The organism is Bradyrhizobium sp. 1 (assembly GCF_023073315.1).
Classification (GTDB): domain Bacteria; phylum Pseudomonadota; class Alphaproteobacteria; order Rhizobiales; family Xanthobacteraceae; genus Bradyrhizobium.
Genome location: NZ_JADPJH010000014.1, coordinates 338,286 through 394,022, shown reverse-complemented (window position 1 = coordinate 394,022; position 55,737 = coordinate 338,286). Strand labels below are relative to the sequence as shown.

Annotated in this window: 56 protein-coding genes and 1 tRNA gene (2 of these 57 running past the window's edge); 37 read left to right on the top strand and 20 right to left on the bottom strand. The window is 64.0% G+C overall.

What is annotated here, in order from left to right; genetic code table 11:
- Both rnr and topA read right to left on the bottom strand, forming a co-directional pair.
- A protein-coding gene (rnr, locus tag IVB29_RS10510; RefSeq protein ID WP_247503312.1) for a ribonuclease R crosses the window boundary here: on the bottom strand, nt 1-1,378 show its 5' portion. The gene continues 980 nt to the left of window position 1, outside the view; the window shows 1,378 of its 2,358 coding nt (coding positions 1-1,378); the start codon lies at nt 1,376-1,378; the stop codon falls past the left edge of the window.
- Nucleotides 1,379-1,386: 8 nt separating this feature from the next.
- Nucleotides 1,387-4,128, bottom strand: a complete 2,742-nt coding sequence (gene topA, locus IVB29_RS10505) for a type I DNA topoisomerase (RefSeq protein WP_247503311.1) — start codon at nt 4,126-4,128, stop codon at nt 1,387-1,389.
- A 227-nt stretch (nt 4,129-4,355) separates the two neighbouring features.
- On the opposite strand from topA, the gene IVB29_RS10500 reads away from it, so the two are divergent.
- Nucleotides 4,356-4,595 (top strand): hypothetical protein, encoded by a 240-nt coding sequence (locus IVB29_RS10500; protein WP_247503310.1) that lies wholly within the window; start codon nt 4,356-4,358, stop codon nt 4,593-4,595.
- Between the two features lie 236 nt (nt 4,596-4,831).
- On the opposite strand, the gene IVB29_RS10495 is transcribed toward IVB29_RS10500, so the two are convergent.
- Nucleotides 4,832-5,386, bottom strand: a complete 555-nt coding sequence (locus IVB29_RS10495) for a flavodoxin family protein (protein WP_247503309.1) — start codon at nt 5,384-5,386, stop codon at nt 4,832-4,834.
- A gap of 208 nt (nt 5,387-5,594) precedes the next feature.
- Nucleotides 5,595-6,062, bottom strand: coding sequence for a helix-turn-helix domain-containing protein (locus tag IVB29_RS10490; RefSeq protein WP_247503531.1), 468 nt, complete (start codon nt 6,060-6,062; stop codon nt 5,595-5,597).
- Nucleotides 6,063-6,181: 119 nt separating this feature from the next.
- Between IVB29_RS10490 and IVB29_RS10485 the strand changes: the two genes are divergently transcribed.
- Both IVB29_RS10485 and IVB29_RS10480 read left to right on the top strand, forming a co-directional pair.
- Nucleotides 6,182-6,955 (top strand): SDR family oxidoreductase, encoded by a 774-nt coding sequence (locus IVB29_RS10485; protein WP_247503308.1) that lies wholly within the window; start codon nt 6,182-6,184, stop codon nt 6,953-6,955.
- 174 nt (nt 6,956-7,129) lie between these two features.
- Nucleotides 7,130-7,312, top strand: a complete 183-nt coding sequence (locus IVB29_RS10480; protein WP_247503307.1) for a hypothetical protein — start codon at nt 7,130-7,132, stop codon at nt 7,310-7,312.
- A 58-nt stretch (nt 7,313-7,370) separates the two neighbouring features.
- Here the strand turns inward: IVB29_RS10480 and IVB29_RS10475 are convergent, their stop codons facing one another.
- Nucleotides 7,371-7,979, bottom strand: coding sequence for an FMN-dependent NADH-azoreductase (locus IVB29_RS10475; protein ID WP_247503306.1), 609 nt, complete (start codon nt 7,977-7,979; stop codon nt 7,371-7,373).
- A 131-nt stretch (nt 7,980-8,110) separates the two neighbouring features.
- On the opposite strand from IVB29_RS10475, the gene IVB29_RS10470 reads away from it, so the two are divergent.
- Entirely contained in the window at nt 8,111-8,473 is a 363-nt protein-coding gene (locus IVB29_RS10470; RefSeq protein WP_247503305.1) for a helix-turn-helix domain-containing protein, read from the top strand.
- Here the strand turns inward: IVB29_RS10470 and dprA are convergent.
- Nucleotides 8,470-9,612, bottom strand: coding sequence for a DNA-processing protein DprA (dprA, locus tag IVB29_RS10465; RefSeq protein WP_247503304.1), 1,143 nt, complete (start codon nt 9,610-9,612; stop codon nt 8,470-8,472). The genes IVB29_RS10470 and dprA overlap by 4 nt on opposite strands.
- A 105-nt stretch (nt 9,613-9,717) precedes the next feature.
- Nucleotides 9,718-10,143: a DoxX family protein gene (locus IVB29_RS10460; protein WP_247503303.1), complete on the bottom strand. Its 426-nt coding sequence runs from the start codon at nt 10,141-10,143 to the stop codon at nt 9,718-9,720.
- A 305-nt stretch (nt 10,144-10,448) separates the two neighbouring features.
- Here IVB29_RS10460 and IVB29_RS10455 point away from each other — a divergent pair, with 305 nt between their 5' ends.
- Nucleotides 10,449-11,693: an amidase gene (locus IVB29_RS10455; protein WP_247503302.1), complete on the top strand. Its 1,245-nt coding sequence runs from the start codon at nt 10,449-10,451 to the stop codon at nt 11,691-11,693.
- On the opposite strand, the gene IVB29_RS10450 is transcribed toward IVB29_RS10455, so the two are convergent.
- The 4 genes from IVB29_RS10450 to IVB29_RS10435 form a co-directional block, all read right to left on the bottom strand.
- On the bottom strand, nt 11,685-12,869 hold the full coding sequence (locus IVB29_RS10450) for a patatin-like phospholipase family protein (RefSeq protein ID WP_247503301.1): 1,185 nt from the start codon (nt 12,867-12,869) through the stop codon (nt 11,685-11,687). The genes IVB29_RS10455 and IVB29_RS10450 overlap by 9 nt on opposite strands.
- Before the next feature lie 210 nt (nt 12,870-13,079).
- Complete coding sequence (gene plsY, locus IVB29_RS10445) at nt 13,080-13,676, bottom strand: glycerol-3-phosphate 1-O-acyltransferase PlsY (RefSeq protein ID WP_247503530.1); 597 nt, start codon at nt 13,674-13,676, stop codon at nt 13,080-13,082.
- Between the two features lie 35 nt (nt 13,677-13,711).
- Nucleotides 13,712-15,013: a dihydroorotase gene (locus IVB29_RS10440; RefSeq protein ID WP_247503529.1), complete on the bottom strand. Its 1,302-nt coding sequence runs from the start codon at nt 15,011-15,013 to the stop codon at nt 13,712-13,714.
- Between the two features lie 5 nt (nt 15,014-15,018).
- Complete coding sequence (locus IVB29_RS10435; protein WP_129272223.1) at nt 15,019-15,966, bottom strand: aspartate carbamoyltransferase catalytic subunit; 948 nt, start codon at nt 15,964-15,966, stop codon at nt 15,019-15,021.
- A 173-nt stretch (nt 15,967-16,139) separates the two neighbouring features.
- Between IVB29_RS10435 and IVB29_RS10430 the strand changes: the two genes are divergently transcribed.
- From IVB29_RS10430 to IVB29_RS10420, 3 genes are all read left to right on the top strand, one after another.
- Nucleotides 16,140-16,859 carry a M15 family metallopeptidase gene (locus IVB29_RS10430; RefSeq protein ID WP_247503528.1) on the top strand — a complete coding sequence of 240 codons (720 nt, stop codon included), beginning with the start codon at nt 16,140-16,142 and terminating at the stop codon, nt 16,857-16,859.
- A 38-nt stretch (nt 16,860-16,897) separates the two neighbouring features.
- Nucleotides 16,898-17,668 (top strand): CPBP family intramembrane glutamic endopeptidase, encoded by a 771-nt coding sequence (locus IVB29_RS10425; RefSeq protein ID WP_247503300.1) that lies wholly within the window; start codon nt 16,898-16,900, stop codon nt 17,666-17,668.
- Between the two features lie 138 nt (nt 17,669-17,806).
- Nucleotides 17,807-18,565 carry a type II CAAX endopeptidase family protein gene (locus IVB29_RS10420; protein ID WP_247503299.1) on the top strand — a complete coding sequence of 253 codons (759 nt, stop codon included), beginning with the start codon at nt 17,807-17,809 and terminating at the stop codon, nt 18,563-18,565.
- Between the two features lie 4 nt (nt 18,566-18,569).
- Here IVB29_RS10420 and IVB29_RS10415 read toward each other — a convergent pair whose 3' ends face one another.
- Together IVB29_RS10415 and ruvX are read right to left on the bottom strand one after the other, a co-directional pair.
- Complete coding sequence (locus tag IVB29_RS10415) at nt 18,570-19,493, bottom strand: AEC family transporter (RefSeq protein WP_247503298.1); 924 nt, start codon at nt 19,491-19,493, stop codon at nt 18,570-18,572.
- Nucleotides 19,494-19,496: 3 nt separating this feature from the next.
- A complete protein-coding gene (gene ruvX, locus IVB29_RS10410; RefSeq protein ID WP_247503297.1) occupies nt 19,497-19,988 on the bottom strand; it encodes a Holliday junction resolvase RuvX in 492 nt (163 codons plus the stop codon).
- 46 nt (nt 19,989-20,034) lie between these two features.
- Between ruvX and IVB29_RS10405 the strand changes: the two genes are divergently transcribed.
- Nucleotides 20,035-20,253: a hypothetical protein gene (locus IVB29_RS10405; RefSeq protein ID WP_247503296.1), complete on the top strand. Its 219-nt coding sequence runs from the start codon at nt 20,035-20,037 to the stop codon at nt 20,251-20,253.
- Nucleotides 20,254-20,320: 67 nt separating this feature from the next.
- Here the strand turns inward: IVB29_RS10405 and IVB29_RS10400 are convergent, their stop codons facing one another.
- Both IVB29_RS10400 and IVB29_RS10395 read right to left on the bottom strand, forming a co-directional pair.
- A complete protein-coding gene (locus IVB29_RS10400; protein WP_247503295.1) occupies nt 20,321-21,256 on the bottom strand; it encodes a cyclase family protein in 936 nt (311 codons plus the stop codon).
- Nucleotides 21,257-21,477: 221 nt separating this feature from the next.
- Nucleotides 21,478-22,368, bottom strand: coding sequence for a LysR family transcriptional regulator (locus tag IVB29_RS10395; RefSeq protein WP_247503294.1), 891 nt, complete (start codon nt 22,366-22,368; stop codon nt 21,478-21,480).
- 54 nt (nt 22,369-22,422) lie between these two features.
- On the opposite strand from IVB29_RS10395, the gene IVB29_RS10390 reads away from it, so the two are divergent.
- The 8 genes from IVB29_RS10390 to IVB29_RS10355 all read left to right on the top strand — a co-directional run bounded on the left by IVB29_RS10390 (nt 22,423) and on the right by IVB29_RS10355 (nt 30,259).
- Nucleotides 22,423-23,448: a nitronate monooxygenase gene (locus IVB29_RS10390; protein WP_256466878.1), complete on the top strand. Its 1,026-nt coding sequence runs from the start codon at nt 22,423-22,425 to the stop codon at nt 23,446-23,448.
- Between the two features lie 17 nt (nt 23,449-23,465).
- Nucleotides 23,466-24,542 (top strand): nitronate monooxygenase family protein, encoded by a 1,077-nt coding sequence (locus IVB29_RS10385; RefSeq protein WP_247503292.1) that lies wholly within the window; start codon nt 23,466-23,468, stop codon nt 24,540-24,542.
- 77 nt (nt 24,543-24,619) lie between these two features.
- Nucleotides 24,620-24,907 (top strand): Asp-tRNA(Asn)/Glu-tRNA(Gln) amidotransferase subunit GatC, encoded by a 288-nt coding sequence (gene gatC / locus IVB29_RS10380; protein WP_247503291.1) that lies wholly within the window; start codon nt 24,620-24,622, stop codon nt 24,905-24,907.
- Nucleotides 24,908-24,931: 24 nt separating this feature from the next.
- A complete protein-coding gene (locus IVB29_RS10375; RefSeq protein WP_247503290.1) occupies nt 24,932-25,147 on the top strand; it encodes a hypothetical protein in 216 nt (71 codons plus the stop codon).
- Nucleotides 25,144-26,619 carry an Asp-tRNA(Asn)/Glu-tRNA(Gln) amidotransferase subunit GatA gene (gatA, locus tag IVB29_RS10370; protein WP_247503289.1) on the top strand — a complete coding sequence of 492 codons (1,476 nt, stop codon included), beginning with the start codon at nt 25,144-25,146 and terminating at the stop codon, nt 26,617-26,619. The genes IVB29_RS10375 and gatA overlap by 4 nt, the downstream gene beginning before the upstream one ends.
- Nucleotides 26,610-26,912 (top strand): hypothetical protein, encoded by a 303-nt coding sequence (locus IVB29_RS10365; protein ID WP_247503288.1) that lies wholly within the window; start codon nt 26,610-26,612, stop codon nt 26,910-26,912. Before gatA ends, IVB29_RS10365 begins: the two co-directional genes overlap by 10 nt.
- Nucleotides 26,909-28,387, top strand: coding sequence for an Asp-tRNA(Asn)/Glu-tRNA(Gln) amidotransferase subunit GatB (gatB, locus tag IVB29_RS10360; protein WP_247503287.1), 1,479 nt, complete (start codon nt 26,909-26,911; stop codon nt 28,385-28,387). Before IVB29_RS10365 ends, gatB begins: the two co-directional genes overlap by 4 nt.
- Nucleotides 28,388-29,992: 1,605 nt before the next feature.
- Nucleotides 29,993-30,259, top strand: coding sequence for a hypothetical protein (locus tag IVB29_RS10355; RefSeq protein ID WP_247503286.1), 267 nt, complete (start codon nt 29,993-29,995; stop codon nt 30,257-30,259).
- A 321-nt stretch (nt 30,260-30,580) separates the two neighbouring features.
- Here the strand turns inward: IVB29_RS10355 and IVB29_RS10350 are convergent.
- A tRNA-Ser gene (locus IVB29_RS10350) sits at nt 30,581-30,673 on the bottom strand.
- A gap of 702 nt (nt 30,674-31,375) precedes the next feature.
- Between IVB29_RS10350 and IVB29_RS10345 the strand changes: the two genes are divergently transcribed.
- Nucleotides 31,376-32,950, top strand: a complete 1,575-nt coding sequence (locus IVB29_RS10345) for a porin (RefSeq protein WP_247503285.1) — start codon at nt 31,376-31,378, stop codon at nt 32,948-32,950.
- A 584-nt stretch (nt 32,951-33,534) separates the two neighbouring features.
- Here IVB29_RS10345 and IVB29_RS10340 read toward each other — a convergent pair.
- Complete coding sequence (locus tag IVB29_RS10340; RefSeq protein ID WP_247503284.1) at nt 33,535-35,979, bottom strand: transglycosylase SLT domain-containing protein; 2,445 nt, start codon at nt 35,977-35,979, stop codon at nt 33,535-33,537.
- Nucleotides 35,980-36,220: 241 nt separating this feature from the next.
- Here IVB29_RS10340 and dapA point away from each other — a divergent pair, with 241 nt between their 5' ends.
- The 4 genes from dapA to IVB29_RS10320 are packed head-to-tail and all read left to right on the top strand — an operon-like array spanning nt 36,221 to nt 38,712.
- Nucleotides 36,221-37,111 carry a 4-hydroxy-tetrahydrodipicolinate synthase gene (gene dapA, locus IVB29_RS10335; RefSeq protein ID WP_247503283.1) on the top strand — a complete coding sequence of 297 codons (891 nt, stop codon included), beginning with the start codon at nt 36,221-36,223 and terminating at the stop codon, nt 37,109-37,111.
- A 26-nt stretch (nt 37,112-37,137) separates the two neighbouring features.
- Nucleotides 37,138-37,581, top strand: a complete 444-nt coding sequence (gene mscL, locus IVB29_RS10330; RefSeq protein WP_247503282.1) for a large conductance mechanosensitive channel protein MscL — start codon at nt 37,138-37,140, stop codon at nt 37,579-37,581.
- Nucleotides 37,582-37,640: 59 nt separating this feature from the next.
- Nucleotides 37,641-38,114, top strand: a complete 474-nt coding sequence (gene smpB / locus IVB29_RS10325; RefSeq protein WP_211385897.1) for an SsrA-binding protein SmpB — start codon at nt 37,641-37,643, stop codon at nt 38,112-38,114.
- Nucleotides 38,115-38,118: 4 nt separating this feature from the next.
- A complete protein-coding gene (locus tag IVB29_RS10320) occupies nt 38,119-38,712 on the top strand; it encodes a peroxiredoxin (protein WP_247503281.1) in 594 nt (197 codons plus the stop codon).
- Here IVB29_RS10320 and IVB29_RS10315 read toward each other — a convergent pair.
- On the bottom strand, nt 38,709-39,383 hold the full coding sequence (locus IVB29_RS10315; RefSeq protein WP_247503280.1) for a uracil-DNA glycosylase: 675 nt from the start codon (nt 39,381-39,383) through the stop codon (nt 38,709-38,711). The two genes, IVB29_RS10320 and IVB29_RS10315, sit on opposite strands and share 4 nt — an antisense overlap.
- Nucleotides 39,364-40,008, bottom strand: a complete 645-nt coding sequence (locus IVB29_RS10310) for an NYN domain-containing protein (RefSeq protein WP_247503279.1) — start codon at nt 40,006-40,008, stop codon at nt 39,364-39,366. Before IVB29_RS10310 ends, IVB29_RS10315 begins: the two co-directional genes overlap by 20 nt.
- 327 nt (nt 40,009-40,335) lie before the next feature.
- On the opposite strand from IVB29_RS10310, the gene rpoZ reads away from it, so the two are divergent.
- The 10 genes from rpoZ to IVB29_RS10260 all read left to right on the top strand — a co-directional run bounded on the left by rpoZ (nt 40,336) and on the right by IVB29_RS10260 (nt 48,859).
- Nucleotides 40,336-40,728, top strand: coding sequence for a DNA-directed RNA polymerase subunit omega (rpoZ, locus tag IVB29_RS10305; RefSeq protein WP_008133017.1), 393 nt, complete (start codon nt 40,336-40,338; stop codon nt 40,726-40,728).
- Between the two features lie 208 nt (nt 40,729-40,936).
- The gene (locus IVB29_RS10300) at nt 40,937-43,222 is read left to right on the top strand and encodes a bifunctional (p)ppGpp synthetase/guanosine-3',5'-bis(diphosphate) 3'-pyrophosphohydrolase (protein WP_247503278.1); all 2,286 of its coding nucleotides are present in this window, start codon (nt 40,937-40,939) and stop codon (nt 43,220-43,222) included.
- Nucleotides 43,223-43,267: 45 nt separating this feature from the next.
- Nucleotides 43,268-44,020 (top strand): pyridoxine 5'-phosphate synthase, encoded by a 753-nt coding sequence (locus IVB29_RS10295; protein WP_247503277.1) that lies wholly within the window; start codon nt 43,268-43,270, stop codon nt 44,018-44,020.
- A complete protein-coding gene (gene acpS, locus IVB29_RS10290) occupies nt 44,017-44,436 on the top strand; it encodes a holo-ACP synthase (RefSeq protein WP_247503276.1) in 420 nt (139 codons plus the stop codon). The genes IVB29_RS10295 and acpS overlap by 4 nt, the downstream gene beginning before the upstream one ends.
- 248 nt (nt 44,437-44,684) lie before the next feature.
- Nucleotides 44,685-45,449 (top strand): signal peptidase I, encoded by a 765-nt coding sequence (gene lepB / locus IVB29_RS10285; RefSeq protein WP_247503275.1) that lies wholly within the window; start codon nt 44,685-44,687, stop codon nt 45,447-45,449.
- Nucleotides 45,446-46,279, top strand: coding sequence for a ribonuclease III (gene rnc / locus IVB29_RS10280; RefSeq protein WP_247503274.1), 834 nt, complete (start codon nt 45,446-45,448; stop codon nt 46,277-46,279). Before lepB ends, rnc begins: the two co-directional genes overlap by 4 nt.
- Entirely contained in the window at nt 46,269-47,195 is a 927-nt protein-coding gene (era, locus tag IVB29_RS10275) for a GTPase Era (protein ID WP_247503273.1), read from the top strand. The genes rnc and era overlap by 11 nt, the downstream gene beginning before the upstream one ends.
- Before the next feature lie 21 nt (nt 47,196-47,216).
- The gene (locus IVB29_RS10270; protein WP_247503272.1) at nt 47,217-47,597 is read left to right on the top strand and encodes a hypothetical protein; all 381 of its coding nucleotides are present in this window, start codon (nt 47,217-47,219) and stop codon (nt 47,595-47,597) included.
- Nucleotides 47,598-47,731: 134 nt separating this feature from the next.
- Nucleotides 47,732-48,484, top strand: coding sequence for a DNA repair protein RecO (recO, locus tag IVB29_RS10265; RefSeq protein WP_247503271.1), 753 nt, complete (start codon nt 47,732-47,734; stop codon nt 48,482-48,484).
- A 102-nt stretch (nt 48,485-48,586) separates the two neighbouring features.
- Nucleotides 48,587-48,859, top strand: a complete 273-nt coding sequence (locus IVB29_RS10260; protein WP_247503270.1) for a hypothetical protein — start codon at nt 48,587-48,589, stop codon at nt 48,857-48,859.
- Nucleotides 48,860-48,972: 113 nt separating this feature from the next.
- On the opposite strand, the gene IVB29_RS10255 is transcribed toward IVB29_RS10260, so the two are convergent.
- The gene (locus IVB29_RS10255; protein WP_247503269.1) at nt 48,973-49,959 is read right to left on the bottom strand and encodes a helix-turn-helix domain-containing protein; all 987 of its coding nucleotides are present in this window, start codon (nt 49,957-49,959) and stop codon (nt 48,973-48,975) included.
- Nucleotides 49,960-50,466: 507 nt separating this feature from the next.
- Here IVB29_RS10255 and IVB29_RS10250 point away from each other — a divergent pair.
- The 5 genes from IVB29_RS10250 to parC all read left to right on the top strand — a co-directional run.
- Nucleotides 50,467-51,480: a formylglycine-generating enzyme family protein gene (locus tag IVB29_RS10250; protein ID WP_247503268.1), complete on the top strand. Its 1,014-nt coding sequence runs from the start codon at nt 50,467-50,469 to the stop codon at nt 51,478-51,480.
- A 10-nt stretch (nt 51,481-51,490) separates the two neighbouring features.
- Nucleotides 51,491-51,673: a hypothetical protein gene (locus IVB29_RS10245; protein ID WP_247503267.1), complete on the top strand. Its 183-nt coding sequence runs from the start codon at nt 51,491-51,493 to the stop codon at nt 51,671-51,673.
- A gap of 69 nt (nt 51,674-51,742) precedes the next feature.
- A complete protein-coding gene (locus IVB29_RS10240; protein ID WP_247503266.1) occupies nt 51,743-53,848 on the top strand; it encodes an adenylate/guanylate cyclase domain-containing protein in 2,106 nt (701 codons plus the stop codon).
- Complete coding sequence (locus tag IVB29_RS10235) at nt 53,845-54,852, top strand: ABC transporter substrate-binding protein (protein ID WP_247503265.1); 1,008 nt, start codon at nt 53,845-53,847, stop codon at nt 54,850-54,852. Before IVB29_RS10240 ends, IVB29_RS10235 begins: the two co-directional genes overlap by 4 nt.
- A gap of 228 nt (nt 54,853-55,080) precedes the next feature.
- Nucleotides 55,081-55,737 carry the 5' portion of a DNA topoisomerase IV subunit A gene (parC, locus tag IVB29_RS10230; protein ID WP_247503264.1) on the top strand. 1,602 nt of this gene lie beyond the right edge of the window, so only the first 657 of its 2,259 coding nucleotides appear in the window; its start codon is at nt 55,081-55,083; the stop codon falls past the right edge of the window.

The window sequence follows — 55,737 nt, the reverse complement described above, 5'->3', positions numbered from 1 at the left end:
GCGCGTCGAGCCTGTCGGGGACGATGACGCGATCGACCGTGCCGTCGCTCTTCAGCAGGATTTTACGCTCGGGCAGATCGAGATTGAGCGGATCGCGCTCGTCGCGGGCGCGCTTGGCGCAGGCATAGGCGGCATAGAGCGGCCTCAGGATCGGATCGAGCAGGGGGCCGGTGGTGTCATCCGGCCGTCCGTCGATCGCGGCCTGCGCCTGGGCGTAGCTCAGCTTGGCGGCCGAGCGCATCAGGATGCGGTGGAAACTGTGCGAGCGCTTGCGGCCGTCGGGGCCGAGCACCATCCGCACCGCGAGCGCGCCGCGCGGCTCGCCCGGCACCAGCGAGCAGAGATCGTTGGAGATGCGCTCGGGCAGCATCGGCACGACGCGATCGGGGAAGTAGACCGAGTTGCCGCGATCGAGCGCGTCGCGGTCGAGCGCGGTGCCCGGGCGCACGTAGAAGCTGACATCGGCAATGGCGACATTGACGATGAAGCCGCCTCTGTTGTTGGGATCGTCGTCCGCCTGCGCATGCACCGCGTCGTCGTGATCCTTGGCGTCGGGCGGATCGATGGTGACGAGCGGGACGTCGCGCCAGTCCTCGCGGCTCTTCAAATTCGCGGGTTCTGCGGCTTCCGCATCGCGCATCGCGCCCGGGGAGAATTGCAGCGGGATGTCGTGGGCGTAGATCGCGATCAGGCTGATCGCTTTCTCCGACTTGACCGAGCCGAGCTTCTCCTTGACCCGGCCTGAGGCCAATCCAAAGGCGCGGGAGCGCACGATGTCGACGCTGACGAGATCGCCGTCCCGCGCGCCGTGTGTATCGACCGCTGCGATGTTCAACTCGCGGTCGGCAGCCTTCTTGTCGACGGGGACGAGGCGTCCACCGCCTTCGGGAAGCTCGCGGAACACGCCGAGGATGCGCGTCTTGGTCTTGTCGAAGACCTTGATGATGTGGCCGCGAAAGGCCGGGCCTTCGGCCTCGTTGGTCGGCTCGACGCGCAGCAGCACGCGGTCGCGGACGCCGGCGACGGTACCCGGCTTTGGCCGGCGCGGCATCTGGATGCGGATCTTTGGGGGCTCGCCGCCTTCGACCTCGTCCCATTCGGTGGGAGAGGCGATCAATTCGCCGTCCTGATCGCGACCGGTGATGTCGGCGACCAGCGTCGGCGGCAGGCTGTCGGGCTCTGAAATCGTGTGGCGTTTTTTCTTGATGGTGCCGTCGTCGGCGAGCTCGCGCAGCAGGCGCTTGAGCTCGATGCGATCGGCGTTCTTCAGGCCGAACTCGCGCGCAATTTCGCGGGTGCCGACGTTTCCTTGATTTGCCTTGATGAAGGCGACGATGGCGTTCCGGTCGGGAAAGCCATGGTCATTCTTGCGTTTCACTTAACCTCTTAAGTCGTGCCGGCACTCTTCTTGGCCGGAGCTTTGGCGGCAGCTGCCTTGGTCGGCGACGTTTTGGCCGTCGACGACACGGCGGCGCGCGCCTTGCTGGTGGAGTCGGATTTGGTTTTGGCCGCCTTCTTCGCGGCCGGTTTCTTCTTCGGTGCGGCGTCGTCGCCGTCCGCGGCCTTCGTCGCAGCCTTCTTGGCCTTGGCCGGCTTGGCTGCTTTCTTCGGCTTCTTGCCGCCGCCTTTGGCCGCGCGCTCGTCGATCAGTGCGATCGCCTGCGGCAGCGTGATGGCGTCTTTCTCGATGTCGCTCGGGATCGTCGCGTTGACGCCGCCCGCGGTGACATAGGCGCCGTAACGGCCGCCCTTCACGGTGACGGTGCCGAGCGTCGGATGATCGCCGATCGTCTTGCCGGGGTCGGCGCCGAAGCGGCGGCTCGGGCCCTTGGCGATCTTTTCCGCGATCAGCGTGACCGCGCGGTTGATGCCGATGTCGAACACTTCGTCGCCGGCCTCGAGGCTGGCATAGGTCTTCTCGTGCTTCACGAACGGCCCGAAGCGGCCGAGACCCGCCGTGATCGGCTCACCGGTCTCCGGATGCTTGCCGATCTCGCGCGGCAGCGACAGCAGTTTCAACGCCAACTCAAGCTCGACATCCCCGGGCGAGGTGCCCTTCGGGATGCCCGCGCGCTTCGGCTTCTCGCCCTCCGCATAATCCTTCTGCTCGCCGAGCTGGATATAGGGGCCGAACCGGCCGGCCTTGACCCAGACGTCGCGACCGGTGTCGGGGTCCTGGCCGAGCGAACGATCGGCGGTGGTCTCGCCATCTGCGGCAAGCTGGCGGGTGTAGCGGCACTCCGGATAGTTCGAGCAGCCGACGAAGGCGCCGAACTTGCCGGCCTTCAGATTGAGCCGGCCATTGCCGCAACTCGGGCACTGCCTGATGTCGCCACCATCCGCACGCGGCGGATAGATGTGCTGTCCGAGCACGTCGTCGAGCACATCGAGCACCTGCGCCACGCGCAGATCCTTGATCTCGTCGACGGCGCCGATGAAGCCGGTCCAGAAGTCCTTCAGCACCTGCTGCCAGGAGATCTCGTTGTTGGAGACGCGGTCGAGCTGCTCTTCCAGATTGGCGGTGAAATCGTATTCGACGTAGCGGGCGAAGAAGCTTTCGAGGAACGCGACCACGACGCGGCCCTTGTCCTCGCCGTGCAGGCGCTTCTTCTCGAGCTTGACGTAGCCGCGGTCCTTCAGGACCTGGAGGATCGAGGCGTAGGTCGAGGGCCGGCCGATGCCGAGCTCTTCCATGCGCTTGACCAGGGAGGCCTCCGAGAAGCGCGGCGGCGGCTCGGTGAAATGCTGGGTGACGGCGAGCGACTGCCGCTTCAGCGCGTCGTTCGGGCTCATCGCGGGCAGGCGGCGGGAGTCTTCGTCCTCCTCGTCGTCGCGGCCTTCCTGATAGAGCGCGAGAAAGCCGTCGAACTTGACGACCTGGCCGGTGGCTCGCAGCTCAAGCGTGCGACCGCCGGCCTTCGCCGTGATGTCGACGGTGGTGCGCTCCAGCTCAGCCGATTCCATCTGGCTCGCGATGGTGCGCTTCCAGATCAGCTCGTAGAGCCGCGCCTGGTCGGAATCGAGCTTGCGGCTCATGGTGTCGGGGCGGCGCGACATGTCGGTCGGGCGGATCGCCTCGTGCGCCTCCTGGGCGTTCTTGGCCTTGGCTTGATACTGGCGCGGCGCGTCCGGCACATAGGCGTTGCCGTAGTCCTCGCCGATCACCTGGCGCGCCTGCGTGATCGCGGACGGGTCAATCTGAACGCCGTCGGTACGCATATAAGTAATGAGTCCGGTGGTCTCGCCGCCGATGTCGATGCCTTCATAAAGGCGCTGCGCGATCCGCATCGTGTGCGCCGGGGCAAAGCCGTATTTGCGGCTGGCTTCCTGCTGCAGCGTTGACGTCGTGAACGGCGCCTGCGGATTGCGCCGCGCGGGCTTGGCGTCGACCGAGGTCACGGCGTAGGCGGCCGTTTCCAGCGCCTTCTTGAAGTCTTCCGCTTCCGCGCCGGTGCCGATGTCGAGACGCTGGATCTTCTTGCCGTCGGCGCCGACGAGGCGCGCTTCGAAGGCATCGCCGCGCGGCGTCAGCAGGGTCGCGATCAGCGACCAATATTCACGCGCGACGAACTTTTCGATCTCGAGCTCGCGGTCGCAGACCAGCCGCAGCGCCACCGACTGCACGCGACCGGCCGAGCGGGCGCCCGGCAGCTTGCGCCACAGCACGGGGGAGAGCGTGAAGCCGACCAGATAGTCCAGTGCGCGGCGCGCCATATAGGCGTCGACCAGCGCGCCGTCGATCTGGCGCGGATGCTTCATCGCGTCCGTGACCGCCTGCTTGGTGATGGCGTTGAACACCACGCGCTCGATCTTGTGGTCCTTCAGCGCGCGCTTTTCCTTCAGCACCTCCAGCACGTGCCAGGAGATGGCCTCGCCCTCGCGATCAGGGTCGGTCGCCAGAATCAGGCGGTCGGCGTTCTTCAGGGACTTGGCGATATCGTTGAGCCGGCCGGCCGCCTTGGGGTCGACCTCCCAGATCATCTTGAAATTGGCGTCGGGATCGACGGAACCGTTCTTCGCCGGCAAGTCCCGGACATGGCCGAACGAGGCCAGAACCTCGTAGGACGAGCCCAGATACTTGTTGATCGTCTTGGCTTTCGCCGGCGACTCCACAATGACGATATTCATGTAGTTCCAGTAACTTACGGGGGAAATCTGGGCCGAATTCGATGAGATTCGGGTCGGCCCTTTCGACCCGAACATGGGTGGTGCGACCCTCGCTGTCAAATCGAAGGGTATTGAAAGCCTCCGGAATGGGAAAAGTTTCATATCGAGAAAGTTGCGAAATACCACCTTGGAGTTGTGGCGGGTGTCAGCGTAGAGTTCCTCCGGGGCATGGATTCGGGTGGGGTCTGGTGACAAAGCCAGGAAAGAAACGAGCGCGCGCCGCGTCTGGCGCGCGGGGAGGCTCGCGCAACGAGGAACCGGGGGAGGGCGGCGTCGAGGAGGCTGTCGCCTTCATCGCCGAGCAGGTCGGAGCATTGCGCAAGCTCGCCGAGCGCCACAAGCTCGATGTGCTGCATTATCTCCTGGGCATGACCAAGCTGGAGGCCGACGAACATCTGCGGCTGCGGAGCAAGCGCAAGCTGTCGTGAGGGGGCGGTGCCAAAATCAGCCCGTCATCCCCGCGCGAGCGCGTAGCGCTCGTCGCTGGAGGCGTGAGGCTTGAGATGCGAACGCATCGCAAGCCGAGCCTGAAGGATGAGCGGCCACGCTGATGCAGCCGGGCCGTCGCCCTTCGAGGCTCGCCGAAGAGGCGAGCACCTCAGGATGACGGTGGTGGATGTGAGCGCGCTGGATTGCTTCGCTCCGCTCGCAATGACGGCTGTGGTCAGCCGTTGCGGCCTGCCATTCTGGCCAATCGCTGGCCGAGATATTCGGCCGTGCTGAGGTCGCTCTGCGGCAACGCACCGTCAACCAATTGTGTTGCCAGTCCAAGCTGGCTGCCCAGTCGATTGCGACCGGCTGCGTCCTCTCCGCCTGGAATATCCAACCCGCACCAGAGCATGCCATGCTGAGCAGCCAGAATGGAAAAGTAGGTCAGCGTGTGGAGTTGATCGCCGCCTGCGCAGGCGCCCGTCGTGAAGCCGCCCGCGATCTTGTTGGCCCATCTCTGCTGGGTCCATCGGTCACTTGAGGCGTCTGCGAAGGCTTTGAACTGAGCTGCTGGTCCACCCATGTAGGTCGGGCTGCCAAACGCAACCGCGCCGGCGCGGTCGATCGTCTCCAATAGTCCTTCATTCTGGAATCGGCCTGACACGATGTCGTCGCCGGCGATCCGACAAAGCGCGATCTCCGCCATTCCAGCGGCCCCCCGCGCCACTGCATGCGCCAGGGTCTCGGTGGTGCCGGAGACGGAAAAATAGACAATGGCGAGTAGAGGCATGGTGGTGACGCTTTTGGCTGTCTAGCCATCTTTGACGCCGACGGGACTTTGCACAAGTGCCACCGCGCTGTCATTGCAAGCGCAGCGAACCAATCCAGAGTTTCTCCACGGAAACAGTCTGGATTGCTTCGTCGCATCAGCGCAAAATTGCTTCGCAATTTTGTCGCGAGCTCCTCGCAATGACGGGTGTGGTGACAGTCGCGCGCCGTCAGGCTGAGCGCCGGCGGGGCACGGGGCGTGGCTTCAGCATCGTGTCGGCGGGGGTGAGCAGCCGGCCATCCTCGGCGCGCATCTCCAGCTTCTTCACCGGGCGACCTTTCTCGCGATCGACCAAAATGGTCGCGATCGCTTCAGGCCGATCGTCGAATTCCTCGCTCCATTGCCGCAGCGCGACCAGGATCGGGAAGGTGCCGCGGCCCTTCGGTGTCAGTACATATTCCTGATAGGCGCTGCCGTCGGAAGCCGGCGCCATCGTGAGAATGCCGTGATCGACCATTGATCGCAGCCGCGCCGACAAGATGTTCTTGGCCATGCCGAGCTTGCTTTGAAACTCGCCAAAGCGGCGCAGGCCGAACAGCGCCTCGCGGATGATCAGCAGCGACCACCAGTCGCCGATCGCATCAAGCGAGCGTGCGATCGGACAGGCATCGCCTTCGAAGCTCGTTCGTTTCACCATCGTCATGGTCCCGTCGCGCCGTGCGTTTTGACATCCATCACGCGCTTGTGTGGTTGCATCATAAAACCATGTGCCCTAGATGGCAACTCAGTTTTATGATGCAACCACTGGAGGCGACGATGAGACTTCAAGGCAAGACGGCACTGATTACCGGCGGCAATGGCGGCATCGGGTTTGCGACGGCAAAACTGTTCGTGGCCGAGGGCGCGAAGGTCGTGATCACCGGGCGCAACAGGGAGACGTTGGCGGCCGCCGCAAAGGAGCTCGGCCCGAATGCGCTCGCGCTCGCTGCGGACGCGACCGACATCGCCGCGACTGATGCGGCGATCAAGCAGGGCGCCGAAAAATTCGGCAAGTACGACATCGTGTTCGCCAATGCCGGCATTCCCGGCGGCACGCCGCTCGGATCGGCGACGCTGGAGGTGTTCGAGAAGGTCATCAGCACCAACCTCACCGGCGTGTTCTTCACGGTGCAGTCCGCGCTGCCTTATCTCAACGACAATGCCTCGATCATCCTCAACGGCTCGGTGATCTCCGTGCTCGGCATTCCCGGTTATTCGGCTTACGGCGCCGCGAAGGCCGGCGTGCGTGCGATGGCGCGGATCATGGCTTCGGAACTGTCGCCGCGCGGCATCCGCGTCAACGTCGTTGCGCCGGGCGCGATCCGCACGCCGATCTGGGGCGCGGCGGTCGCAACACCGGAAGCGGAGAAGGCGTTCGAGAAGCGTATCGGGCTGTCGACGCCGCTCGGGCGCATTGGTGAACCAGATCACATTTCGAAGACGGTGCTGTTCCTCGCCTCCGATGATGCCGCGCATATTCAGGGCCAGGAAATCTTCGTCGATGGCGGCGCGGTGGCTTCGCCTGCCGGCGCACCGATCTATCGCGGCTGATCAGGTCTTTCGAAAATTGAATCGGCCGGCGCATCTCAAGTGGTTGCGCCGGCCGGTTCTCACACCTCGCGAGATGTATTTTCTGAACGTTGCGTGATGCGTTGAACCTTCGCGCGCGCTGCCAAGACCTTTTTACGGGCAGGGGTCATAAGACCCAATTTAAGGGAACCCGTGATGCCAAAGGCAGCTCGCATTTTTTCTCCGATTTCAGCACCGCGCATTTACACCGAAGAAACCGCCGTTCCGGCGAAGCGCTCCGACACCGCGGAGTTCATCGGGGTGGCCATTTTCTCCGGCATCGGCCTGTTCATTTCGCTCATCGCCGTCATCCTGGGAGTTCAGGGCGCCTGGTTTTAGCCCGGTCGAACTCTCAGCCGCTGCCGGTCTCCGGCAGCGGCTGTTGTCGGCGTGAGTTTTACGCCGCTTGCAGACCGTTCGCCGCCTGAAGCGCGCCGGCCAGCGCCTTCTCGCGATGCTCCGGACCAACCTGGATGCCGTCGGCAAAGATGAACTCGGGGTCGGTGATGCCCATGAAGCCGAACACCCAGCGCAAATACGTCTCGAGATGCTCGCCGACCGCAGCAGGCGTACCTGCGCCATAATAGCCGCCGCGTGAGATCGCCACGATCACGCGCTTGCCGCCGGCAAGACCCTGCGGACCGTTCGCGTCGTATTTGAACGTCTTCCCCGCCACCAGGACGCGGTCGATCCAGGCCTTGAGCTGGCTCGGAATCGTGAAATTGTACATGGGCGCGCCGATCACGACGATGTCGGCATCGAGGAACTCGTTCAGCACTGCCGCGCTCGCGGCGAGGTCGGGGGCGAGTTCTGCCGGCGCGGGTGCGCCTTGCGCGGCCGCCAGATGCGAGCCCGAAAGGTGGGCGAGCGGGGTTTGAGTGAGGTCGCGATAGACGAGGTCGAGCGAGGGCGCTGCCCGCCGGAGACGGTCGACGATGGCGGCGGAAACCTGCCGGGAGACGGAGTGGGGGCCGAGCACGCTGGAGTCGATATGGAGGAGTTTCATTTGGGGACACCCTGGTATATGTTTGTAACCAGAGCTACATGAGTGACTGCGAAAATCTCCGCAAGAACGCACTTTTTTGAGCCGAGGGCACATCTTTGACACCTGAGAACACTGATTTGCCTGCGCAGCGGATGCCGGATCGCGAACACGCCGACTGTCGCGGGGTCGCCTCGATCCTGTCGCGCGTCGGCGACAAATGGAGCGTGTTCGTCATCATGATGCTGAGCGACGGGCCAAAACGCTTCAACGAGCTGAAGCGCATGATCAACGGTATCTCGCAACGAATGTTGACCCTGACGTTGCGGGGGCTGGAACGCGACGGTCTCGTCACGCGCACGATCTTCCCGACCATCCCGCCGCGCGTGGATTACGAGCTGACCGATCTCGGCCGGGGCCTGCAGCAGCCGGTGAAGGCGCTCGGCGAGTGGGCGATCACGCATCAGGAGCAGATCGCGTCGGCGCGCACGCGGTTCGATGAGCGCAACAACACCTAGAGCAGCGAGACCAATCCGCCGCCGTGGCGTTCCAACCGGCCGGCAAGCTCCAGCTCCAGCAGCACGGTGCGCACGATCGCCGGCGAGGCGCCGGACATCCGCACGAGATCGTCGATCGAGATTGGCGCAGGGCCGAGCAGATTGATGATCTGGTCGCGGTCGTGTCCCTGCGGATCATTCTCGAACGGTTCGCTGTCGGGCTCTTCAACCGGGTGCATCAGCGGCCGCTCCATGATCGGCGCGACGGCGTTGACGATGTCGGCGGCACCGGTGACGAGCGTCGCGCCCTGCTTGATCAGATCATTGGTGCCGGCGGCGCGCGGATCGAGCGGCGAGCCGGGGACCGCGAACACCTCGCGGCCCTGTTCGGCCGCCATGCGCGCGGTGATCAGCGAGCCCGAGCGGTGCGCGGCCTCCACCACGACGACGCCGAGCGCGGCGCCCGAGATCAGCCGGTTGCGGCGGGGAAAGTCGCGCGCCCGCGGCTCGTGGCCGAGCGGCATCTCGGAGATCGCAGCACCCTTGCGATCGAGGATCGCGGCGAGCAGATCGCCATGCTCGGGCGGATAGATGCAATCATGTCCGCCGGCGAGAACCGCGATCGTGCCGCTCTCAATGCTCGCGCGATGCGCGGCCTGATCGACGCCGCGCGCGAGTCCCGAGATGACGATAAACCCGGCTTCGCCAAGTTCGCGCGCGAGTAGCCCTGCGAATTTCAGCCCGGCGCCGGAAGCATTGCGCGAGCCAACGATCGCGATCATCGGCCGCATCAGCGTGGCGTTGTCGCCGCGCACCGCGAGCAGCGGCGGCGCATCGTCGATCATCGCCAGCCGCGCCGGATAGCCGTCCTCGCCGGGTGCGAGCCAGGCGATGCCGAATTTGCGGCTCGCGGCGAGCTCGGCCTTGGCCTCGTCAGCGCTGCAGATGCGCCCCGATCGCTGCGCCCCGCCGCGGCGCGCGAGGTCAGGCAGCCGCTCCAGCGCCGCGCGCGGGCTGCCGAAATGATCGACCAGCGACCGGAAGGTGCGCGGCCCGACATTGTCGGAGCGGATCAGCCGCAGGCGGTCGATCCGCTCAGCCTCGGTCAGCTCCACGCTTGGATTGATGGCGTCCACGGCATCTCCTTGTGGGAGCAGCATGGAACAACCTGAGGGCGTGAGCAACAGCGGCGTGCGCCTGATCAGGCTTCAAAGCAAGGCGGGAAGACCCGACGTGGTCGACGGGTCTTCCGCGAACTTGTCCGCTCAGCGGGCGTGCGCCGCCTGGCTAACGCCGACGCCGCCACGCGAGACGCGAGCGTCAAGACTGATCGCACCGGCGCCGAAGGCAAAGATCTGAAGCAGGCCGCCTGCCATCATCACGTTCTTGAGGAAATGGATCATCTGGTTCTGGTCGGCAAAGTTGCTGTGAAAGGAGACCGCTGCTGCGAGCGAGAACACGGCGAGCGCCAGCGCGACGGATCGTGCCTGATAGCCGGCGATCAGCAGGAGACCGCCACCGAGCTCGACGAGAACTGCGATCGCATATGCCAACGGAGGCACCGGCAATCCCGCGGAGGCGATGTAGGCGGTGGTTGCGCCATAGGCGGTGAGTTTGCCGAAGCCGCTCATTGCGAAGGGGATGCCGATCAGCAGCCGGCCAACGAGAGAAGCATAACGGGTCGTATCCATGGTAGTCGCTCCTGTGCTTGGTTGAGGTCCGACGGCGGTAACGCTCCAGCACTTGCTGCCTGGAATTGTGTGTCGTAGGGCCTGCGTTGTGGCCTCAAATTGGGGCGTCCGAATTGCTGCCGAAATAGAAATGATTGAAAGTTACTGTTTCCATTTTTTATCTTATCGGCGCGGTGCCCGCGGAGGCGAATGCTCTGGTCGAGCCGTTGGACCCGGGTGACTCAACGCATGGATCGACCGCGTCCACGTGCGTTGCGCGACATCGCCCCAATGCTAAAAGCGATCCCAATAAAAAGGGTATTGCCATGATCTCACTTGCCGACCTCCAGCGCCGCATTGAAGCGGGCGAGCTTTCGCCTGAGGACGCCATCGCCCAGTCGCATGCGGCGATCGAGGCCAAAGAGAAGGATGTTCGCGCCTTCGTCCGTCATGACAAATCCGCGAAGGCGCAAGGCTCCGGTCCGCTGCGCGGCATCGCGGTCGGCATCAAGGACATCATCGACACCGCCAACATGCCGACCGAGATGGGCTCCGAGATCTATCGCGGCTGGCAGCCGCGCAGCGACGCGCCAGTCGTGATGATGCTGAAGCGGGCGGGCGCCACCATCATCGGCAAGACCACCACGACCGCATTTGCCTCGCGCGATCCGACCCCGACGCTCAATCCGCACAATCTCGGTCATACCCCAGGCGGCTCGTCCTCGGGCTCGGCCGCGGCCGTCGGTGCCGGCATGATCCCGCTGGCGCTGGGCACCCAGACCGGCGGCTCGGTGATCCGGCCGGCGGCTTATTGTGGCGCTGCCGCGATCAAGCCGTCGTTCCGGATGCTGCCGACGGTCGGCGTGAAATGCTATTCGTGGGCGCTCGACACGGTCGGCCTGTTCGGATCGCGCGCGGAAGATCTCGCGCGTGGACTTCTGGGAATGACCGGTCGCACTGAATTCTCGGGTATCGTCGCGGCGAAGTCGCCGCGCATCGGCGTGGTCAGGCAGGAGTTTGCCGGCGCCGTGGAGCCGGCGGCGGAAGAGGGGCTGCAAGCTGCGATCAAGGCGGCCGAAAAGGCCGGCGCGAGCGTGAAGACCATCGACCTGCCGGAGGCAGTGCAGGAAGCCTGGCGCATCCATCCGATCATCCAGGATTTTGAGGCGCATCGCGCGTTGGCCTGGGAGTTTTCGGAGCGTCACGACGAGATTGCGCCGATGCTGCGCGCCAGCCTCGATGCGACCGTCGGCCTGACGCCGAAGGACTATGACGAGGCGCGCCGGATCAGCCGCCGCGGCCGCCGCGAAATGAGCGAATTGTTCGAGAATTTCGACGTCCTGCTGACCTACTCCGCGCCGGGCACGCCGCCGGCCAAGGAGCTCGCCTCGACCGGCGACCCCCGCTACAACCGGCTGTGGACGCTGATGGGAAATCCTTGTGTCAACGTGCCGGTGCTGAAAGTCGGCGGCCTGCCGATCGGCGTGCAGGTGATCGCGCGCTTCGGCAACGATCCCGGCGCGCTTGCTGCCGCGTGGTTCCTGGAGGATGCGCTGGCGAAATCAGGCTAGCGCGGGTTCGGCGGCCGGCAGGGTGCGTTGGGCATTAGTGCCGACAGCGTCTTGCCCAAGCCAGCGCCCGGCAGCCTCTCGGCCGCTTCGGTGCAACAGGCGGATGAAGCCGCGGCCGAGATCGGTCGACGAGCGCTGCGCAAGTCCCTCAACGGAGTCTTCGGCGGCGATCCTGGAGAGCCGCAGCATCGGCGCCGCGTGTCCCTTCGCCCATTCGAGCGCCGCGATCTCGGCATTGAGCGCGGCGTTGGCGGCGATCTGGTCGAGCCGGCGGTCGATCGCGGCGAGCGTGATCGGCACGTAGCTATCGCGCGCGGGCGTGACCTGTATGAGCAGGATGTCTGAGCTCGTCGCCTCCTGCGCCAGCCGCAGCAGTGGCGGATTGCCGCCAAGGCCGCCGTCCCAATAGGCTTCGCCGTCGATCTCGACGGCGCAGTGAATCAAAGGCGGGCAGGTCGAGGCCAGCGCGACGTCGGCCGTGACGGCGTCGTTGCGGAAAATCTGCTGCTGGCCGTCGCGGATTCGCGTGGCCGCGATCAGCAGCTTTGGGCAGGCTGCATTGCGCAAGGTGGCAAAATTGATGTCGCGCGAGAGCGCCTGCCGCAGCGGATCGAGATCGAACGGATCGAACTGGCCGGAGCGCAGCGTCGGCCCGAAGGCGACCGAGCTTCCCGCCGGCGAGAAGCCGCCGACCAGCATCAGCGAGCGGAACGAGGCCTCGTGCATCAGGCGAATCCAGAACCGGTTCAGCCGCGCGCGGGCCGCTTCACGGCCGCCCTCGGCGAGGCCGCAAGCCAGCAGGAGCGCGTTGATCGCGCCGGCGCTGGCGCCGCTGATGGTGTCGATCTCGATGGATGGCTCTTCCAGCAGCCGCTCCAGCACGCCCCAGGTGAAGGCGGCAAAGGTGCCGCCGCCCTGGAGCGCCAGCGACAGTTTTCGCGGCGGCCATTGCCGAGAGCGCGGCGGCTCAATCGGCGCCGCCATCGTTACGACCTCCGGCGCGGGCGCTTGCACGACGAGAGCAGGTGGCGGTGATGGCTGCAAAACAGGAATTGGCTGTGGCGCGGGACGCGGTGAGGGCGCATCGGACCAGATGTTGGTCGTCGACAGCAGCCGGCTTGCCGCAGTGCCCTGCGAGCCACCTTCATCATGCGTGCCGACAATCTTCTCGCTCATTCTGAGCTACCGCGTAACGCCATTGCTCCGTCAGGATGACAGGCATGGAACCTGTTCGCCACTCTCGCCGTGATTCGGTTCCGAGTTGCGAACAGGAATTGATATATAATGCGGAGACCCCGCGGCGGTATCCGTACTATTTCCGGTTTGGGCTTATTGTTTGAACATGATCTTTTCGGAGAACCGCTGCGCCGTTTTCCGGATCACGTTCTACGCCTTTTCGCCGATCCGGCTTTCCTTGCCCGCCTGCAATCGCTTGATGTTCTCGCGATGCGCGTAGAACAGCAGCAGCGTCAGCACCGCGGCCAAGGCTGCGAGCGCAAGGTGGCCGAACCACCACAGGAACAGCGGCGTGATGAAGGACGCCACCAGCGCCGAGAGCGAGGAATAGCGGGTGGTGAAGGCGGTCGCGAGCCAGAGCACGCAGAACACGATTGCGGCCGGCCAGAACAGGCCCAGCAGGATGCCGATATAGACGGCGACACCCTTGCCGCCCTTGAACTTCAGCCAGACCGGGAAGAGATGGCCGAGGAAGGCGCCGAGCCCGGCCACGATCGCGGCATTGGGTCCTGCGATGGTGCCGGCGATGATGACCGCCGCGGTGCCCTTGAGGGCGTCGAACAGCAGGGTTGCCGCGGCAAGCCCCTTGCGTCCGGTGCGCAGCACGTTGGTGGCGCCGATGCTGCCGGAACCGATCGAGCGGATATCCTGCGTGCCGGCGAGCTTCGTCAGGACCAGCCCGAACGGAATCGAGCCGAGCAAATAGCCGATAACGAAGGCCACCGGCAGGAACGCTTCAAGCCCCATGGCGGCACCTTTTTGTTCGACGTACACACCGCGCATCAGACATGCTCGTAGACCGTCCGTCCGCCGACAATGGTGCGCACCACGCGGCCTGTAAAGCGGGCCTCGTCGAACGGGGTGTTCTTGCAGGGCGATTTGAGGTCGGCGGGATCGACCACCCAGGGCACATCGGGGTCGATCACGATGACGTCCGCCGGGCTGCCTGCGCGCAGGGTTCCACCTGATAGCCCCAGGATCTCGGCCGGCCGCGTCGACATCGCCCGGATCAGCGTCTTGAGGTCCAGTTCGCCATTGTGCACGAGGCGCAGGCCAGCCGGCAGCATGGTCTCGAGCCCGATGGCGCCGGGGGCTGCTTCCGCGAACGGCAGGCGCTTGACCTCGACGTCCTGCGGATTGTGATCGGACATGATGACGTCGAGGAGGCCGGAGGCGACGGCGGCGACCAGTGCGCGGCGGTCGTCCTCGGTGCGCAGCGGCGGCGACAGTTTCAGGAACGTCCGGTAGGGGCCGATATCGTTCTCGTTCAGCGCAAGATGATTGATCGAGACCGAAGCGCTGACGGCGAGGCCGGCATCGCGGGCGCGCTTGAGGACGTCGAGCGAGTCGATGCAGGACAGCGATGCGGCGTGATAGCGGCCGCCGGTCAGCGCGACGAGGCGCATGTCGCGCTCGAGCATGACCGCTTCGGCGGCGTTCGGAATGCCCATCAGGCCGAGCCGGGTGGCGAACTCGCCCTCGTTCATCACGCCTTCGCCGATGAGATCAGGGTCCTCGGCGTAGTGCACGATCAGCGCGTCGAAATCGCGGGCGTAGGTCAGCGCGCGGCGCATCACCTGCGCATTGGTCACGCTCTTGTCGCTGTCGCTGAAGGCAACCGCGCCGGCGGCCTTGAGGAGGCCGAACTCGGTCATTTCCTCACCGCGCATGCCCTTGGTGAGCGCGGCCATCGGCTGGATGTTGACGATCGCGGTGTCGCGGGCGCGGCGCATCACGAAATCGACGGTCGCCGAATTATCGATCACCGGAGACGTGTCGGGCTGGCAGATGATGGTGGTGATGCCGCCGGTCGCAGCGGCCTGGCTCGCGGAGGCGAAGGTCTCGCGATGGCTGAAGCCGGGCTCGCCGACAAAGGCGCGCATGTCGATCAGGCCGGGCGCCACGATCTTGCCGGAGCAGTTGACGACGTCGGTACCCTCGGGGACGCCGGCCGCGCCAATGCCGCGGCGGGTCTCGCGGATGGTGCCGTCGGCAATCAGGACGTCGCCGACAGCGTCGAAATCCCTGGAGGGATCGACGACGCGGGCGTTGGCGAGCAGGATCGGGCGGCGGTCAGTCAGCATGAGCATCACGCGTTCGGCAGGTTACGGGCGAGCGCTTCCAGCACCGCCATGCGCACGGCGACACCCATTTCCACCTGTTCGCGGATCAGGGACTGCGCGCCGTCGGCAACAGCAGTGTCGATCTCAACGCCGCGGTTCATCGGGCCGGGATGCATCACGAGGGCATCCGGCTTGGCGTAAGCGAGCTTTTTCTGGTCCAGCCCGAAATAGTTGAAATATTCGGAGGTCGACGGCACGAAGGAGCCGTTCATGCGCTCGCGCTGGAGCCGCAGCATCATGACGATGTCCGCGCCTTCGAGGCCCTCGCGCATGTCGCGCGCGACCTCGACGCCCATCCGCTCGATGCCGGGCGGCAACAATGTGGTGGGGCCGACCACGCGGACGCGGGCGCCCATGGTGTTGAGCAGGATGATGTTGGAGCGGGCGACGCGCGAATGCAGAACGTCGCCACAAATCGCAATCACGAGCCCCTCGATGCGGCCCTTGTTGCGGCGGATGGTCAGCGCGTCGAGCAGCGCTTGCGTGGGATGCTCATGCGCGCCGTCGCCGGCATTGATCACGGAACCGTCAACCTTGCGGGCCAGCAGTTCCACCGCGCCGGAGGCGTGATGGCGCATCACCAGGATGTCCGGGTGCATCGCGTTGAGCGTCATCGCGGTGTCGATCAGCGTCTCGCCCTTCTTGATGGACGAGGACGCAACCGACATGTTCATGACGTCGGCGCCGAGGCGTTTGCCGGCGAGCTCGAACGAGGACTGGGTCCGGGTGGAGGCCTCGAAGAAAAGGTTTATTTGCGTCCGTCCACGCAGGACGGTGCGCTTCTTGTCAACCTGGCGGTTGAGCTCGACATATTCTTCGGACAGGTCGAGCAGGCCGGTGATGTCGGCCGCGGAAAGGCCCTCGATGCCCAGCAAATGCCGGTGGCCGAGGACGAAGGTCGATTTCGATGTCATTAAAGCGAGAGCTATAGGCGCGGATGGCTGGGGGGGCAAGGGCCAATGCCGGGGCGGGGAGTTATCCCCTGATCTGTCGGTCCCGTCGCCGTAAAAAGGGCGTGGATGGCCGGGAAAAGCCCGGCCACGACGATGTGGGGCGTTCCGTGAAATCAATTCGAATTGCGATTGTATTGATAGCGACCTTTTCCGCCGCCCACGCCCAATCGCTCCCCGGCGATTTCGTCTATCTCCGCGAGATCGATCCCAGCATCCTCCAGGACATCCGCTATGCCACCGCGAACAATTTCGTCGGTCGTCCGCTTGCCGGTTACGGTGCCGGCGAATGCGTGGTCAGGCGGGAGGTCGGTCTGCGGCTGAAGGCGGTCCAGCAGGAACTGGCTCAGCAAAATCTCTCGCTAAAAATGTTCGATTGCTATCGGCCGGCGCGGGCCTCGCTCGACATGGTGAAGTGGTCGCAGAACGGCCACGAGACGGCCGCCGAGCGGCGCTACAATCCGAAGATCCCGAAGACCGAGTTGTTCCGCCTCGGCTACATCGCGAGCCGCTCGCAGCATTCTACGGGGGCGGCGCTCGATCTCACTCTGGTCGATCTCAAGGCTGACAATTCCACCAAAATCGATCCCTCAAAATCCTATGCCGATTGTACCGCGCCGGTCGAGGCGAGGTTGCCGGAAGGCAGCGTCGACATGGGCACCGGCTATGACTGCACCGATGCGAAGGGCCATACCGCCGCGCCGTCGATCACGCCGGACCAGCGCGCCTGGCGCAAGCGGCTGGTGGCTGCGATGGCGAAGCAAGGCTTTGTGAACTATTCGAAGGAGTGGTGGCATTTTTCCCTGCCGGGGGCGGGCGGGGCGGCCTATGATTTCCCGATTCCGCCGCGGCATTGAGTGCCCGATGGATTGCCGCACCTCATGAAAGCTCTTTGATGGATTCCCTCAATCCCGAACACCCGCCACTGACCGCGACGCCAGCGGAACATGCGCCGCGCGTCTGGATGTTCTGGGGCACGGCGGTGTGGGGCATCGTCATTTTCGCGGCAATGTTCGTCGGGCAGATCGGTGCCATCGTCTATCTGGTCTGGCGCCACGGCGCTCCCATGAGCCTCGCGTCGATGCAGGACGTCGGTCGCGAACCTGCGGCGCTCGCGCTGTCAGTGACCATGGGCCTGCCGGCGACGCTGGCTGCGGTGTGGCTTGCCATCCGCATCAAGAAGGCCTCCTTTGTCGACTATCTCGCGCTGCATTGGCCGTCCTGGAAGCAGTTGCTGTTCGGGGCTGTCGGGCTGATCCTGATCGTGGTCGCCTGGGAGACGATGTCGCGGAGCCTCGGCCGCGAAGCGACGCCGGGCTTCATGACCGATCTGTTGAAATCCGGCCGCGACAAGGGCGCGGCGCTGATGCTGCTGTTCGCCTTCAGCGTGGCCGCGCCGATGTCCGAAGAGGTTCTCGCACGCGGCTTTCTGTTTCGCGGCTGGTCAGCGAGCTTCCTGCGCGTGCCCGGCGCGATCATCCTGTCGTCGCTGGTGTGGACCGCGGTGCATCTGCAATATGATCTCTACTTCCTCGCCGAGGTCTTCTCCATCGGCCTGTGGTTCGGCTACATGCGCTATCGCGCCAATTCGCTTTGGCTGACGATCGTGCTGCATGCGCTGAACAACATGACGGCGGTGGTGCTGACGATGTGGCTGGGGAGCTGAGGCGCGCGGCTTGGCGACCAAACTGCTTGCGTATCGCTGCCGGGGGCGCCATTCGTTATTGACGGTCGGCAACAGGTCTTGATACTCTGGGTAGAGACAAGATTTATAATCCCCGCTAAGTTGTTTTCAAAATCCCTCATGACGGATTTCAAGAACGCGAGTGCTCCCGTCCTCCGCCCGCAGTCTGCCGGTCGGACCTGGGATTTTTGGGAGACGACGCTAGTTGCCTTGATTGCAGACGGCGCTTTCGTTTTGACAGGCTGGATGGTGTTGAACGTCATTCTGGCTGCGAGCGTCGGAGTGAAGTCTTTCACTCCAGGAGAATTCCAGACGTTGGCGTCACAGGGACGGTGGTACGGAGTTTTCCTTATTTCAGGGGCGCCGGCGGCCATCGCGGTGCTTTGGGTTGCGATCCGGATGGCCGGGCGAGAGTTCGGCGAATATCTTGCTTTGAATTGGCCAACCGGGGGCGAAATCGTCCGAGTGCTCGCCATCACGACGATCTTTATGTCGATTGAGGGCTTTGTGCTGTCGAAGATGAGCACAGGTGGATATCAATCCGACCCCACGCTCATCGTAGGAAGTGCCGGCGGATTGCTTGCGTGGCTTATTGGAGGCTGTATCGCCGGACCTCTTATGGAAGAGTTTGTGGTTCGCGGCTTCCTGTTCCGCGGTTGGTCGGAATCTTCCCTTGGACCAGTCGGTGCCATCGTTCTTACATCGGCTGTATGGGCGCTAAATCATACCCAGTACGATTGGTTCGGACGCGGGATTATTTTCGCCTTCGGACTTGTTCTTGGTCATCTTCGATGGACCAGCAATTCCACATGGACCGCAGTGGTGGCTCATTCGGCCTGTAATACCGCTATCCTTCTTACATTAGGGCGCTACGTCTAGCGCCTCAGGCCACCAGCGCGATCGCGATCGGCATGGTGATCGCGGCCAAGATCGTCTGAAGCGTGATGATCTGCGCCAGTAGCGGGGCGTCGCCGCCCATCTGGCGGGCCAGCACATAGGCGCTGGGCGAGGTCGGCACCGCCGCGCAGATCGCGACGATCGCGAGGTTGGTGCCTGACAGCCCGAACCAGACGGCGAGCGCCAGCGCGAGGACAGGCATCAGAGCCAGCTTGAACGCCACGCCGAGCATCACGCCAAGGCTCGGGCGGAACAGGCCCTTGAGTTGCAGGCCGGCGCCGGTGACGAGCAGGCCGATGGCGAGCGAGGAGCGGCCGAGCGCATCGGCAACCTCGTGCCAGATCTTTGGCGGCGGCAAATGGATGACATTGATGGCGAGCCCGATCACGCAAGCCCAGATCAGGGGATTGCGGACCACCGTCATGACGATGGCGCGGGCCGACTGTTTTTCCGGCGACGCATAATGCGCGAGCACGGCGACGCTGAACACGTTGACCAGCGGGATGATCGCGACCATCGCCACCGAGGCTAGCGCCAGCCCGAGATCGCCATACAGATTGGCCGAGACCGACAGCGCGACATAGGTCTGCCACCGCGTTGCGCCCTGGAAGATCGAGGTGAAGGCGGGACCGTCGATGTCGAGCCGCGACAGGGCCGGGCGGAGCGCGAGGCACAAAAGCGACATCGCGAGCGCCGACAGCAGCAGCGCGCCGCCGACGCCGGCCACCGGCACTTTCGTGAGATCCGCCTTCACCAGCGTCTGGATCAGCAGCATCGGAAACAGCACGAAATAGGTCAGCCGCTCCAGCCCATGCCATTGCGTGTCCAGCCGCATCAGGCTGTGCCTCAGCACGACGCCGAGTACGATCAGGATGAAGACCGGCAGCAGCGCCGCGATCACCACAATCATGGATCAGCCAGTCCCCGGGCCCGCGCGAAGATTGGCGAGCCGGTCGAGCGCGCCTTGCAGGATGAAGATCGCGGCGTGCTCGTCGATCACCTCGGCGCGCTTGGCGCGGCTGACGTCCATGCCGATCAGCTCGCGCTCGACGGCCGCGGTCGAGAGACGCTCGTCCCAGAGGCCGATGGGGAGTGTGGTCAGCCCGGCAAGGTTGCGGGCAAACGCCCGGGTCGATTGCGCGCGGGGGCCCTCGCTGCCGTCCATGTTGATGGGCAGGCCGAGCACGAAGCCGACGGCCTTGCGTTCGGCTGCGATGGCGAGCAGCCGGGCTGCGTCCTGCTTGAACGCCTTGCGCTGGATGGTCTCGACGCCGGTCGCCAGCCGGCGATCCGGATTGGACACGGCAACGCCGATGGTTTTGGTGCCCAAGTCGAGCCCGACCAGCCCGCCGCGCTCGGGCCAGTGGGTTGCAGCATCGATCAGTGGCAGGATGAGAGCCGGCATGGTTTAGCGCATATCACGCGTCGCGCCGCGGAGTGAACCCGTAACAATGGATGCACTGACTTTATTCGGCCTGTTTGCGGTCACCGCGATGCTGGTCTGTTATGCTTTGGAGGACCGCAGCCACTGGTTCGTGCTGCTGTTCGCCATCTCCTGCGCACTCGGCTCGGCCTACGGTTTTTTGCAAGGCGCCTGGCCATTCGGCCTCGTCGAGGCGATCTGGGCTTTGGTTGCGCTGCGGCGCTGGCATCTCAGGCCGCAGAGATAGTTCGGGCGAGGGACCTGCCGGACGGCAGGCTGATCCTCGCCCGGGTCAGGGCGGATCGCGATCGAGATCAGCGGATCGCGATCGGGTTGATCATGGCCTGCACGCCGCCAGTCCAGCGCGGCTGTCCCAGCACGAACAGGAATTCATAGCCCTTGTCCTTGGCAAGTGCTGCCGTATCCATGTTCTCGAGGATGTAGGTCCCGTTCATCGCGAGCAGGATCTGGTGCACCTCGAAAATGTTCTTGGACTCGAACGGCAGCACCTCGAGCGCCCAGGTGTCGGCACCGATCGCGACGACACCCTTGCTGGTCAGGTACTTCGCGCCTTCGACGCCGAGGCCGGGCTCGCCCGCCGAGTAGCGCTTGTCGTCCTTGCCGATCAGGCTGAGCCAACCGGTGTGGAAGATGACGACGTCGCCCTGGCGGATCTCGACGCCCTGTTTCTTGGCGACTTCGTCGATCTCCTTGACGTTGAAGGCGGTGCCTTCCTTGACGATGTCGGTGTTGTAATAGGCCGCCATGTCGAGCAGCACGCCGCGGGTGACGATCGGCGGCACCTTCTCGATGCCGAGCTTCTTCAGCCCGTTCGGATCGGCGAAGTCGGCGAGCTTGTTACCGTTGTAATAGACGTGCTCGACGCCGAGATGTCCGAGACCGTCGATCTGGCTGCCGATGCCGACCCAGGTGTCCAGGATGTCGTCATTATAGGTCGCCTTGTTCGGCCCGAGGCCGGGGATGCCGGCTTGTCCGGGCTGCACGATGGTCAGCTTGAATGCGCGCGGAGGATAGGCCGGCGTTTGCGGCGTGACGGGAATGCCAAGCGCGTAAGTCTTGCCGGTCTTCACCAGAGACGCCGCCTTCAGCACGAGCTCGGGCGTCATGTAGTTGGCGGCGCCGATCTCGTCGTTCGGTCCCCATTTCGATTTGGTCCAGTCCTGGGCGCTTGCACTTCCTGATATCGCCGACAACACGGCGACACAGCACAACACGAGCGTATTGCGCATCGATAGTCCTCCCGATGTTTTTGCCGATGTTTGTTTGGCTTCGTTATGGTTTCGCGCTGGCCAGTCGCGCATCCTAACGTGGAAAAGTCGCGCGCTTCAAAACTTTTCGATGTGCCGTGCTGCGGCGGCTGAGCACAGCATCGAGCGCGCGCAGTGCAAGATGATTCAAGTACGACAGATTTGTGACAGTGAATTTCGTGCGGTGGAAACACCGCGTCGCGTCAAGCCGCGATGACGTCGTCGTCATTCTTCAGGCAGGAGACGAAACCTTGCAGCGCGCTGGATTGATGTCCGGCGCTGCACTGGACGAAGAGCGTCTCGACGCGTGCGTGCGAGAGGCCCAGCGTGTGGATCGAGACGCTGCCGTTCATCGCGCTGCGTTCGACGACGGCGCGCGGCAGCAGGGTCACGCCCATGTCGGCGGCGACGCAGCCGATCATGCCGTCGAGCGTGCCGAGCTCGAAGCGTGCGGCTGACGGCCAGCCATACTCGACAAAAATCTGTTCGAGCCGCTGGCGGTAGGTGCAGCCGGCGCGGAACGCGAGCGCGGTCGGACCGGATTCCGGCGTGCCGGCGCGCAGTTCGGCAAGCGAGGTCCAGCGCCGTGCGCTGACCAGCACCAGCTCTTCGCGGAAGGCGCTGGTCGCAGTGAGATCGGGATGCACGATGGGACCTGCGACGAAGGCGCCGTCGAGCGTGCCTTCAAGCACGCCGGCGACGAGGTCGGCGGTGGTTGCGGTGCGCAGGCTCAGCCGGACGGCGGGGAAGCGGCGGTGGAAATCGGCGAGCAGGGGAGGCAGCCGCACCGCTGCCGTCGTCTCCATCGAGCCGATCGCGAGCGGTCCCTTCGGCTCGCCGTCATCGCGCGCGGCCAGCACTGCTTCGCGCGACAGCGCAGTCATTCGTTGCGCGTAAGGCAGCAGGCGCTTGCCGGCACCGGTCAGCGTCATGCCGCGGCTGTGACGTTCGAACAGCGGCGTGCCGATCTCGGCCTCCAGCGCCTTGACGCGCTGGGTGACGTTGGATTGCACGGTGTTGAGCTCTTCGGCAGCGCGGGTGATGCCGCCGGTGCGGGCGACCGCGGCAAAGGTCTGGATATCGCTGAGTTCCATAAGTGTCGTTTCGCTTTTGAGATGGCAACGTTCGCAACAATTCATTTTTCAAGAATGCTAGTCGCCTCTAGTCTCGCTGTCCAGATCAGGGAGGGGGCCATGCCCATTGCGACGTCGCTGACGAGGTTGCTGGAAATCAGGCATCCCATCCTGCTGGCACCGATGGATATCGTCGCCGGCAGCAGGCTGGTAATGGCGGTGAGCCGTGCCGGCGGCTTCGGCATTCTCGGCGGCGGCTACGGCGAGAGGGCGTGGCTTGAGCAGGAGACGGCGAAGCTCGCCGAGCTGCGCGCGCCGTTTGGGATCGGCTTCATCACCTGGAGCCTTGCCAGGCGGCCGGAGCTGCTCGACATCGCGCTGGCCGCAAAGCCGTCTGCAATCATGCTGTCATTCGGCGATCCCGCGCCGTTCGCATCAAGGATCAAGTCCGCCGGTGCGCGCCTGATCTGCCAGGTGCAGGATGAGGCGATGGCGCGGCAGGCGCTCGATGCCGGCGCCGACGTCCTGATCGCGCAGGGGACCGAGGCGGGCGGTCACGGCGCGTCCCGCAGCACAATCGATCTCGTGCCCGCCATCGTCGATCTCGCCGCGGGCCGCGTGCCTGTGGTCGCGGCTGGCGGTATCGCCGACGGGCGCGGGCTTGCCGCCATGATCATGCTGGGCGCGAGCGGCGTGCTGCTCGGCACGCGCTTCTATGCGAGCCTGGAGGCCGATGGCGCGGAGGAGGCCAAGCGCCGCATCTGCGCGGCGAATAGCGGCTCCACGTTGCGCGGCATCATCTTCGATCTCTCGCGCAACAATGTCTGGCCGGCGCCTTTCACGGGAAGGTGTCTGATCAACGACCATGCCAGGCGCTGGAACGGCCGCGAGGTCGAGTTGATGCAGAATGTTGCCGCAGTCGCGGCGGACTATGCCGCGGCAAAGGCCGCCGGCAATTTCGACGTTGCGGCCGTGATCGCGGGCGAGGCGGTCGGACTGATTCATGATATTCCCCCCGCAGCGGAGATCGTCGAACGGATTGCGGTCGAGGCGGAGCAGCTGATCGCAGGCCGTCGCAACTCCATCGCTTCCGCTGCCTGAAACGCGAGAGAAAAACCATGTGGCCTGACCGTCGATTGATCGACCTCTTCAAGACCGAACTCCCGATCGTGCTGGCGCCGATGGCCGGCATTATGGATGCGGAGCTGGTGATCGCGGTGGCGGAGGGCGGCGGGCTCGGCTCGCTGCCGAGCGCGCTGCTGTCGCCGGAGAAGGCGCGCGAGCAGGTCAACATCATTCGCCAGCGCGTGAAGGCGCCGGTGAACATGAATTTCTTCTGCCACACGCCGGTCGACCTCACGGCCGAAGCCGAGGCGCGCTGGAAGCAGCGGCTCGCGGGCTATTACACCGAGCACGGTCTCGATCCCGCCGCGCCGATCAACGCCGCGAACCGTGCTCCGTTCGACGCCTCTTTCTGCGAAGTTGTCGAGGAGTTGAAGCCGGAAGTCGTGAGCTTCCATTTCGGCCTGCCGGATCAAACGCTGCTCAAGCGTGTCAAGGCGGCTGGCTGCCTCGTCATCTCGTCGGCGACGACGGTCAAGGAAGCGGTCTGGCTCGAGCAGCACGGCGTCGATGCCGTCATTGCGCAAGGCGCCGAGGCCGGTGGCCATCGCGGCATGTTCCTGACCGACAAGATCTCCGAGCAGCCCGGCACGTTTGCGCTGGTGCCGCAGGTCGTCGACGCCGTGAAGGTGCCGGTCATCGCGGCAGGTGGTATCGCCGACGGGCGCGGTATTGCCGCGGCCTTTGCGCTCGGCGCCTCCGGCGTGCAGATCGGCAGCGCCTATCTGCGCTGTCCGGAGTCCAAGGTCAGTGCGGGCGGCCGCAAGGCGCTCGCTGAGGCGCGGGACGATTCCACCGTCATCACCAATGTCATGACCGGCCGTCCGGCGCGCGGCGTCCAGAACCGCCTGATGCGCGAGGCAGGCCCGATCTCGCCGGACGCGCCGCCGTTTCCCCACGCCGCAACGGCCCTGGCGCCGCTGAAGGCGGCTGCCGAAAAGCAGGGCAGGGTGGATTTCACCAATCTCTGGGCCGGCCAGGCGATAGGCATGGGCCGGGAGCTTCCTGCGGCCGAATTGACCCGGGATTTCGCCAAATCGGCGCTGGCCCGCATGAAAGCGCTGGCTGGATAGGGCAGCCGCGCCGGTTGCGGCGCAAAAGCGGCCTCTGCTATACGGCACATAGGTTTTGCCGTGAGAGGCCTTATATAATGTCCGTCGACGCCGCTACCGTCCGCCGCATCGCGCATCTGGCGCGCATTGCGGTTTCCGAGGACGAAGTTCCGCATCTGCAAGGCGAGCTCAACGCCATGCTCGCCTTTGTCGAGCAGCTCTCGGAGGTCAATGTCGAGGGCGTGGAGCCCATGACCTCGGTCACCCCGATGCAGATGAAGAAGCGGCTGGATTTGGTCAATGACGGCGAGATCGCCGACGATATCGTTGCCAACGCGCCTGCGACCGAAGGTCACTTCTTCCTGGTGCCGAAGGTCGTCGAGTAAGATCTCAATTCAGGACGCTGTCCGATGTGCATGCTTTGCGACGATGAGAAGGCCTATCAGGCCTACATGAATTATCTCGACAAGATGGAGCGGCAGGGCAAGGCTGCCGATCCCGATGTCGCCGTCAATGCCGTGCTCGACGAGATCGAGGCGGCTGCGAACGCCGCCGCCAAGAAAAAAGACGACCCGGCCAACGACAAAACCCTGTCTCCGTTCTTCTGCAGCCCGATCAATAAATGACCGATTTGACATCGCTGACGCTCGCCGAAGCCCGCAAGGGTCTCGCGGCCAAAACTTTCACGTCACTCGAGCTGACCGATGCGCATCTGTCCGCGATCGAAGCCGCGCGCGTGCTCAACGCCTTCGTGATGGAGACGCCCGACCAGGCGCGCAGCATGGCGCGCGAGGCGGACGCTGAGATCGCCAAGGGCGATGCCGGTCCCCTCGCGGGCATCCCGCTCGGCATCAAGGATCTGTTCGCGACCAAGGGCGTGCGCACCACGGCGTGCTCGAAGATCCTCGGCAATTTCGTGCCGACTTATGAGTCCACCATCACCTCGCAGCTCTGGCGCGACGGCGCCGTCATGCTCGGCAAGCTCAACAATGACGAGTTTGCGATGGGCTCGGCGAACGAGACCTCGTGCTTTGGTCCCGTCGCCAATCCCTGGCGGCGTGACGGAAGCAACGCCACACTGGTGCCGGGCGGCTCGTCCGGCGGCTCGGCCTCGGCCGTGGCGGCGCTGCTCTGCATGGGCGCGACCGCGACCGACACCGGCGGCTCGATCCGCCAGCCGGCGGCGTTCACCGCGACCGTCGGCATCAAGCCGACCTATGGCCGCTGCTCGCGCTGGGGCATCGTCGCCTTTGCCTCTTCGCTCGACCAGGCAGGTCCGATCGCGCGCAGCGTACGCGACAGCGCGATGCTGCTGCGCTCGATGGCCGGGCACGATCCGAAGGATACAACCTCGGTCGACATTCCGGTGCCGGACTACGAGGCCGCGATCGGCCAATCGGTGAAGGGCAAGAGGATCGGCATCCCCCGGGAGTACCGCCTCGATGGCATGCCGGCCGAGATCGAAAAGCTCTGGAGCGAGGGCGCGGCGTGGCTGAAGGCGGCGGGCGCCGAGCTCGTCGAGGTGTCACTGCCGCACACCAAATATGCTCTGCCGGCTTATTACATCGTGGCGCCGGCCGAGGCGTCCTCCAACCTCGCGCGTTACGACGGCGTGCGCTATGGCCTGCGCGAGCAGGGCAAGAACATCCACGAGCTCTACGAGAACACCCGCGCCGAAGGGTTTGGCGCGGAGGTGCGCCGCCGCGTCATGATCGGCACCTACGTGCTCTCGGCCGGCTATTACGACGCCTATTATCTGCGCGCCCAGAAGGTGCGCACGCTGATCAAGAAGGATTTTGAGGATTGCTTCGCTGGGGGCGTCGACGCGATCCTGACGCCGGCGACGCCGTCGGCTGCCTTTGGCATCGGCGAGAAGGGCGGGGCGGACCCCGTCGAGATGTATCTCAACGACATTTTCACGGTGACCGTGAACATGGCGGGCCTGCCCGGCATCGCCGTGCCCGCCGGCAAGGACGCGCAAGGCCTGCCGCTTGGGCTTCAGCTGATCGGCCGTCCTTTCGACGAGGAGACGCTGTTCTCGCTCGGCGAGGTGATCGAGCAGGCCGCCGGCCGCTTCACGCCCGCGAGGTGGTGGTGAATGTCGCTGGCTTCATCGCAAGCCTCGACGGCGCGGCGCCCGCGCCGGGCTTGAACGCGCCGCTCGCCGGCCTGTGGTGGGCCGGCAAGGGCGACTGGGATCAGGCGCACAAAATCGTTCAGGACGAGAGCAGCCGCGAGGCAGCCTGGGTGCACGCCTATCTGCACCGCGTCGAAGGCGATCTCGGCAATGCCGGCTATTGGTATCGCCAGGCCGGCCAGCCCGCGGCAAAGGATTCATTGGAAGCGGAGTGGGAGCGGATCGCTGTCACACTGCTCGGGAGCACGACATGAGCACGGCCACGCACAAGCTTCTCAAGGGTGCCACGGGTGACTGGGAGATGGTCATCGGCTTGGAGGTCCACGCCCAGGTGACCTCGAACTCAAAACTGTTTTCGGGCGCGTCGACCGCGTTCGGCGGTGAGCCGAACAGCCACGTGTCGCTGGTGGATGCCGCGATGCCGGGCATGCTGCCCGTCATCAACGAGGAATGCGTCAGGCAGGCTGTCATCACCGGGCTCGGTCTGAACGCGCAGATCAATCTGCGTTCGGTGTTCGACCGCAAGAACTATTTCTATCCGGACTCGCCACAGGGCTACCAGATCAGCCAGTACAAGTCGCCGATCGTCGGCGAGGGCGAGGTCGTGGTCGAACTGGACGGCGGCAAGACGGCGACCATCGGTATCGAACGGCTGCATCTGGAGCAGGACGCCGGCAAGTTGCTGCACGATCAGTCGCCGACCATGTCCTTTGTCGACCTCAACCGCTGCGGCGTGGCGCTGATGGAGATCGTCTCCAAGCCCGACATCCGCGACGCCGAGCAGGCCAAGGCCTATGTGACCAAGCTGCGCTCGATCCTGCGCTATCTCGGCACCTGCGACGGCGACATGGAAAAGGGCTCCTTGCGCGCCGACGTCAACGTCTCCGTGCGCAAGCCGGGTGCGCCGCTCGGCACCCGTTGCGAGATCAAGAACATGAACTCGATCACCTTCATCGGCCAGGCGATCGAGTACGAGGCACGTCGCCAGATCGAGATTTTGGAGGATGGCGGCGCGATCGACCAGGAAACGCGGCTCTACGATCCCAACAAGGGCGAGACGCGCTCGATGCGCTCGAAGGAAGAGGCGCACGACTATCGCTACTTCCCCGATCCCGATCTGCTGCCGCTGGAATTCTCGCAACAGTTCGTCGACAAGCTGAAGACGGAGCTGCCCGAGCTGCCGGACCAGAAGAAGACGCGCTTCGTCGCCGATTTCGGCCTGTCTGCGTACGACGCGAGCGTGCTCGTTGCCGAGCGCGAGAGCGCGGTGTTCTACGAGACGGTGCTCGACAGGCTCGGCAACCGCGCGCGCGACGGCAAGATGGCGGCGAACTGGGTGATCAACGAGCTGTTCGGCCGTCTCAACAAGGAAGGCCGGGATATTACGGGCTCTCCCGTGAATGCCGAACAGCTGGCCGCGATCATCGACCTGATCGGCGAGGGCACAATCAGCGGCAAGATCGCCAAGGATCTGTTCGAGATCGTCTGGCAGGAGGGCGGCGACCCGCGCGCGCTGGTCGAAAGCCGCGGCATGAAGCAGGTGACGGATCTTTCGGCGATCGAAAAGGTTGTCGACGACATCATCGCGGCCAATCCCGACAAGGCGGCGCAGGTCAAGGACAAGCCGCAGTCGCTCGGCTGGTTCGTCGGCCAGGTGATGAAGGCGTCCGGCGGCAAAGCCAACCCGCAGAGCGTCAACGACCTGCTCAAATCCAAGCTCGGCATCTAGCCTCACGCATTCGAACGAGGTGACGGACACGCGTCGTCACCTCGCGCGGCGTCGAGATGAGACGCGCGCACGCATCGCCGACAACGAACTTCATCCCGTCGAGGTCACGATGCGCATGCGAATCGCAGGTCGGGCGATTCGCGCAAAACGGCGACTTGCACGCGCTCTGATGAGCGCTTCCGCCGTTAAGCATGAAAATAATTTCGTTGCCAAAACCCGCGACTCAGAGTCCGCGCATCGCCTCCGTGACGCGATCGTGCGCGTTGCAGCGCGCTTCATCGCGCTGATCACGCGTGACGTGCGCGCGCAGGATATGACTTGCTGCATAGGGTTTTCTTGCAATCGCTGTGCTTGCCGACGTCGACATTGCGAGAAGCATTTGCAATCGCAGACGCGTGTCTCCGCGTGTCGGCAAATCAGGCGCGGCTGGCGCACGCGCGCTGCGTCGTCAACACTTCCTTAAGTGGGAAGATGTTTTTTTCGTCGTGTTGGTGTATTCGGAATGAGTGTGCACTCGATCCCCGAATGCATGCAGCGATTAAGCCATCTCACACATCGGAGGGCAACATGGCCAAGAAAGCTAAGAAGGCGAAGAAGGCGAAGAAGGCGAAGTCCGCAGTGAAGAAGACTGCGAAGAAGACCCGCAAGGTTGCGAAGAAGAAGTAACTTCGCTTTTCGAAGTTGCCGGCTCCTAGAGAGCCGGCACGTCATCAGCGCCTCCTAGAGGTTCTGGTCGACGATAGAGGGTGTCGGCGAGACATCAGGTCAACGGTCGGATCGTTCTCTTCGCGGGTTCGCTCGCTAAAGCCCGGTCCGGCAGAAGAAACAAGTTTTCTTCGTTCGGTGCGGTTCTCCGCAAGGAGCTCCGCAATTTCACAAGCGGCCTTCGGGTCAATGTGAAATCTGGTCCTGACGTGTTCGCCGACGCCCTCGTTCCTTGAGGCCGGGGTATTGCCGGCATTCCCTTTTCCGACATTGCTGATCTGACCCCGACGGCGTCGCGCTGCGTTGGCCGCACTGCCTTGGGGCAGGCGAGGGCTGCGGCCGCACTGTTGAACGCGCCCTCGGGTGTCATGGCCCGGCTTGACCCGCCGATCCCATACGCCGAGACGGCAGTGGTTGACTCGGTGGGCCGCGGCGTACCGGATTCCGCGCCGGAGCCTGTCATCGGGCTCGCCGAAGGCGAGATCTGGTGGCGGGGAATGACAGGGGCAAGTGCGGTCACGACGGCGCGCCCCTCCCACAAATTGTAACCACAGGGCACGCACCACTGCGCGCGATGGTTATCGTTCTCCCAAAATCCCAAGGTAAACCGAATCTGACGAATCGCAGAAGTGGCTGCAAAACAGGGGCTTTTTGAATTCCGCGCGCAGGCGGCGCGCGCTCGCGTTTACGTCTGCTTCATCGCGATACTTAAACTGCCATTCAAATTTGCCCGCCATCATTGTCTCCAACAGGCCGGCAAACGGCTTGGCAAGAAGACTTCGCAAAGAAGACTTGGGGATGAGTTGAACCGCGCGGTCCCAGAAGGGATCACGCAAATCAGAGTTGGACGGGAGCCGCGCTCGGGGGAACGAGACGGCATAAGAAAAAAGGGGATGCGTTATGTTTCAGGGTACTTTCGATCTCGAGACGGCGACGCCGATCGATGCGAGCGCGCTGTCGGACGTGCTGTTCGAGCGCGGCATCTATTGGGCGAGCGGCCGTTCCGGCCTCGTCGATCTCGTCGCCGCGCATAAATGGTTCAACCTCGCCGCCCTGAAGGGCCACAAGGACGCCGTGACGCTGCGCCAGGAAGTTGCCGGTCAGATGTCGGAGACCGAGATCTCGGCCGCGCAGCGCGACGCGAGGGCGTGGGTTTCCGCGCATTGAGCGGAGAATCGCATCCGGCCCGTGTTTTCATGGGCGGCTCCGGTTCCATTGAATCAAGTTCCTGCATCGTGCCGCCACTCAAGAACCCGCGCGGCATGAGCGACTTCGTCTGATTCAACGTCTGGGCCGATGAGGCGGTGCTGATTGCGCCCTCGCACGGGCGGATATGGCGCTCCGGCCGCTAGATGAGGGCACACATAATATAAGTGAGATCGCGAATCGGGCTGAACTCGGCCGCGCTGATCCTTGCGCGAGGCTTTCGCTGCTGTTCCGCGCAGTCTTCAGGTGAAAGACCGCGCAGACCTTGATTGTGCCGCTGGGTGGCGGAGAGGGAGGGATTCGAACCCTCGATACAGCTTGAGACCGTATGACGCTTTAGCAAAGCGTTGCCTTCAGCCACTCGGCCACCTCTCCGGTGCGAGCCTTATGCATCTATTTGCTTGGGCCGGTCAATTTGTAACCGTGTGTTTGTGCTCGAATATTCCCAGCGATTTTCGCGGCAGGGGCCTATCGAGGCTTTGAATCTTTCCATCTCCGCCAATCGAGCTGCCGGCCCGGGTCCCAATCATCCCCGCTATTCATAAAGACTGTCCGCCGCGCGGGCCTTGAGCGGCGTCGTGTCCGCGCTTGCGACAAGTAAAGAGTGGTGGAGGGGAGGCTGTGCCTCCTCCTTGAGGCTTCTTCTGATTCCACGATTCGAGCGCGTCAAAGCCGTTTCGGATCGAGGTCCACGCCGATCACGCCTCACGTGGGGAATTTCGGCGGCAAATGGAACCGACCAGAAAATTCAAACAAAAACAATATGTTGCGAGGGTGCTCTGATCACATCTGCGTGTTATTTGTGCAACACTTGCCGGGAAACACGCTTCATTGGCCCGTTTCGGAGCGTTCTGTTGTTGTGTGTGCAAAGGCGTTCGGTAATTGTGACTGAGCGACGGAGGGGGGCATCCCGAGGTCGTCCCGGTTTAGGTGGTTCGCTTAAGTCCCTCGCGTTAGCGGGTGTGTCCGAAGGCGCGAAGCGGCTAAGCGGTGAAATTAAGGGACAAGGGAACCAACCTTAGGGTGTTTCACCCAGCGGATCCGGAACCTTCCCTATGGCAAACTTGGAGGTTTAACATGAAGTTGGTTAAGAGCCTTTTGCTCGGTTCCGCGGCGGGTCTGATCGCCGTTGGCGGAGCGCAGGCAGCCGATCTCCCCGTGAAGGCCAAAGCGGTCGAATACGTGAAGATCTGCTCCCTGTACGGTGCGGGTTTCTACTACATCCCGGGCACCGACACCTGCATCAAGCTGGGTGGTTATCTGCGCGCTGAAGTCGCGCTGAACACCAACTCGGACTACGGTGCGCAGACCACCACGAACAACGGTTCCCGCAACCGTCTGACGAACTACTACACGATGCGCGCTCGTGAAGATTTCAACATCGACACGCGCACCGCGACCGAGTACGGCGTTGTTCGTACCTTCTTCGACGGCGTCTTCTCGTGGACGACGGGCAACTATCAGGGTCTCGGCAGTGCAACTGGCGGAACTCAGTATAGCGGCACCCTGGGCCTCAACGCGGCTGGCACAGGCCTGGCGGGTTCAAGCGGTGGCGCGGTCAACTCGACTGACGGCAACACCTCGGGCGGTTCGCTCGGCGTGTACTACGCCTTCATCCAGTTCGCCGGCTTCACGATGGGTAAGGCCGTGTCGCAGTTCGACGCGCCTTGGAACAACTACCCCGGCAACAACTACGACAGCCTCGTCGGCGGCAGCGGCACTGTCACTGGTGTCAACCAGTTCAGCTACACCGCTGACTTCGGTCAGGGCATCACGGCTGCGTTCTCGGCGGAAGACGCGACCCAGTACTATCAGGCCGGCAACCTCAACATGACCGGCGCAACCGCGGCCGGCATGGTTGGTGGTGCGTACGGTACCAACGCCATCGGCGGCTCGCGTTCGCCGAACCTCGTTGCGATGCTGCGTGTCGACCAGGCCTGGGGTCTCTTCCAGGCGTCGGTGGCTGCGCATGACAACCACGTCGGTTACTACGGCGCGACCGAACTCACCGGTCATCCCGATGACAAGTGGGGTTGGGCTGTTCAGCTTGCTCTGTCGATCAAGAACATCCCGACTGGTGCGGGTGACGTGATCAACATCCAGGGCGTCTACACCGATGGCGCGACCCGCTACAACTTCCAGAACCTGGCGGGCAGCAGCTACTCGATGTTCGGCAACTCGGGGACGGCCTACCAGAGCGTCGGCTTCGCCAATGCTCCGGACACCGTGTACGTCACCGGCAGCTCGCAGGAAACCGTCAAGACCTGGGGCTTCCGTGGCGCTTACACCCACAACTGGGATCCATACTGGAACACCGCGATCTACGGTGCCTACGCTCAGGCGCAGTTCGGTTCGCTCGGCAAGACCACGCTTTGCGGCGTCGGCGGTGCCGGCGGCGTGTTCGGTGGCCTCGCTGGCGTGACGGGTTGTAACCCGGACTTCGCCATCGGCCAGGCAGGTATCATCACCCGCTGGACCCCCGTCAAGAACCTGACGTTCTCGGCTGATCTCGCCTGGACCCACCTTGACCAGAAGTACTCTGGTACGGTTGGCGTTACCCCCTCCAGCGTGACCGCCAAGCCGACCGCTTTCTACGAGCTGAAGGATCAGGACACTGTGACCCTGCTCCTCCGCGCTCAGCGCAACTGGTAAGCTCGATCTAACTGATCGACTTCCGAGGCCCTCAGCGGGAAACCGCTGGGGGCCTTTCGTTTGAGCCGACGAAGCGTTGAGCGTCGAAGGGCAGGTGATGATTGCAAGGACGGACCCGGTCCCGGCTCTCGATACGAAAGAGGCCACCATAACGGAGACGGCCTCTCCGGTTCTGAACCGCAACCGTCCCTATTTCACGTCCAGCGTCCGGCAGTAGTTGGAGCTCTCAACTCCGGTCCAACCCCGCTCCATCCTGTTGGTTTGGCACTCGTAGAAGGTTTTGAAGTTGAGAACGTTTCTGCAGTTGTGACCCACACCGCTGGACAGGGAGCATTGGACTCCACCGGCATTGCTGGTTTGGGCTGCGACTTTGATGGGGGCGGCACTCACTGGCGCGATTGACATGGCGACAAGAGCAAAAGCGGACACTGCCAACGTCTTCATGGCTTTCCTCATTTTTGTTTGTTTGGGACTGCAGATGCCTATCCCAAAACCGATGCTACCAGAGCGCGCGTGAACCTGCACACTCAATCCAGGCATATCTGTAATTGAGGAGGCATGCTTTCGCTGGAAAGAAGTCGCCGCTACTCCACGCTGGCGGTGCCGCGGCGCAAATCGGCCTCGATCTGCAACCGCGTGCCGCCGCCGAAGCGGGCGCGGTAGACCTGCAGGTTCTCCATGATCCGCTGCACGTAGTTGCGTGTCTCGGAGAATGGAATGAGCTCGACCCAGTCGACAGCGTCGACCTTGGCATCGCGCGGATCGCCGTAGCGGTCGATCCATTTCTTCACGCTGCCGCGGCCGGCATTGTAGGCGGCAAACGTCATGATGTAGGAGCCGCGATAATCCTCGAGCAGCCCGCCGAGCTCGGCCGAGCCGAGCGTGGCGTTGTAGACCGAATCGTTCTTCAGCCGGCCCAGGTCGTAGGTCGCGCCGTGCCGCTTGCAGACATAGCGCGCGGCATCCGGCGTCACCTGCATCAGCCCATAGGCCTGCGCGGGCGAGACCACGGAGGGGTTGAACGCGCTTTCCTGGCGCGCAATGGCATAGACGATGCTGCGCTCGACCTCGGGGCCGATCGGCGTGAACTGCGGAATGCCGTTGACGGGATAGGCGTAGAAGTCGAACGGCAGGCCGCGGTTGAGCGCGGCCTTGCCGAGCAGCAGCATGCCGCGCGCGTCGCTGTAGCGCTGGGTCAGCTCGCCGAGGCCGGCGAGGGCTTCGGGATCGCCGTTCTCGCCCATGTCGGCGAGAACAGGTATCGCCATCTCGCGCTCATCGAGTTCATAGAGCAGCTGCGCGGCGCGCACGATCTCGAGCCGTTCGGCGCCCCGGCCGCGCGGCTGGCTGTTGAGCTCGATCTGCGGCAGGCCGAGCTTTGCGCGCGCGAGCTGGCCGTAATAGCTGGTGGATTGCTCGGCGGCCCGCGCATAGGCATTGCGCGCCTCCTGCTGGCGGCCTGACGCCTCCGCGGCGCGGCCCTGCCAATAGCCGGCGCGCGCCAGCGTGGTGGGATTGACGCTGCCGACGCCGATGCGGGCAAAATGCTGGGTAGCCGCGGCGGGATCGTTGAGGAAGCGCAGCGCGATCCAGCCCGCGGTGAACTCCTGCTCGGTCTTGTAGATGTCGCGCGAGGGCAGCGCCGCATCGCGCGCGATCAGATAGGCGCTGCGGAATTCCTCGGTGTCGATCATCTTGCGCGCCAGCAGGCGCCGCTCGATCCACCATTCGTCGAGATTATAAAGCCGGTTCGGATCCTTCGGCGCCGACAGCATCAGCTGGGCCGCTTCTGCAAACTTCTCTTCGCGGCGCAGCAACTGGATCTTGCTGAAGATGAAGCCGGGATCGCTATGCAGCTCGCGCGGCACCTCATCGAGCAACGCACGGCTGTTCGGCGCTTTCTTCAAGGAGGCGATGCGGGCCTTGGCCAACGCGACATAGCCGGCGCCGAGGCGCTTGGCGGCGCGCAGCGCGGCCTCGTTCTCGCTGCCGTAGAGCAGCGTGTCCATCCGCGCCTTCTGGTCGCCGGGCGTCAGCAAGGCGCCGAACTGGTCGAGCGCGGCGTTCTCGGTGTCCTCCGACATCGGATCGCTACGCCAAGCCTCGCGCACCAGCCGTTCGGCATTGGCGCGGTCGCCGCGCGCCAGCATCGCCTTGGCGAGCGTGAAGCGGCCCTTGGCGGAGATCGGGGATTCGTTCTCGAACCACGACCACGCGACGGAATCGTCGCGCCTGTCGTCCCACATCGCGGCCTCCAAGCGCCGGCGCAGGAAAGTCTGCGACGGCCAGCTCGGATTGGCGGAAAGGAAGGCGCGGTAGCGCTCCACGGTCGCGCCATTGTTCTCGCTGCGCAGGATGATCCATTCGGCGAGCTTTCGAGCGACCGGATCGGAGATGGAGGCCGCGGTATCGGTGGCCTCGCCCGACTTGCGCTTGCGCACGAACTCGATGACGTTCTCCAGCGTGTCCTTGTCGGCTTGCGATGTCGACGAGGTCGCAGCGACCGCGGCGGGCGTGACCGGCTTGCGCGGTGCGGCGTGCTGACGGGTTGCAGGCGCAAGTACGGGCGCTGGAATTGGCTTGGCGGCGGCTGCCGGCGCGGTTGGTCTGACGGTGGCCGTCGCGGCCGGCGCGGGTGCGGCTTTGGGAGACGAGCCGTTGGCGGTCGGATGTGATTTTGGCGCGGGAGCCGCCGCCGCAGGCTTGGGCTTGTCCTTCGCTGGTTCCTTGCCAGCGCCTTTGCCAGCATCCTTGCTGGTATTCTTGCTAGCATCCTTGGCCGGCTTCTTCGCAACATCTTTGGCGGGAGCGCTCGCTGCTCCCTTGGTCGCGTCCTTGCCGGTTCCCTTAGCCGATCCTTTGGTCGATCCCTTCGCGGTGTCCTTGGTCGCTGGCTTCGCGGGTTCCTTGGCGCCTTCCGGGGTCGTCTCATTGGACTTAGCCAAGGCGGCGCAGCCGACCGACAGCCCTGCCGTCAGGCACACGACCAGACCTAGGGATCGCCATGCGGCGCGCGGAAAGGAGATCACGGCGTTTCGTCGCCCCGAATCAGTCAATTGGCTCAAGACCCAGTTGTACAAGATCTGGCTGTATTTGATTGAATATGCGGACAAAATACCAACAGCCGCTTACCTTGGCCGGGTTTGCACCACCACCGCGGCAAAATCGCGGCCTAAACGGTGCGTCACACGGAAGCGGGTCTTTTACCGGCGGGATAGACCCGATATGAATGCGGCTTGCTCTCGAGATAGCCGCGTACGGAGGAAGTCCATGGCAGCCAAGACGAAATTCCGGGGTTCGTTCACCGCCTTGGTCACGCCGTTCAAGAACGGCTCGCTGGACGAGGCGGCGTTCCGCTCCCTGGTCAACTGGCAGATTTCAGAGGGCACCAACGGCCTGGTCCCGGTCGGCACCACCGGCGAGAGCCCGACGCTGAGCCATGACGAGCACAAGAAGGTCGTCGAATGGTGCATCGAGGAAGCGAAGGACCGCGTGCCCGTCGTCGCCGGCGCCGGCTCCAACTCGACCAAGGAAGCGATCGAGCTCGCCCAGCACGCCGAGAAGGCGGGCGCGAACGCGGTGCTGGTCGTGACGCCTTACTACAACAAGCCGACCCAGGAAGGCATGTACCAGCACTTCAAGGCGATCAACGACGCGATCGGCATTCCGATCATCATCTACAACATCCCGCCGCGCTCGGTGATCGACATGTCGGTCGACACCATGAAGCGGCTGTGGGAGTTGAAGAACATCGCCGGCGTCAAGGACGCCACTGCCAGCATGGTGCGCGTGTCGCAGCAGCGCGCGGCGATGGGCGAGGATTTCAACCAGCTCTCCGGCGAGGACGCGACCATCCTCGGCTACATGGCGCATGGCGGCCACGGCTGCATTTCGGTGACCTCGAACGTCGCGCCGCGCCTGTGCTCGGAGTTCCAGGCGGCATGGGCGAAGGGCGATCATGCCACCGCGCTGAAGCTGCACGACAAGCTGATGCCGCTGCACAACAACCTCTTCATCGAAAGCAATCCGGCGCCGATTAAGTACGCGCTGTCGCTCCTCGGCAAGCTCGACGAGACGCTGCGGCTGCCGATGGTGCCGGTTACTGAGCCGACCCGCGTTGCGGTCCGCAGCGCCATGGTGCACGCCGGCCTGATCAACTGATGAAGTAGCAGATCGGGGAGCCGTTCATGAGCGCCGACGAAAAGGGCAGGCAGATGCTCCAGGAGTTCCGCGACTTCGCCATGAAAGGCAACGTCGTCGATCTCGCGGTCGGCGTCATCATCGGTGCGGCCTTCGGCGCCATCGTCACGTCGCTGGTCGGTGACATCATCATGCCGATGATCGGCGCCGCGACCGGCGGCCTCGACTTCTCGAACTACTTCGTCCCCTTGTCGAAGGCGGTGACCGCCACCAACTTAGCGGATGCGAAAAAGCAAGGTGCAGTACTTGCTTACGGAAGCTTCCTGACGCTGACGATCAACTTCATCATCGTCGCCTTCGTCCTGTTCCTGGTGATCCGCGCCATGAACACGCTGAAGCGCAAGGAGGAGGCGGCGCCCACCGCTCCGCCAAAGCCGTCCGCGGAGGTCGAACTGCTGACCGAGATCCGCGATCTCCTCAAGAAGTCTTGACGCGCGCGCTTCATCCAAACTGTTAGCGTCGCGACGCATCTCGATCAGGTTTGTCTGACATGGCCGATAAGAACGAACGTCCTATCAAGGTCATGGCGGAGAATCGCAAGGCCCGCTTCAACTATGCGATCGAGGATACGATCGAGGCGGGCATTGCGCTGACCGGCACCGAGGTGAAGTCGATCCGCAGCGGCAAGAGCACGATCGCGGAATCCTACGCCGATTCCAAGGACGGCGAGATCTGGCTGATCAACGCCACCATTCCCGAATATCTCCAGGGCAACCGCTTCAACCACGAGCCGAAACGGCCGCGAAAACTGCTGCTGCACCGCAAGCAGATCAACAAGCTGATGGGCGCGGTCGACCGGGAGGGGATGACGCTGATCCCGCTCAAGCTCTATTTCAACGAGCGCGGTCGCGCCAAATTGCAGCTGGCAGTTGCAAAAGGCAAGAAGCTGCACGACAAGCGCGAGACCGAGAAGAAGCGCGACTGGAGCCGGGAGAAGGGCCGCCTGATGCGGGCGAGGGGATAGCGCGATGTCTCAGAAGAACCTGCTCGAGGTCGACTGGAGCCAGATTCCCGCGCCTGCCGATGACGGCGGCGCCGCGCATCTCAAAGGCATGACGCTGCCCGCTGTCAGCCTGCTTGCGACCGACGATACGTCCGTGACGCTATCGGTACTCTCCGGCCGGACCGTGGTGTTCGCCTATCCGCGCACCGGCGAGCCCGGCAAGATTGCTCTGGTGGACGATTGGGACATGATCCCGGGCGCGCGCGGTTGTACGCCCCAGACCTGCGCGTTTCGCGATCTGTTCGCCGAGTTGAAGGCTGCCGGCGCCGCGCAGGTGTTCGGCCTCTCGACGCAGAGCAACGCGTACCAGACCGAGATGGCCTCGCGCCTGCATCTGCCGTTTCCGGTGCTATCGGATGAGAAGCTGGCGCTGACACGCGCCCTCGGTCTTCCGACCATGGAGGTGGCTGGCCTGACGCTGATCAAGCGCCTTGCGCTGATCGTCGACGACGCCAGAATCTCGCATGTGTTCTATCCGGTGTTTCCGCCCGACCGGAACGCCGGCGACGTCCTGGACTGGCTGAAGGCCAATCCGGCCAAGACTTCTGACAAGACCTAGTCGAGGTCGGCCTTAATCCTTGCGAACACACTGCGGAACATGTCCGTCGTCAGCACGCGGGTGTTCGTGTTGTAGCGCGAGCAGTGATAGCTGTCGTAGAGCTTGAACGCGCCGGCCTGATGCACCGCGCCGTGGCCGAACGGCGCTTGCGAGGCCTTCAGGTTCAGCGGCTTGAGCACCGTGTCGTGCGCAATCCGCCCGAGGGCTATGATCGCGCGCAGGTTCGGCATCGTCGCGAGATTCGCGGCGAGGAACTGGCGGCAGGTATTGATCTCGACCGGCAGCGGCTTGTTCTGCGGCGGAACGCAATGCACGGCATTGGCGATCCGGCAGTCGACCAGTTTCAGCCCGTCATCGGGCCGCGCCTGATAAATGCCTTTGGCAAAGCCGTATTCAAGCAGGGTGGCGTAGAGCAGATCGCCAGCATAGTCGCCGGTGAAGGGCCGGCCGGTGCGGTTGGCGCCCTGCATGCCGGGCGCCAGGCCAACGATCAGCAGGCGTGCCTTGATGTCGCCGAAGGGCGGGACTGGGGCGTTGTGCCACAACGGCTCGCGCGCGCGGTTCGCCTCGCGGAAGGCGACCAGGCGCGGACAGAGCGGACAGTCACGGTCGGGAACGAGCGTGAGCGGCTGGCGGCTTAGCCGGGCCGCCTCACTCGTCGAGGTCGTCATCGCCCCTCGGCGCCATCGTCGTCGCGCGCTGGAGGAATTGCGGGGCATGATGGCGCGGCTCGCGATCGCCGCGCTCGCGCGGAGCAGGGCGTTCGGACGGATCGCGGCCGAGCTTGGATTGCAGCTCGACCAGATCGGTGAAGACGTCGGCCTGGCGGCGCAGCTCGTCTGCGATCATCGGCGGCTGGCTCGCGATGGTGGAGATCACCGTGACCCGCACGCCGCGGCGCTGGACGGCCTCGACCAGGGAGCGGAAGTCGCCGTCACCCGAGAACAGCACCATCTGATCGATGTGCTCGGCCAGCTCCATGGCATCCACAGCGAGCTCGATGTCCATGTTGCCCTTGACCTTACGGCGGCCGGAGGCGTCGATGAACTCCTTGGTCGCCTTGGTGACGACCGTGTAGCCGTTGTAGTCGAGCCAGTCGATCAACGGACGGATCGAGGAGTATTCCTGATCCTCGATGATGGCGGTGTAGTAGAACGCCCGCAGCAGCGTCCCACGGCTCTGAAACTCCTTCAGCAATCGCTTGTAATCGATGTCGAAGCCGAGAGTTTTTGCCGTCGCGTAGAGATTCGCACCATCGATGAAGAGCGCGATCTTGTCGGTAGAGGAAGGTGACATTCAGTTTGCTCGCGTAGTGTTCGTGATTGATCGTTTATTGTTGGCGCGGCGGCAGCAAGCCGCGCAGTTCTAAATCCGCCTAAACCCGTCGAAACCGCAATTCCGGAGAAGTCGGGGCAATCAAGGTATAGTTATGGCGGACCTTCATACACCCGGCGCCACCCACGATGGCAGCCCGGGAAACCACCCGTCCCAGCCCCAATGTGGAGGTAACAGAGCCTTTTGGCGAGGCCAAATCACAAATTGGCCTTGCGAAACTGCCCCGGCCCCTATAACTAGCCCCAATCATCCACATATTTCGTCCCACCCACAACGGAGCGACAGTCCATGGCTCGCGTCACCGTAGAAGATTGTATCGACAAGGTCGACAACCGGTTTGACCTGGTCCTGCTGGCTGCCCACCGTGCCCGCATGATTTCGTCTGGTTCACAACTAACGGTTGACCGCGATAACGACAAGAACCCTGTTGTGTCTTTGCGCGAAATTGCTGACACGACCATTTCGCCGGAGGACCTCCGCGAGGAGCTGGTGCACTCGCTCCAGAAATTCGTCGAGGTCGACGAGCCTGAGCCCGACACGGTGCCGCTGATCGGTTCCGCCGGCGCGAGCGTCGATGCCGACGATACCGAGGTTGCCGTTGAGCGCATGACCGAAGAGGAGCTGCTGAAGGGCCTCGAGGGCCTCGCGCCGCCGGAAGAGCAGCCCGAGGAAGACGAGTAAATCGTCCATCGCAGTCGTCGAATTCTTGTGATCTTATCAAAGGCCCGAACCCGTGTTCGGGCCTTTGCTTTTGTTGGCGTTTTCGTGGTTACCATAACGTTGTCGCATCGTGCCGCGCAGCTGTCATCGAATTGATCGGACGCGCGCGCGATCGGAGCTAAGATGTATACAACGGGCCGTCTGGTGGTCCGTTTGAAGGCAGGACGGCATGGTGTATCGACGCCGGAGATCAACGCAGATGCAGGCCGCAACAGAATCGGTTGCCGTGGCCCCGACTGCACAGGTCGCCCGGCCGCCGAAGTCGCGCGCGCGTATGATGCGTCAATATGACCTCGTCGAGCGCGTCAGGTCCTACAATCCCAACACCAACGAAGACCTGCTGAACCGCGCCTATGTCTACGCCATGAAGGCGCACGGCTCGCAGACGCGCGCCTCGGGCGATCCGTATTTCTCGCACCCGCTCGAAGTGGCGGCGATTCTCACCGACCTCAAGCTCGACGACGCCACCATCGTGGCAGCCCTGCTGCACGACACGATCGAGGACACCGAGGCGACGCGGGCCGAGATCGACCAGATCTTCGGCTCCGAGATCGGCGCGCTGGTCGAGGGCCTGACCAAGCTGAAGCGGCTGGAGCTGGTGTCGCGCGAGGCCAAGCAGGCCGAGAACCTGCGCAAATTGTTGCTGGCCATTGCCGACGATGTCCGCGTGCTCCTGGTCAAGCTCGCCGACCGCCTGCACAACATGCGCACGCTGGATTTCGTGCCGCCGGAATCGCGCCGCCGCATCGCCGAGGAGACACTCGACATCTACGCGCCGCTGTCGGGCCGCATGGGCATGCAGCAGATGCGTGAAGAGCTGGAGGATCTGTCCTTCCGCACTCTCGATCCCGACGCCTATTCGGTGGTGATGCAGCGGCTCGACGCGCTCGCTGAACGCAACCGCAATTTGATCGGCGAGATCGAGGCACAGCTTTCCAACAATCTGCGCCACAGGGGCCTTGGCGCGCGGGTCTATGGCCGCAGCAAGAAGCCGTTCTCGATCTGGACCAAGATGGAGCGCAAGTCCGTCGGCTTCGAGCAGTTGTCCGACATCTTTGGTTTTCGCGTCGTCGTGAACGACATCGAGTCCTGCTATCGCGCGCTTGGCATCGTCCACACCACCTGGCCGGTCGTGCCGGGGCGCTTCAAGGACTACATCTCGACGCCGAAGCAGAACGATTATCGTTCGATTCACACGACGGTCATCGGCCCCGGCAACCAGCGCGTCGAGCTTCAGATCCGCACTGAGGCCATGGACCAGATCGCCGAGCGTGGCATCGCCGCGCACGTTTTCTACAAGGAAGGCGTGGGCTCGCCGACCGAACTCCTCAAGCGCGAGTCCACCGCGTTCGCCTGGCTGCGCCACACCATCGGCATCCTCTCGGAGAGTGCCAACCCGGAAGAGTTCCTCGAGCACACCAAGCTAGAGCTATTCCACGACCAGGTGTTCTGCTTCACTCCGAAGGGCAAGCTGATCGCACTGCCGCGCCATGCCAACGTGATCGATTTTGCCTATGCGGTGCATACCGACGTCGGCAACAGCGCGGTCGGCTGCAAGATCAACGGCCAGTTTGCGCCGCTGTCGTCCGAGCTCCAGAACGGCGACGAGGTCGAGGTGCTGACCTCGGAAGCGCAATCGGCGCCCCCGTCGGCCTGGGAAACGCTCGCGGTCACCGGCAAGGCGCGCGCCGCGATCCGCCGCGCCACCCGGACTGCGGTGCGCGATCAATATGTCGGCCTCGGCCGGCGCATCGTCGAGCGCCTGTTCGAGCGCGCCAAGATCGAATACGCCGACGACAAGCTCAAGGGCGCGCTGCCGCGGCTCGCGCGCACCTCGATCGAGGACGTCATGGCGGCGGTCGGGCGCGGCGAGATCAAGGCCTCCCATGTCGCGCGCGCGATGTATCCCGACTACAAGGAAGAGCGCATCGCGCGCTATGGCATCAAGAAGGGGCTTGCCGCCAAGCTCAAGGAGAAGCCGTCGGAGCCGTCGCGCAGCCCGGTCGCGATCCCGATCCGCGGCATCAATTCCGACCTGCCGATCAAGTTCGCGCCGAACGGCGGCGCTGTGCCGGGCGACCGCATCGTCGGCATCGTCACGCCGGGCGAGGGCATCACGATCTATCCGATCCAGGCGCCGGCCCTGAAGGATTTCGAGGAGGAGCCGGAGCGCTGGCTCGATGTGCGCTGGGACATCGAGGATACCGTGCCGCAGCGCTTCCCGGCCCGCATCAAGGTCGAGAACGTCAACGAGCCCGGCGCACTCGCACAGATCGCGACCGTGATCGCCGAGCACGACGGCAATATCGACAACATCAGCATGCAGCGCCGTTCGCCTGATTTCACGGAGACGACGATCGACCTCGAAGTCTACGATCTCAAGCATTTGAGCGCGATCCTGGCCCAGCTGCGCGCGAAGGCGGTCGTCGCCCGCGTCGAACGTGTTAATGGATAGGCGTCTTTCGTATTCGCCTGCTCCTCCGATCTCGTGAGTCCTGCAATGCCCACTTCTCCGCTCCGCCTCGGCGTCAATATCGACCATGTCGCGACCGTCCGTAACGCACGCGGTGGCCGCCATCCCGATCCGGTGCGCGCGGCGCTGCTGGCGATCGAGGCCGGCGCCGACGGCATCACCGCGCATCTGCGCGAAGACCGCCGGCACATCCGCGACGAGGACATGGCGCGGCTCAAGGCGGAAATCTCCAAGCCGTTGAATTTCGAGATGGCGGCGACCGACGACATGATGCGCATCTCGCTTGCGACCAGGCCGCATGCCGTATGTCTCGTGCCCGAGCGCCGCCAGGAGGTGACGACTGAGGGCGGGTTGGATGTGGTCGGCCAGCACAATGCGCTCGCACCCTATATTGCGCGGCTGAACGATGCCGGCATGCGCGTCTCGCTGTTCATCGCCGCGGATCCTGCGCAGATCGAGATGGCGGCGCGGCTGCGTGCGCCCGTGATCGAGATACACACCGGCGCCTGGTGCGACGCCGTGGTCGACGGCCACGCTGACAAGGCCGAGGCCGAGTGGAAGCGGATTGTCGCGGGCGTGAAGCTGGCGAAGGCTGCCGGGCTGGAAGTTCACGCCGGCCACGGCCTCGACTATGCGACGGCGGAGACGATCGCCGCGCTGCCTGACATCATGGAGCTCAACATCGGCTACTACATGATCGGCGAGGCGCTGTTCGTGGGTCTGGCCGAGACGGTGCGCAGCATGCGCGCGGCGATGGATCGCGGGCGGGGCCGGGCATGATCATCGGCATCGGCTCCGACCTGATCGACATCACCCGCGTCGGGAAGGTGATGGAGCGCCATGGCGAGCGTTTCCTCGACCGCATCTTCACCGCGGCCGAGCGGGCCAAGGCCGAGCGGCGCGCCAAGAACGAGAAGATGGTGGTGGCGACTTACGCCAAGCGCTTTGCCGCCAAGGAGGCCTGCTCCAAGGCGCTCGGCACCGGGATCCGGCGGGGCGTCTGGTGGCGCGACATGGGGGTGGTCAACCTGCCGGGGGGCCGGCCGACCATGCAGCTGACCGGCGGCGCCCTGGCCCGGCTCCAGGCCCTGACCCCGGAGGGGTTCGAGGCGCGGATCGACCTGTCGATCACCGATGACTGGCCTTTGGCACAGGCCTTCGTCGTCATTTCGGCCGTCCCGCTGGCCAAGCCCTGACCCCTGGGGCGGTCGTTTTATAATTCGTATTAAAAATCAATATCTTATGCAGTTTTGATGCGATCCTTGATTGCGTGGCCTCCGACAACCGTCTAAAAGTCCGCGGACGCAAATCAGGCTGGGCGAATTCGGCTTTACGCCGGAATTGGCCCTCATTATCAGAATCAGGACAATCTCCTTGGCCGCGAACGGTGGGCAGTTCGCGGGAGGAGGGCGCTCTGTGACCGCCGGCCGGAATTGAGAGAGCAATGAGCGTGACTTCGGGAACGAAAACTGAGAGCGGCGTCGGCGAAACGATCCGGGTCGTGATCCACGCTCTCCTGATCGCGCTGGTGATCCGCACCTTTCTGTTCCAGCCGTTCAACATCCCGTCCGGCTCGATGAAGGCGACGCTGCTGGTTGGTGATTATCTGTTCGTCTCGAAATATTCCTACGGCTATAGCCACTACTCGATCCCGTTCTCGCCGCCGCTGTTCTCGGGGCGAATCTGGGGCTCGGATCCGCACCGCGGCGACATCGTCGTGTTTCGCCTGCCCAAGGACGATTCCACCGACTACATCAAGCGCGTGATCGGGCTGCCCGGCGACCGCGTCCAGATGAAGGACGGGCTGCTCTACATCAACGACACGCCGGTCGAGCGTCAGCGCATGAGCGAATATGTCGGCGAGGACCCCTGCGGCGCCGAGAGCGGCGCGATCTCGCGGGTGAAACGCTGGAAGGAGACGCTGCCGAATGGCGTGTCCTACGAGACGCTGGATTGCGCCGACAACGGCTACATGGACACCACCAACGTCTACAATGTGCCGCAAGGCCATTTCTTCATGATGGGCGACAACCGCGACAACTCCACCGACAGCCGTTTCCTCGGCCAGGTCGGCTACGTGCCGCAGGAGAATTTGATCGGCCGCGCCCAGATGATCTTCTTCTCCATCGGCGAAGGCGAGCATGCCTGGATGTTCTGGCGCTGGCCGTGGTCGGTGCGCTGGAATCGCTTCTTCAAAATTGTCCGATGAAAGACGAAGCCAAGGACATCGCACCCCAGACGACCGAGCCGGCTGCGGCCCCTGACGGCGAAGCTGCTTCCAAGACGCCTGCGAAGAAGAAGCGGGCAAGGGGCAGCAAGGCCAAGGACAAGGCAAAGGCGGCGGACGCGAATGCCGCGCTCGAGGCGCGGATTGGGCACAGCTTTGCCGACCCGAACCTGCTGATGCAGGCGATCACGCATGTCTCGGCGCTGAAGTCCGGACGCAAGCGCGGCGACAGCTATCAGCGGCTCGAATTCCTCGGTGACCACGTGCTTGGCCTCGTCGTCTCCGACATGCTCTACCATGCCTTCCCGAACGCCGATGAGGGCGAGCTGTCCAAGCGGCTTGCCGAGCTCGTGCGCAAGGAGAGCTGCGCCGACGTCGCCAAGTCGCTCGGCCTGCTCGATGACATCAAGCTCGGTTCGGTCGGCTCCAGCGCCGATGCTCGCCTGCGCAAGTCCATCCTTGGTGACATCTGCGAGGCCGTGATCGGCGCCGTCTTCCTCGACGGTGGCCATGCGGCCGCAGACGACTTCGTCAAGCGCAACTGGACCGAGCGCATGCATAAGCCGCGCAGGCCGCTGCGTGATCCCAAGACCGTGCTCCAGGAATGGGCACAGGGCAAGGGACTGCCTACGCCGATCTATCGCGAGGTCGAGCGCACCGGACCGCACCACGATCCGGAGTTTCGTGTCGCGGTCGACCTGCCGGGACTCGCTCCGGCCGAAGGCACCGGCGGCAGCAAGCGCGCAGCAGAGAAGGTGGCGGCATCAGTGATGATTGAACGTGAAGGCGTTGGCGGCGGCAATGACGGCTGAAACAAGCGGCGAGGAGCCCACTGCGACGCGCTGCGGCTTCGTTGCGCTGATCGGCGCACCCAATGTAGGCAAGTCCACGCTGGTCAACGCGCTCGTGGGCGCCAAGGTCACGATCGTCTCGCGCAAGGTGCAGACCACGCGCGCGCTGATCCGCGGCATCGTCATCGAGAACAACGCGCAAATCATCCTGGTCGACACGCCCGGCATCTTCCTGCCGAAGCGACGGCTCGACCGCGCCATGGTCTCGACCGCCTGGAGCGGAGCGCACGACGCCGACCTCGTCTGCGTGCTGCTCGACGCCAAGGCCGGGATCGACGAGGAGGCCGAGGCGATCCTCACCAAGGTCGCCAGCGTGAAACACGAGAAGATCCTGGTGATCAACAAGGTCGACCTGGTCCAGCGCGAGAAGCTGCTGGCGCTGGCGCAAGCCGCCAACGAGCGCATGCCGTTCGCGAAGACCTTCATGATCGCGGCGATCTCGGGTGACGGCGTCGACGACCTCAGGACCACGCTGGCCGAGATCGTGCCGCCGGGACCGTTCCTCTATCCCGAAGACCAGATGTCGGACGCGCCGATGCGGCAGCTTGCGGCCGAGATCACGCGCGAAAAGATCTTTCGCAAGCTGCACCAGGAATTGCCCTACCAGTCCACGGTCGAGACCGACAAGTGGGAGGAGCGCAAGGACAAGTCGGTGCGCATCGAGCAGACGATCTTCGTGGAGCGCGAGAGCCAGCGCAAGATCGTGCTTGGCGCGGGCGGCGCAACCATCAAGTCGATCGGTGCGGACTCGCGCAAGGAGCTCGCCGAGATCGTGGGCGTACCGGTGCATCTGTTCCTGTTCGTCAAGGTGCGCGAGAACTGGGGCGACGATCCCGACCGCTATCGCGAGATGGGCCTGGAATTTCCCAAAGAATAAGCAAGAAAAGATCGGTCACCGATGAGCGTACCCAGCAACGTCCGGCGCTTCGAAGCGCTGCTCTATGCATCGTTGATGCTGGATGCCCTGTCGGTCGCGGTGCAGGACCGCACACCCACTGCCGAGATGACCGAGCAGATGATCATGACGGCGACCATGCTCGCCGGCGGGATGATCCTGCTCCTCGTCTATTTCGTCTGGCTGGCTGCGCATTGGCGCAAGAACTGGCCGCGCTGGGTGCTGGCGGCAGCGCTCGTGCTATCGGTGATCTCGCTCGGTCAGATCATCGGCGAGAAAGGGATGGAGCTCGACAGCGCCATCGAGATCGTCTCCTGCGTGCTGACGACGATGGGGCTGTATTTCTCCTTCAGCGGAGATGCGCAGGGCTGGTTCAACGCGTGAGCTTTTTTAGCGGGTGCCGTAGGGTGGATTAGCGAAGCGTAATCCACCATCTAGCTGTGCATGGGCAATGGCGGATTACGCCTTCGGCTAATCCGCCCTACGATTGAAGTACGAACTACGCTAGACTTCACTCCATGGAATGGACCGACGAAGGCATCGTGCTGGGCGTACGGCGGCATGGCGAGAGCAGCGCCATCGTCGAGCTCTTGACCCGCGCGCACGGCCGGCACCTCGGCCTTGTTCGCGGCGGCGCGAGCTCGCGGATGCGGCCGCTTTTGCAGCCTGGGAACAGCGTCAGCGCGATATGGCGGGCGCGGCTCGACGAGCATCTCGGCACCTATGCCATCGAAGGTCTCAAGCTGCGCGCCGCCACGCTGCTGGGATCGTCCCACGGCGTCTACGGCGTCACCCATCTGGCCTCGATCGCGCGGCTCCTTCCGGAACGTGATCCGCACGCGGAGATTTTCGCGATGCTCGAACATTCGCTCGATGATTTCGACGACATCGGCAGCGCGGCCGTGCACGTCATCCATTTCGAGCTCGCGATGCTCTCTGAACTCGGCTTCAGGCTCGGACTGGAAAACTGTGCGGCGACCGGGGAGACCATGGACCTGATCTACGTCTCGCCGAAATCCGGCGGCGCGGTGTCGCGCACCGCTGGGGAGCCATGGCGCGACCGGCTGTTGCGGCTGCCGCCGTTCCTGCGCCAGGGCGAAACGGCAAGCGAACTCACCGACGAGGACCTCCAGGACGGCTTCCGGCTCACCGGCCTGTTCCTGCTCCGCAACGTGCTGGAGCCGCGCGGGCAGGTCCATTCCGACGCGCGCGCGGGCTTCATCAACGCGCTCACGCGGCAGCAGGCGAAAGCGGCGCTTCAGGCGCCGTGACCTGAGGGCGCCTCTGCCCTGTCGTGGAACGGGCGAGTTCCCGGGGAACTAAAACCCAGAGGCCGAGTTGGCCTCACAGGTTCCATCACGGGGACGGCCCAAATGTTGATCAGGGGATTTGCGCTATCAGCGGCGCTGCTCGCGTTTGCGCCCGATGCGATCGCGGGAGAGCCGCAACCGAGCGTGTTTCGTCGGGCTTCCTGCACCGTCGTCAGGTACTATGTGGCGAAATATTCCGCTGCGGCCGCAGAGACATGGGCGCGGTCCCACGGGGCAACCGAGGCCGAGATCGAGACTGCGCGCCGTTGCGTGGCCAATATGCCGGCGCAGCCCAAGACGCAGCAGACCGTGACCGCCGGCTGGGCTGGGCAGTAGCCGCTCGAGGAACCTGATCGATGGTTGCCGGATCACCGCCACGGTCTGACCGGGCGGCATCTGAAGGCGATTGCCGAGGTGCGCTGGTTGCTCCCTCTCCGGGAGAACCGGGCTCAAGCCTCGGCGAGCCTGCCTGTTGCGACGGGGAACGATACTATTCCCAAGGTTTGCGACGGACGCTCGCCGAACATCGCGAGATAATACTGCGAGAAGCGTCCGAGTTCGTAGAATCCCTGCTGCATGGCGACCGCCGCCACCGTGGTCGAGCCCGGCAAGCTTTCCCGCAGGATGGAGTGGATCGCGCACAGGCGCTTGTGGCGCAGGAAGGTGACCGGGCCGAGCCCGAACACTTCCTGAAAGGCGCGATGCAGCGTGCGTCGCGACACGCCGAACGCGGCACAGATCTCGGAAACATGCACCGGCCGCGTGCCGGCCTCGTCCAGATAGTCCTCGACCCGGTGGATCAATCGTCTTGCCGAAGGAAGCCAGCCGCTGTCGTCGGGCGGCAGTGACGAGATGACGTTGGCGGCCATGCATTCGACGATCGTTCGCTTCCAGAAATCGGCGGTCGATGGCGTCAGGCTGTTTGCGCGGTTGCGCAGATGCGACATGATCCGCACCAGACGACGCGAGGCGACTGCACCTGTCTGGAGATCCGCCCGGAAATGACCGCGGCTGCGCCAGGTGCCGGGATCGCTCAGGCGCGGCTCTCCGCCGAACAGTGTCGTCACCTGACCGAGATCGAAGCGCATCGCCGCGTAAGCGGATGCGCCGTGAAAGACGCCGTCGTGCTCGAGCAGTGGCGGAATCACGAGCACGTCGTTGAGCTGCATGTCGAACGACCAATGGGCGACGCGCTGCTCGGCGGCCAGCAGCATTCCGATGATCAGCTTGTCGTCGCTGGAGGAGCGCTGCGTACGCATGCCGACGTTGAAGGCGCCGATGCTGAGAGAGAAATCGTCGATGCCGATATGGGACAGCGTGCCGCGCAGCCGCCCGCGTCCGAGCTGCATGACGTCGACGTGAGAACCGTGCACCGCCTGGTGAAGGCCCTCGAATCCGTCGAGCTTTCGCGAATCGACCAGAAGGAACTGCCCCATGGCTGTACCCTTGTCCTGAAGCGCGACAATTGTGCGGCAGGCAGCAGCAAAATACCACTACAACGCGAGGTGGGTGCGACGAATTGATCTCGCCTTTTGAGACAAATGATTGCCGAATTTGACGCGAGCTATGCGCCGCATAACGCTGTGGATTGAGGGATTTGCGTCATGTGTCGTTAAGCCCCACCGGCAGTCCGGCGTACTGGCACAAACTGCACATTACAGCCGACCAATCTTCGGATACCGTTTGCAACCTAAGCGATATCGGGCGGAAGTGCTCTGCGGATCTCAGAGCACGAGTGGTGACGTGTTGCCGCGTGCCGAGAACGCGTGCGCGCAAAAGAGGGAGAGATGTTGACGCAATTCGCGGTCCGCATTTCCAGCCCTCGGCGCCAAGAAGAGGGGATCAGACAATGCGTCCAGTGCGCCGAACAATTTGCCGTCATCGACGGCTGCTGAATTCCGTGCCGTAGCAACAGGTGGGATCCGCGTATCGGAGTTTCCAGCATGCTGCGGGCGGACTTGGGTCACTGCGAGTGGTTACCGGATGACGTGAAGACCGGAGAGATGGTCTTCATTCCCGGCGGCACCTTCCGCATGGGATCCGATCATCACTATCCCGAGGAAGCGCCGAGCCATCGCGTCTGCGTCGACGGCTTCTGGATCGACCGAACGCCAATCACCAACCGGCAGTTCAAGCAATTCGTCAACGCCACCGGCCACGTCACCGAAGCGCAGATCGTTCCCGACCCCAGGGACTATCCCGGTGCGCTGAGCGAGATGCTTTACGCCGGCTCGCTGGTGTTCTCGCCGCTGCCGCGCATCACGGACCTGACCGACTGGAGCCAGTGGTGGAGCTTCGTGCGCGGCGCCAATTGGCGGCATCCCTATGGCCCCGGCAGCAACATCAAGGGCCTCGACGATCACCCGGTCGTGCACGTCTCCTGCAGCGACGCGAGTGCCTATGCGCGCTGGGCCGGCAAAGAGCTTCCGACGGAAGCAGAGTGGGAGTTCGCCGCGCGCGGCGGTCTCGAGGCTGAGGAGTTCGCCTGGGGCGACGCGCTGATGCCGGGCGGCAAGCACATGGCCAATATCTGGCAGGGAGACTTTCCCGTCCAGAATCTCGGCGAGGATGGGTTCGAGCGTACCTCGCCGGTCATGGCCTTTCCACCGAACGGCTACGGTCTGTACGACATGATCGGCAATGTTTGGGAGTGGACCTCGGACTGGTGGTCGACGAAGCACCACGCGGATGCGGCAAAGCCGTGTTGCATTCCACGCAATCCGCGCGGCGGGCATGAGGATGCGAGCTTTGATCCATGTCAACCAAACATCCGCATCCCGCGCAAAGTCTTGAAAGGCGGCTCGCATCTCTGTGCGCCGAACTATTGCCGCCGTTATCGCCCCGCCGCGCGCCACGCCGAGCCGGTCGACACTTCGACCAGCCATGTCGGCTTCCGCTGCGTGGTGCGGACACCCCTTGCCGCTCAACACGAACACGAAGGACGTGCAGTAACCTAGGGAGTATCGAATGAGTAGCGAACTGGAGAACAACAACAACCAGTCGCGGGCTGACAAATCGATCGATCGCAGAAATCTCCTGTTGGGAACATCGTCTATCGTCGCCGCCGCGACACTGAGCTCGGAAGCCCTGGCCCAGGCGCAGAAGGTCGCGCCAGCACCGGCAGTAAGCCCCGCAACGGCCGTCTCGTAGGCTGCCCCCGGGGCCAGTCGCGACGAAGCCCATCATCAAAAATACTGAGGGGAGGCTACAACAGCTCCGATGACCGGAGACAGGACCAGCAAGCGCAAACTTCGCATCGGCTTCCGGACATCGATCATCACGGTGTTCGTGGGTGTCGTGCTGCTTGTGGGTTTGACGCTGGTCTATCTCAGCTTCGAACGCGTCACCGTGATCACGAAGACGGCGGCCTCCGGGTTCACCGAGAAGGTGGTGCAGTTAGGTGCCGATCACGTCGACGAGCAGTTCAAGAACGTTCGCGACAATCTCGACATTTTATCCGGCCTGCCGGCGATCCAGGAGGCCGACATCGCCGATAACTCACGGCTCTACGGCTTGATGGTGGCGATGCTGCGCAACAATCCACAGCTCTTCAATCTCTATGTCGGCTACGAGGATGGTTCGTTCATCGAGATGGATGTGATCGATCGCGCCAAGCCGGCCTTCAGGGCGGGCCTGAACGTCGACGAGGATGCGGCATTCCGGCTGGTCCTGATCTCGCGCACGGCGGGCGCCGCGCCGGTGACCCAGTATCTGTCCGAGAACCTCATTCAAGTCGCGGAGGTCGCCGGACCCGGGAGTTACGACCCGCGGCAGCGGCCCTGGTATGTCGAGGCGTTCAAGAACGACAAGACCCTGCTGACGGGGCCTTATGTCTTCTACGCCACGGGCGAGCCCGGCTACACACTGCGGACGCCGTTGAAGGAAGGCCGCCGCGGTGTCGTCGCCGGCGACGTGCTGCTCAACCGCTTCGAGGACATGCTGGCGCAGCAGAAGCTTGGCCCATCGGGGCTGGCCTTTCTGTTCGACGATTCCGAGCGTATTGTCGGCCATCCCGAGATGAACCGCCTGATGGCGGAGATCCCGGAGCGGCAGGACAACCTGCCGCAAATCGGCGCGCTCAAGCTTCCCGCACTGATGCCGATCATCCGTTCCTGGCGCAGCGGCGGGCCCGCCCAGCAATTCTTCGCCGACGCCTCGGGCCGGACCTATGTGGCGGCGGTTCACAGGCTCGAGACGGCCGGCTCGGCCAATATCCGCATGGCGTTGGTCGCGCCGCTCGACGAGTTCTATGCGCAGATCATCGGCGAGCGCCGCACGCTGTTTGCGCTGGCGCTCGCCTTCGTCGGCGCCACGCTCCCGTTTGCGTTCTGGCTGGGTTCGCTGATGGCACAGCCGCTGCGCAAGCTGGTCGAGCAGACCGACGCGATCCAGCGGTTCGAGATCGCGGAGCGGCCGCGCATCCATTCCGTCATCGCCGAGATCGAAGAGCTTGGCCGCTCGGTGTTCACCATGCGTAGCGTGGTGCGCAGCTTTGCAAGCTTCATCCCGCGCCAGATCGTGCGGCAGCTGATCGAGACCGGCTCCGCGCTCAGCCTCGGCGGCTCCAGGCGCGAGGTTACGGTGCTATTCACCGATGTCGCGGACTTCACCGCCAAGACGGAGCGTGCGGACCCGTCGCAGGTGATGATCTTCACCTCGCGCTATTTCGCGACGCTGTCGGACGAGATCATGCGGCACAACGGCACGATCGACAAATATATCGGCGATGCCGTGATGGCGATCTGGAACGCGCCTGCGGATGATCCCGATCACACCGCCAATGCCTGCCGCGCCATCCTGGCATGCCTTTCCGCGAATGATGCGCTCAACAAGGAGTTTCGGCGCGAAGGCTGGCCGCCTTACGACACCCGCTTCGGCCTTCACGTCGGCGACGCCGTTGTCGGCAATATCGGCTCGAGCGACCGGATGAACTACACCGCGCTTGGCGCCACCATCAATCTGGCATCGCGGCTCGAAGGCCTGAACAAGAACTATGGCACGCACGTGCTGGTCAGCGCGGCCGTGCGCGCCCGCGCGGAGCAGGCTTTCCTGTTCCGCAGCGTCGACAGCATCAGGCCGAAGGGATTTGCCGAGGCGATCGAGGTCAGCGAGCTGCGCGGCGTGCTCGCGCATGCGGACGAGGCTGAGATCACGATGTGCCGGCGCTGGGACGAGGTTTTCGTCTCGATCGTGCAGGAGGGAGCGAGCGAGACGTCCCTGGTTCGTCTCTCGGGCTTCCTGCTCGACTATCCCCGGGACGGCATCGCGCAATATCACGCCGGGCGGTTTCGCAACGCGGCGCGGGACCCGGGAGAAGCGGCGTGAGTGCTCGCGATGTCAGCCGCCGGCGATTGCTGCGGCTTGGAGCGGTCCTGGCCGCTGCGTCCGCATTCGACGCGCCTGCCATCGCGCAGGCCCGCACCCGAATGCGGCTCGGCTATCTCCACGTGGTCGCCGTGGACGGACACCTCTGGACCGGCCTTGATCGCGGCTCGTTCGATCGGGAGGGCATCGATTTCGATCTGCAGGAATTCAACACCGGGCCCGAGGTCTTCGAGGCGATGGGGAAAAGACAGCTCGATGTCGTGTCGGCCGGCGGCGTGATCTCGAACTATCTGGCGGTCGGGCAGGGCCGGGGATTTCTGATCAACGACATCGAGATTGCGACCGCGCAGCTTTGGGTCCGGCCGACGCTGGGGGTGAAGACCTTTGCCGACCTCCGGGGACGGCGGATCGCGACGACTGCAAAGACCACCGCGCACATCTTTCTCGACCGGGCGCTACGCGCCAACAACATCAACCCGTCCGAGATCGAGATCGTCAATCACAGCATGCCCGCCGCGGTCCAGGCGTTCATTGCCGGCGAGGTTCCGGCCGTGGCGCTCTGGGTGCCGTTCAACATCGCCGTGCGTCAGGCGGTGCCGGATGCGATCAAGCTGGTCGATGCCTCGGCCTTCTACCCGCAGTCGGCGGTGCTGGGCGGATGGGCGGCGAGGCGCGACTACTATGCGGAGAACAGGGAGGTGCTGAGCCGGATCATCCGCGCCTGGACGGATGCGAATGATCACATGGTCCGCAATCCGGCCGTGGCGGCGGAGGCCTTGCAGCGGTCCCGCTATCGGCAGTCGCGGCCGGACGACATCGCCAAGGCCTTCAAGGCGCAAAAACTCTATTCCTCGCGCGAATGGCGGCGACTCTATTCGGACGGAACCGTCGTGAAGTGGCTCCAGCAAGCCAGCGACTTCTTCATGACGGAGGCCGGCGTCACCGGATCGGTGCGCGCGTCCGACTATTTCGACACGCAGCTCTATCTTTCAACCGTCGCGTGAATGCTTGGTCCGTCGCGGCCTTGTGACGAGATCGGCACCCCTCAACCGCCCGGAGCGGCAGCAAGCCCTGTGGATAACTCGGCCGGCACGTCTGGCGCAGGGCAGGGGCGCATGTCGGAGTCGAGCCTGCTATATATCCGGCCGAATCGCGCCCCAAGGGGGGCAATTGGCTACGTTTTCTGGCAACCAGCCAGAAACTGAACGGAAGTCTTTGAAAGTAAAGGCCTAATGGGCAAGCGAATAGTTCCGCCGGAAGAGCCGGCCGAAATCCACGATGTGCCGCTACGGGAAGCGCTGGAAGAGCGCTATCTCGCCTATGCGCTCTCCACCATCATGCATCGCGCGCTGCCGGATGCACGCGACGGCCTGAAGCCGGTGCACCGGCGCATTCTCTACGGCATGCGCCTGCTCAGGCTCGATCCCGGCACGGCCTTCAAGAAATCCGCAAAAATTGTCGGCGACGTGATGGGCTCCTTCCATCCGCACGGCGACCAAGCGATCTACGACGCCATGGTACGTCTCGCGCAGGATTTCTCCTCGCGCTACCCGCTGGTCGACGGCCAGGGCAACTTTGGCAATATCGACGGCGATAATCCCGCCGCCTACCGCTACACCGAAGCGCGCATGACCGACGTCGCGCGGCTTCTGCTCGAGGGCATCGACGAGGACGGTGTCGAATTCCGTCCCAACTACGACGGCCAGTCGAAGGAGCCGGTCGTGCTGCCCGGCGGCTTCCCGAACCTGCTCGCCAACGGCGCGCAGGGCATTGCGGTCGGCATGGCGACCTCGATCCCGCCGCACAATGCGGCGGAGCTTTGCGACGCGGCGCTGCATCTGATCGAGAAACCCGACGCGAAATCCAAGGCGCTGCTGAAGTGGGTGAAG

Coding starts and splice junctions, on each gene's coding strand:
- IVB29_RS10435 (WP_129272223.1), bottom strand. CDS start 15,966: ATGACATCGAAATCGACCTTCGTCCTCGGCCACCGGCATTTGCTGGGC.
- plsY (WP_247503530.1), bottom strand. CDS start 13,676: ATGGGGCTTGAAGCGTTCCTGCCGGTGGCCTTCGTTATCGGCTATTTG.
- acpS (WP_247503276.1), top strand. CDS start 44,017: ATGATCATCGGCATCGGCTCCGACCTGATCGACATCACCCGCGTCGGG.
- IVB29_RS10440 (WP_247503529.1), bottom strand. CDS start 15,013: ATGCTGACTGACCGCCGCCCGATCCTGCTCGCCAACGCCCGCGTCGTC.
- topA (WP_247503311.1), bottom strand. CDS start 4,128: ATGAATATCGTCATTGTGGAGTCGCCGGCGAAAGCCAAGACGATCAAC.
- IVB29_RS10310 (WP_247503279.1), bottom strand. CDS start 40,008: ATGTCACCTTCCTCTACCGACAAGATCGCGCTCTTCATCGATGGTGCG.
- ruvX (WP_247503297.1), bottom strand. CDS start 19,988: ATGCCGGCTCTCATCCTGCCACTGATCGATGCTGCAACCCACTGGCCC.
- mscL (WP_247503282.1), top strand. CDS start 37,138: ATGAGCGCCGACGAAAAGGGCAGGCAGATGCTCCAGGAGTTCCGCGAC.
- IVB29_RS10415 (WP_247503298.1), bottom strand. CDS start 19,493: ATGATTGTGGTGATCGCGGCGCTGCTGCCGGTCTTCATCCTGATCGTA.
- IVB29_RS10400 (WP_247503295.1), bottom strand. CDS start 21,256: ATGCGCAATACGCTCGTGTTGTGCTGTGTCGCCGTGTTGTCGGCGATA.
- recO (WP_247503271.1), top strand. CDS start 47,732: ATGGAATGGACCGACGAAGGCATCGTGCTGGGCGTACGGCGGCATGGC.
- rpoZ (WP_008133017.1), top strand. CDS start 40,336: ATGGCTCGCGTCACCGTAGAAGATTGTATCGACAAGGTCGACAACCGG.
- IVB29_RS10375 (WP_247503290.1), top strand. CDS start 24,932: ATGTGCATGCTTTGCGACGATGAGAAGGCCTATCAGGCCTACATGAAT.
- IVB29_RS10255 (WP_247503269.1), bottom strand. CDS start 49,959: ATGGGGCAGTTCCTTCTGGTCGATTCGCGAAAGCTCGACGGATTCGAG.
- IVB29_RS10270 (WP_247503272.1), top strand. CDS start 47,217: ATGAGCGTACCCAGCAACGTCCGGCGCTTCGAAGCGCTGCTCTATGCA.
- dprA (WP_247503304.1), bottom strand. CDS start 9,612: ATGCTGCTCCCACAAGGAGATGCCGTGGACGCCATCAATCCAAGCGTG.
- smpB (WP_211385897.1), top strand. CDS start 37,641: ATGGCCGATAAGAACGAACGTCCTATCAAGGTCATGGCGGAGAATCGC.
- IVB29_RS10485 (WP_247503308.1), top strand. CDS start 6,182: ATGAGACTTCAAGGCAAGACGGCACTGATTACCGGCGGCAATGGCGGC.
- IVB29_RS10490 (WP_247503531.1), bottom strand. CDS start 6,062: ATGGTGAAACGAACGAGCTTCGAAGGCGATGCCTGTCCGATCGCACGC.
- IVB29_RS10455 (WP_247503302.1), top strand. CDS start 10,449: ATGATCTCACTTGCCGACCTCCAGCGCCGCATTGAAGCGGGCGAGCTT.
- IVB29_RS10450 (WP_247503301.1), bottom strand. CDS start 12,869: ATGAGCGAGAAGATTGTCGGCACGCATGATGAAGGTGGCTCGCAGGGC.
- IVB29_RS10315 (WP_247503280.1), bottom strand. CDS start 39,383: ATGACGACCTCGACGAGTGAGGCGGCCCGGCTAAGCCGCCAGCCGCTC.
- IVB29_RS10405 (WP_247503296.1), top strand. CDS start 20,035: ATGGATGCACTGACTTTATTCGGCCTGTTTGCGGTCACCGCGATGCTG.
- era (WP_247503273.1), top strand. CDS start 46,269: ATGACGGCTGAAACAAGCGGCGAGGAGCCCACTGCGACGCGCTGCGGC.
- IVB29_RS10320 (WP_247503281.1), top strand. CDS start 38,119: ATGTCTCAGAAGAACCTGCTCGAGGTCGACTGGAGCCAGATTCCCGCG.
- IVB29_RS10475 (WP_247503306.1), bottom strand. CDS start 7,979: ATGAAACTCCTCCATATCGACTCCAGCGTGCTCGGCCCCCACTCCGTC.
- IVB29_RS10260 (WP_247503270.1), top strand. CDS start 48,587: ATGTTGATCAGGGGATTTGCGCTATCAGCGGCGCTGCTCGCGTTTGCG.
- IVB29_RS10470 (WP_247503305.1), top strand. CDS start 8,111: ATGCCGGATCGCGAACACGCCGACTGTCGCGGGGTCGCCTCGATCCTG.
- dapA (WP_247503283.1), top strand. CDS start 36,221: ATGGCAGCCAAGACGAAATTCCGGGGTTCGTTCACCGCCTTGGTCACG.
- IVB29_RS10355 (WP_247503286.1), top strand. CDS start 29,993: ATGTTTCAGGGTACTTTCGATCTCGAGACGGCGACGCCGATCGATGCG.
- lepB (WP_247503275.1), top strand. CDS start 44,685: ATGAGCGTGACTTCGGGAACGAAAACTGAGAGCGGCGTCGGCGAAACG.
- gatC (WP_247503291.1), top strand. CDS start 24,620: ATGTCCGTCGACGCCGCTACCGTCCGCCGCATCGCGCATCTGGCGCGC.
- IVB29_RS10480 (WP_247503307.1), top strand. CDS start 7,130: ATGCCAAAGGCAGCTCGCATTTTTTCTCCGATTTCAGCACCGCGCATT.
- rnc (WP_247503274.1), top strand. CDS start 45,446: ATGAAAGACGAAGCCAAGGACATCGCACCCCAGACGACCGAGCCGGCT.
- IVB29_RS10460 (WP_247503303.1), bottom strand. CDS start 10,143: ATGGATACGACCCGTTATGCTTCTCTCGTTGGCCGGCTGCTGATCGGC.
- IVB29_RS10250 (WP_247503268.1), top strand. CDS start 50,467: ATGCTGCGGGCGGACTTGGGTCACTGCGAGTGGTTACCGGATGACGTG.
- IVB29_RS10240 (WP_247503266.1), top strand. CDS start 51,743: ATGACCGGAGACAGGACCAGCAAGCGCAAACTTCGCATCGGCTTCCGG.
- IVB29_RS10495 (WP_247503309.1), bottom strand. CDS start 5,386: ATGCCTCTACTCGCCATTGTCTATTTTTCCGTCTCCGGCACCACCGAG.
- IVB29_RS10425 (WP_247503300.1), top strand. CDS start 16,898: ATGGATTCCCTCAATCCCGAACACCCGCCACTGACCGCGACGCCAGCG.
- gatB (WP_247503287.1), top strand. CDS start 26,909: ATGAGCACGGCCACGCACAAGCTTCTCAAGGGTGCCACGGGTGACTGG.
- IVB29_RS10245 (WP_247503267.1), top strand. CDS start 51,491: ATGAGTAGCGAACTGGAGAACAACAACAACCAGTCGCGGGCTGACAAA.
- IVB29_RS10420 (WP_247503299.1), top strand. CDS start 17,807: ATGACGGATTTCAAGAACGCGAGTGCTCCCGTCCTCCGCCCGCAGTCT.
- IVB29_RS10390 (WP_256466878.1), top strand. CDS start 22,423: ATGCTAGTCGCCTCTAGTCTCGCTGTCCAGATCAGGGAGGGGGCCATG.
- IVB29_RS10345 (WP_247503285.1), top strand. CDS start 31,376: ATGAAGTTGGTTAAGAGCCTTTTGCTCGGTTCCGCGGCGGGTCTGATC.
- IVB29_RS10385 (WP_247503292.1), top strand. CDS start 23,466: ATGTGGCCTGACCGTCGATTGATCGACCTCTTCAAGACCGAACTCCCG.
- IVB29_RS10295 (WP_247503277.1), top strand. CDS start 43,268: ATGCCCACTTCTCCGCTCCGCCTCGGCGTCAATATCGACCATGTCGCG.
- gatA (WP_247503289.1), top strand. CDS start 25,144: ATGACCGATTTGACATCGCTGACGCTCGCCGAAGCCCGCAAGGGTCTC.
- IVB29_RS10395 (WP_247503294.1), bottom strand. CDS start 22,368: ATGGAACTCAGCGATATCCAGACCTTTGCCGCGGTCGCCCGCACCGGC.
- IVB29_RS10300 (WP_247503278.1), top strand. CDS start 40,937: ATGGTGTATCGACGCCGGAGATCAACGCAGATGCAGGCCGCAACAGAA.